This window comes from Flavobacterium soyangense, assembly GCF_015277675.1.
GTDB classification, from domain to species: domain Bacteria; phylum Bacteroidota; class Bacteroidia; order Flavobacteriales; family Flavobacteriaceae; genus Flavobacterium; species Flavobacterium soyangense.
Map to the genome: position 1 here is coordinate 1 of NZ_JADHEC010000028.1, position 45,998 is coordinate 45,998.

A 45,998-nucleotide genomic window follows, 5' to 3' on the forward strand; every position below is an offset into this window, starting at 1 on the left:
ATGGTCACCTTCTGGTGGAACGGCAGCTACAGCTAGTGGTCTAGCTGCAGGAAGTTATACAGTAACAGTGACCGATGCTAACGGATGTACGGCAACTCGTAATTTTACTATTACACAACCATCAGCCATCAGCACGGCAACAGGTTCGCAAACGAATGTATCTTGTAATGGAGGAACAAATGGTTCTGCTTCAGTTTCTCCTTCTGGCGGAACAGCAGGTTATACTTATACATGGTCACCTTCTGGTGGAACGGCTGCTACAGCTAGTGGTCTAGCTGCAGGAAGTTATGCCGTAACAGTGACCGATGCTAATGGATGTACGGCGACACGTAATTTTACTATTACACAGCCATCAGCCATCAGCACGGCAACAGGTTCGCAAACGAATGTGTCTTGTAATGGAGGAACAAATGGTTCTGCTTCAGTTTCTCCTTCTGGCGGAACAGCAGGTTATACTTATACGTGGTCACCTTCTGGTGGAACGGCAGCTACAGCTACCGGTCTAGCTGCAGGAAGTTATACCGTAACAGTGACCGATGCTAACGGATGTACGGCAACTCGTAATTTTACTATTACACAGCCATCGGCATTGAGTTTTACAACTACAACATTGCCTGGGTATGATTATAATTCATCATACAGTCAAAATATTGATGTTACAGGAGGTACAGGAGGAAAATTGTATGCAGTTACTGCTGGTAGTTTGCCTTCAGGTTTTACTATATCATCAAGTGGTGTGATAACAGGGACATCTACTCAGGTGGCTGATAGTAATTTTACAGTGACAGTTACTGATGATAATAGTTGTACTGCTGCATATAATTTCACATTAAAATTAAATCAAATACCAATTACTGTTACAGCAACAGTGTCACAAACTAAAGTGTATGGAGACAATGATCCTGTTTTTACCTATACAGTAACACCTTCTTTGTTGTCTGGAGATTCGTTTACCGGAGCTTTAACAAGGGTTAGTGGGGAAAACATTGGTAATTATGCTATTAATCAAGGTAATCTTTCCGCTGGGAATAAATACTTGATGACTTTTGTTAGTAAGGATTTTTCAATTTCTGCGAAGCCTATTGTAGTAACAGCAGCATCAAAAACCAAAACCTATGGTGAGGTTGATCCTGCATTAACATATACTTTTTCTCCAGTATTAGTAACAGGAGATAGCTTCAGCGGTAGCCTAAGTAGAGCAACTGGTGAAAACGTGGGAGCTTATGCAATTAATCAGGGTACACTTGCTTTAAGTGGTAATTACACTTTAAATTACGCAAGTTCTAGTTTAACTATCGGTAAGAAAACCGTTATGGCAAGTGCAGAAGCAAAGACCAAAACGTATGGTGAGGTTGATCCTGCATTAACATATACTTTTTCTCCAGTATTAGTAACAGGAGATAGCTTCAGCGGTAGCCTAAGTAGAGCAACTGGTGAAAACGTGGGAACTTATGCAATTAATCAGGGTACACTTGCTTTAAGTGGTAATTACACTTTAAATTATACAACTGCCAATTTAACTATTGGTAAGAAAACAGTAACAGTAACCGCCGCATCACAAACAAAAGTTTATGGGGCAACAGATCCAACTTTTACTTATTCAGTGTCACCAAGTTTAGTAAATGGTGATTTGTTTACAGGATCATTAATAAGAGCTGTTGGAAATGGTGTAGGTCTTTATGCGATTAATCAAGGGTCTTTAAGTGCAGGATTAAATTACACAATTACTTATGTAGGTGCTAATTTAAGTATTACTAAAGCCGATCAACGTATTACTTGGGATCAAACTTTGGCATTAGGTTGTGATGGTCAGAATTCAGTGTCGTTAAATGCTACATCTAGTAGTGGCTTAACTGTTAGCTATACATCTTCTAATAGTGGAGTAGTAGCGGTTACAAATGGTTCGTTAATTTCCGAAAATTATGGTTCAGCTACTGTTACTGCTTCACAAGTAGGAAACAATAATTATAATGCCGCTTCAGTAGTGGTATTGCCAGTTGTAAATAGCCAGCCGAATTTAATTAGAAAACAGTTCGAAAATATTATTTTCTTTGATAATAGTTCTTATAGTTTTAAATCATATACTTGGTACAAAAATGGAGTCTTGGTTCCAAGTCAAACTAATCAGTATTTCAAAGAAAGCGGAGCTTTAAATGGAACTTATTATGCTATTGCAACAAAACTAGACGGAACATTGATTACTACTTGTTCGTTAACTTTATCACCAACAGTGGAAGACGAATATATCAAACTTGTTCCTAATCCAGTTAAACCAAATGCGAATTATGAACTAATTACCAATGTATCTACTTCAAGATTGCTGAATGCTCGTGTTGAAGTGTATAGTGCAGGAGGTTCATTAATAGAAAACAAAACTACAAGTCAAAGTGCAGTGACATTAAAAGCACCTACTGTGGAGGGAATTTATATTGTAAAAATGACTTTAGCCAATGGCAAGTATTTTACAAAAAATATTTTAGTTAAAAATTAAATAATCAGGAGTATGAAGTCCTCATTTTATAAGTGAGGACGGATTATTCTAATGAAAAAAAACAAATATGAAATTGAATATTAAAAATACAATCGGAATCTTAGCTTTTTTAATTACCCAAGGGATGGCTGCGCAGATTTATGTAGGTGTACAGTCAGGAATTGGAAATATCAAAAGTGATGTCAATGGAACAACTCAGGGTCATGAACTTGGAGGAGCATTAAAAGTAGGTTATATTTATTCTTTAACCAATCATATCGGAGTTGGTACTGGTGTAGAATTTTCTCAGTATAAACAAGATGTTACTTTGAGAAATTCTTCGGCAACACTTAGTAATTTTGAAGTTGACCCTTCAACTTCTGCTTTTATTTATAGCATTAACACAAGTAATTATAAAGAAAAACAAACCTTGCACGCTATTCAAATCCCACTTTTTCTGCAATATAAAACTAATATTAATAAAGGAATTGATTTTAATTTTAGAGCAGGAGCAAAGTACTTTTTACCTGTTAAATATAAAATAGAAGCAGCGGCAAATAATGTAAATGGGGCAGCTTATTATCCAGACGTTAATTTGACTATTGATAATTTACCAGAATATGGTTTTGGTGGTCAAAGTAATTATTCAGCAACTGGTGAATACCAAACTAAGAGTATCGTAATGAGTATGTTTGAGTTGGGTTTTACATTTGATATGGGAAAGAAAAATGCATTGTATGCAGCAATGTTTCTTGAAAATGGTTACGGTTCTATTCTTGACCAAGATAGAGATGAGTCTTACATAGGATATAACCCAACATCAGTTACAGATAGAGAGGCTAATGGATTGTACAGCACTGATAAAAATGCAAAAATTCGTCCTGTTGCCTTTGGGGTTACATTAGGGTGGGATTTTAAATAGATTTAATTTTTTAAAATAATACAAAAGGTCTTGACTCACAATCAAGACCTTTTTTTTGTTCATAACTTACCTTTATTTTCCTCTAAAAAATAACTAAATTTGAAATTCACATTTTGTGATTCTATAGAATTACAATTCCTTCATTTGCAGTTATGTACTTAATATTCGACACCGAAACCACAGGATTACCAAAGCGTTGGGGCGCACCCATTTCTGACACGGACAACTGGCCAAGATGTATTCAGATCGCTTGGCAACTCCACGATGATATGGGAAAACTCATCGAACATCAGGATTATTTGGTGAAACCTGAGGGATTTAATATTCCGTATGATGCCGAGAGAATTCACGGTATTTCGACTGAATTGGCCGAAGCCGAAGGAATTTCTTTGGCGGAAGTTTTAGAGAAATTCAATATTGCCTTATCGAAAACCAAATTTATTGTGGGTCAAAATCTAGGTTTTGACATCAATATCATGAGTTGCGAATTTTATAGATTGGGAGTCGAAAGTCCAATGGGTTCCATGCCAATTCTTGATACCTGTACCGAAGTTACAGCCTCTTTATTGAAATTGCCTGGAGGTCGTGGAGGTAAATTTAAATTGCCTACGCTAACCGAATTGCACTCTTATCTTTTCAACAAACCCTTCTCGGAGGCGCACAATGCCACTGCCGATGTTGAGGCAACTACGCGTTGCTTTTTCGAATTAATTCGTACTAAAGTTTTTACCAAACAGGAACTAGAAGTTGAGCAAGAATATTTTGAGGATTTTCAATTAAAAAATCCACGAGAAATTCAACTTATTGGATTGCAGCATATCAATTTAAAAGAAGCTTCCGATAAAATTCGCCAACAATTTGGAGCCAATCAAGCCGCACCAATTTCGAAACAGGAACTTTCGGATAACAAACAGATATTAATAGATACAGATTTTGTGCATTTGCATAATCATACGCAGTTCTCGGTTTTGCAATCCACGATTAGCGTTGCGGCTTTGGTGAAGGCGGCTTCGCAGCAAAAAATGCCGGCTGTGGCAATGACCGATCACGCCAACTTGATGGGTGCTTTTCACTTTGTTCGCGATATTTTATACCATAATAAAGCTGCCGAAACCAAAAATAAAGAAGCAATAGAAAAAGGCGAAGAACCAACCGAAGTTTTGATTAAACCCATCGTTGGTTGCGAATTTTTTGTATGTGAAGATCACAAAAACAAGTCTGTAAAAGACAATGGTTACCAAATCGTGCTTTTGGCGAAAACCAAAAAAGGCTATCATAATTTGGCCAAAATGTCTTCCATTGGTTATACCGAAGGATTTTATTATGTGCCAAGAATTGACCGGAAAGTCATTCAAAAATATAAGGAAGATATTATTGTTTTGTCGGGAAATCTCTATGGGGAAATTCCAAGCAAAATCTTGAATTTGGGAGAAAACCAGGCTGAAGAAGCTTTGCTTTGGTGGAAGCAGGAATTTGGACAGGATTTTTATATCGAGGTGATGCGCCACAATCAAGAGGATGAAAACCGGGTAAATGAAGGGTTAATTTCATTGGCCAGAAAGCACGATGTCAAAATTGTGGCGACCAACAATACTTTTTACATCGATAAGGGCAATGCGAATGCGCACGACATTTTGTTGTGCGTAAAAGAGGGAGAAAAGCAATCTACGCCAATAGGGCGCGGGCGTGGCTATCGTTATGGCCTGCCCAATCAGGAATATTATTTCAAGTCGGGTGAGGAAATGAAACAACTTTTCAACAATTTGCCAGAAGCGATTTCGAATATTTCCGAAATTGTTGACAAAATAAAAATTTACAATTTGGCTCGTGAAGTTTTGCTTCCAAAATTTGAAATCCCGGTTGAATTTAATGTTCCAGAAGACGCTGTTGACGGCGGCGTTCGAGGCGAAAATGCCTATTTGAAACATCTTACTTTTGAAGGAGCCAGACGAAGATACAAGGATATTACACCCGAAATTCAGGAACGATTGGATTTCGAATTATTGACAATCGAAAATTCAGGTTATCCCGGGTATTTCTTGATTGTCCAGGATTTCATTGCCGAAGCCCGAAACATGGGGGTTTCTGTTGGCCCTGGTCGGGGTTCTGCGGCAGGTTCGGTGGTGGCGTATTGTTTAAAAATTACCAATATTGACCCGCTTTTGTACAATTTGCTTTTCGAGAGATTCTTAAATCCGGATCGGGTTTCACTTCCCGATATTGATATTGATTTTGATGATGAAGGTCGAAGTAGCGTAATGGATTATGTGATTCGTAAATACGGCAAAAAACAAGTGGCTCAGATTATCACTTACGGTAAAATGGCAACTAAATCGGCGATTCGTGATACGGCTCGTGTGCTTGATTTGCCTTTATTTGAAGCGGATAGAATTGCCAAATTAATTCCGGGGATGATGCCGTCTAAATGGAATTTAGCCCGATTTCTAAACGAAAAAGAAGATTTAATAAAAAAGGCAGTTCGTCCCGAAGAATTCGAAAAAATAAAAGAATTAATTGGTTTGGCCAATGAAGGTGATCTGGGTGGAGAAACCATTCAGCAAGCCAAAGTTTTGGAAGGAAACCTCAGAAATACGGGGATTCACGCTTGTGGTGTGATTATTACGCCAAGCGATATTACTGATTTTGTTCCCGTGGCTACCGCCAAAGATTCGGATTTGTATGTAACCCAATTCGACAACTCTGTCGTGGAAAGTGCCGGTTTGCTGAAGATGGACTTCTTGGGTTTGAAAACCCTAACTTTGATTAAAGATACCGTTAAATTAGTGAAATACAGGAGTAATATAGACCTGAACCCGGACGAATTCCCTATTGATGATGTAAAGACGTACGAACTTTTTCAGCGGGGTGAAACGGTGGGGATTTTCCAGTATGAAAGTGCCGGAATGCAAAAATACATGAAGGAACTGAAGCCTACGGTTTTTCCTGATTTGATTGCAATGAATGCGCTTTATCGTCCAGGTCCAATTGCTTATATTCCGAGTTTCATTAAACGAAAAAATGGAGAAGAGCCTATCGAATACGATTTGGATGATTGCGAAGAATTGTTGAAAGACACCTACGGAATTACCGTTTACCAAGAACAGGTAATGCTTTTGTCACAAAAACTAGCGGATTTTTCCAAGGGTGATGCTGACGTTTTGCGTAAAGCGATGGGAAAAAAGATGATTGATGTTTTGGCAAAAATGGAACCGAAATTTATCTCCCAAGCTATGGCAAAAGGGCACGCCAAAGACAAATTAGAGAAAATTTGGAATGACTGGAAGGCCTTTGCGGAATATGCTTTTAACAAATCGCATTCGACTTGTTATGCTTGGATTGCGTACCAAACGGCTTACTTAAAAGCGAATTATCCAGCCGAATATATGGCGGCAGTTTTGTCCAATAATATGAGCGACATCAAGCAAGTTTCTTTTTTTATGGAGGAATGCAAACGTATGGGATTGCAGGTTTTGGGTCCAGATGTGAATGAGTCGTTTTATAAATTTACAGTAAATGATCAATATGCAGTTCGTTTCGGGATGGGAGCCGTAAAAGGCGTTGGTTCTGGAGCCGTGGCAACAATTGTCGAAAACCGGAAAACCGGTAAATACAGATCGATTTTTGATTTAACCAAACGAATTGATTTGCGTTCTGCCAATAAAAAAGCATTGGAAAATCTAGCTTTGGCGGGTGGTTTTGATTCTTTCATTGGAACAATCCGAGCACAATATTTTCACGTTGATACGGACGGAATTACCTTCTACGAAAAAGCCATTCGATATGGTGCCAAATTTCAGGAAAATGAAAATTCATCGCAGGTGAGTTTATTTGGCGAAAGCAGCGATGTTCAAATTGCCGAACCCATTGTGCCGCCTTGTGAAGATTGGAGCACGATGGAAAAACTCGCCAAAGAAAAGGAAGTTGTTGGGATTTATATTTCAGGACATCCGCTGGATGATTTCAAGTTTGAGATGAAATATTTCTGTAATTCTAAATTAGAATCGCTGAAAGATTTGAATCAGCATTTGAATAAAAACTTGACTTTCGGAGGGATTATTACCAACGTTCAACATCGAATTGCTAAGAACGGTAAGGGCTGGGCGCTGTTTCAACTTGAAGGTTATGATGAAAGTTATGAGTTCAAGATTTTTGGAGAAGAGTATATGAAAAACCGACATTATCTTATTCCGAATAGTTTTACTTACATAAAAATATTAGTTAAAGAAGGTTGGACGGATAGAGAAACCGGTAAAAAAGGAGATCCAAGATTGCAATTTTCAGAATTTAAAATGTTGCAGGATGTATTCGAAAATTTTGCCAAAAAGCTAAGTATTTTATTGGATGTAAAAGATTTGAATGCTGATTTTATCACGAAATTGAACGCTGTCTTCCAAGCAAATAAAGGCGATAACACGGTTACTTTTGATGTTCTTGAATTAGAAACAATCCGAAAACAAATAGATTTAGTTCCAGAAATAATAAAAGTGGAAGAAAAAATAGAGTCCCCATTATTTGATGATGGAATATCTGATGAAGCCGCCATTTTTACTGAAGAAATATCTGAGGATGATGTAGTTCCATTTGTTGAAACCATTTCTGAGATTGAGGAAACAAAAGTAGTTACGCGAATATCAATGCCAAGCCGGAAATTAAAAATCAAAATTTCGAATGAATTGTTGACGGAACTAGAGAAGATGCAGATTAATTTTAAGCTGAATTGATAAGTTATACCAATTTATAAATAGTTAAATGTAATACAAGTTACACTTCGTAACTCAAATGTTTCTTTATCTTTGCATTACAAAAATAAATAAATTTAAAAAATAAGAATATGGCATTAGCAATAACAGATGCTACTTTTGAAGAAGTAGTTTTAAAATCAACAAAGCCAGTAATGGTGGATTTTTGGGCAGCTTGGTGTGGACCGTGTAGAATGGTTGGACCGATTATTGACCAACTTGGAGAAGAATATGAAGGAAAAGTTGTAGTTGGAAAAGTAGATGTTGACGCAAACCAAGAATTTGCTGCAAAATACGGAGTGAGAAATATTCCAACAGTTTTGGTTTTTCACAACGGAGAAGTGGTAGGAAAACAAGTAGGAGTTGCTCCGAAACAAACCTACGCTGATAGTTTAGACGCCTTGTTGTAATCAATTGATTATGATTTATACTGAAAGGTTTGGCGAAAGTCAAACCTTTTTATTTATAATCTATTAATTTTTTAATCATTCAATCTTTTAATACATTTGAAAGATGAAGATTGAATCACAAATAGAGAAAATTTCAAGTTTTCAGCACCTTGAATTGTTAGCCAATCAAATTGTGGAAGGCTTTATCTCCGGAATGCACAAAAGTCCTTTTCACGGTTTTTCGGCTGAATTTGCTGAGCATAAGGTTTATAATGTTGGCGAAAGTACAAAACATATCGATTGGAAATTGTTTGCCAAAACTGATAGATTATACACCAAACGCTTTGAGGAAGATACCAATTTGCGTTGCCACATTATCATTGATAATTCTTCGTCGATGCATTATCCAAAATTGGAAAACAAAGAAAAATTTTTCCAAAATAAAATAGGATTTTCCGTTTTGGCTTCAGCCGTTTTAATGAATATTTTAAAGAAACAGCGTGATGCCGTGGGTTTAAGCGTGTTTTCGGACTCGTATGAATATTATTCTCCTGAAAAAGGAAGTGACCGCCATCATAGAATGATTTTGAATACTCTCGAAAATCTATTGGAAAAACCTAAAGTTCAAAAAGGCACGGATACAATTACCTTTCTCCATCAAATAGCCGAAAAAATTCACCGTCGTTCGATGATTATTTTGTTTACAGATATGTTTCAGTCAGGCAATGAAGAAGCCTTATTTACTGCTTTGCAACATTTAAAACACAACAAGCACAAAGTGGTTTTATTTCACGTTATAGACAACAAAACGGAGCTTAATTTCGACTTTGATAATGCTCCAAGGAAGTTCATTGACTTGGAAACTGGCGATGAGGTAAACATTTTTGCTGATAATGTAAAGAGTGAATATGAAAAGGGAGTGAATAGTTACTTCAAAAAGTTGGCTTTGACCTGTTCCCAAAACAAAATTAAGTACGTGCCAGTCGGTGTTACTGATAGTTTTGAAAAAGTATTGACGACATATTTAGTTGAAAAACAAAACTTTGGGTAAAACATATAAAAATTATGAAATCTTTTTCGCAGAAACACTTGTAGAAACAAAATTCTATAGTATATTTGCAACCGCAATAAAGCAGAGGTTTGGTAGTTCAGTTGGTTAGAATACATGCCTGTCACGCATGGGGTCGCGGGTTCGAGTCCCGTCCAGACCGCTAAATTGGGGAGAAGCGATTCAGAAATGAATCGCTTTTTTGCCCAATAAAAGCATCTAAAATAGTTGTGTTGTTATCGTCACGCCCTTGTAAAGCGTGACACGGTTTAGTAGTTAGACCAATGAAAAGCTTTCCACTTTTGTGGATAGCTTTTTTGATTTAAGGGGGTGTCTAGTCTTCTTGATTCCCTAAATATTTCTTCAAAAAAGGCACGCTTTTAGGTGCCCCATTTTATTTCTCAGGTGCCCCACTTTTTTATATCCAAAACCCACAACCTAAAACTTTAAAGCAATGAACAATTATAAAATTTCAATACTATTTTTGATACAGAAATCAAAAGTAAATAAACAAGGAAAATGCCCTATCAGATGTAGAATTACTTTTAATGAGGGAAGGCAAGAGTTTGCCACAGGGTTGTTAATTAACCCAAATACATGGTTTAGCAAGCTACAACTTACCAAACCACCTAATGAAGAAAATAATTTTGTAAATGCCCAATTGAGCCTGATTAAGAGTAAAATTAATCAGGCTTTTTTGTACCTACAAATGAAGAACGATGTTTTTTCTGTTGATGATATTTACTCACAGTTTAAAGGTGTAAAAACTAAAAAAGAGTTTGGCATCATTGAAGTATATAATATGTATAATGAAAGGATTAAAAAACTCGTTGATATCGAAATCAAATTAGTTACTTACAAGAAATACATTGAGTCGCGCAACCATCTTTTAGGCTTTGTGAAATGGAAGTTTAAATCCAATGATTTTAAGCTAAAAGACCTTAAATTCAACTTTATTACGGATTATGAATACTATCTCAAAACCGAAAAAAACCTTCAACAGAGCACGTTAAATAAGGCAATACAGCGTTTTAGAAAAGTTCTTCAGTATGCAATAAGTCAAGATTATTTAGACAAAGACCCCTTTGGTATTTACAAGCCGTTAAAGGTCAAAAAAGAAGTAATTTACTTGAGTGTATTGGAGCTGTCGAATCTTGAAAAACAGAATTTTTCACAAATTAGATTAAGTAATGTCCAAGATCTTTTTATTTTCTGTTGCTATACTGGATTAGCTTTCAATGAAATGGCTCATCTCGAAAAACAGCACATCCAAATCGGTTTCGATGGTATTAATTGGATCAAGATGAAGCGTGAAAAAACACAACGTCTAATCTCAATTCCGATCCTTCCAAAAGCACAAGAGATTATTGAAAAGTATTCCACGGAAAGTCATCGCATATTTCTACCTATAAGTAATCAGAAATTCAATTCGTATTTAAAAGAGATTGCGGACATTACTGGGATTGAAAAAAAACTAACGCACCACATTGCAAGAAAGACTTTTGCTTCAACTGTTCTCCTATATAATGATGTGCCGATGGAAATCGTCTCAGAACTACTAGGTCATTCTAATATGACAATTACGCAGGAGAGCTATGGGAAAATCGTACAGAAGAAAGTAAGTGAAGCAATAAAAACACTCTCTAAAAAATTAAAGTAATAAACCATTCCTTCTCAAGACAAAGTACAAACCTAAAATGCTCTTCTATTCTTAAGAAGGATTTTTTATATTAATCTACTTCTTTTACGGTTTCCCGTAAACTAATTATAATCAGATGATTTATATTCGCAGGATCAGTTTGTTTCGATATGATGTTTTAAACTAATCGTAGTTATTTTTTTATAAATTAGCTGAGGAATTTTAATAAGGCATCGAGTGGCGAACCTGATGATTAAAACGAATTGAGGCGTCTTTATTAACTAAACATTTTTTTATCCTGAGGTAAAAATAACAACACTAAATTTACCCTATAAAATACCAACAAAGTAATCCTTTCTATAAAGCAGAACATTAATCAATTAGAAAATAAATTCAAGAATAAAATACAATGGCGATTAAAAAATCAGAATTATACAGTTCCCTTTGGGCAAGTTGCGACGAATTAAGAGGGGGAATGGATCCAAGCCAATACAAAGACTACATACTGGTTTTGTTATTTGTAAAATACGTTTCCGATAAATATGCCAACGACCCCGATGCCTTGATTGAAATACCCGAAGGCGGTAGTTTTAAAGATATGCAGGCATTAAAAGGCGCTAAAGACATTGGCGACAAAATCAATATTATCATTGGTGTTTTGGCTGCTGCAAATGACTTGAAAGGCGTGATTGATGTTGCCGATTTTGCTGATGATGATAAATTAGGCAAGGGTAAGGAAATGGTAGATAAACTAACCAACCTTATAACCATCTTTGAAAACCCTTCACTAGACTTTAGTAAAAACCTTGCTGGAGGTGATGATATTTTAGGCGATGCGTTTGAATACTTGATGAAGAATTTTGCGACCGAAAGCGGAAAAAGCAAAGGGCAATTCTACACACCAAGTGAAGTAAGCCGTGTAATGGCTAAAGTCTTAAGCATTCGCGATGCGACAAACAAAACTACTTTCTATGACCCAACCTGTGGTTCAGGTTCTTTGCTTTTAAAAGCCTTGGACGAAGCTGATGGAAAGGGCACAATTTACGGGCAAGAAAAAGATGTGGCTACAGCTGCATTGGCGCGTATGAATATGATTTTGCACGGACAGGAAGCAATTGAAATTCACCGTGGACAAAGCACACTTTCCGACCCGTTTTTTAAAGACAGCAATGGGTATTTAAAAACCTTTGACTTTGTAGTGGCTAATCCACCTTTCTCTTCGAAGAATTGGGCCACTGGATTTAATCCGCAGGATGATCTTTATGGGCGTTTTGAAAAAGACGAAGTTGAAAGTGCCAAAACAGGCAAAGCATCCTACAAAACACCACCCGATAAAAATGGCGATTACGCTTTTCTATTACATATCCTTAAATCTCTAAAAAGCACAGGTAAAGGGGCTTGTATTTTACCTCACGGAGTTTTATTTCGTGGGAATGCCGAAGCCGAAATCCGCAAGAGTTTAATTGAACGTGGTTATATCAAAGGCATCATTGGATTACCTGCTAACTTGTTTTATGGCACGGGAATTCCTGCTTGTATTATTGTAATGGACAAAGAAGGTGCAGCCGACCGCAAACATATTTTTATGGTGGATGCCAGTAAAGGCTTTGCCAAAGACGGAAACAAAAACCGTTTACGGGAACAGGACATACACAAGATTGTGGACATTTTCAACAAGCAAACCGAGTTTCCTAAGTACAGCCGATTAGTAAGCGTAGAAGAAATTAGCGACCCTAAAAACGATTTCAATTTAAACATTCCTCGATACATTGACAGCCAAGAAGTAGAGGACATACAAGACATAGAAGCGCATTTGTTGGGTGATATTCCTAGTGCTGACATAGAAGCATTGAAGGAGTATTGGGAAGTCTATAAAACCTTGAAAGGAGAGTTATTCTCTGCAAGTAAAAGATCCAATTACAGCCAATTAAAAATAAGCAAAGACAACATCAAGCAAACCATTTTTGACCATCCCGAGTTCGTGACTTTTAGTAAAGAAATGGACGCATTGTTTACCGATTGGAAGACAAGAAACACACTCACTTTAAAAGCATTAACTGTTGGTATTAAACCAAAGAAAACCATCTTTAGAATCTCGGAAGATGTTTTAACAGCTTACACAGGCAAAGCTTTGATGGACAAATACGATGTGTACCAGCATTTGATGAATTATTGGAACGATGTAATGCAAGATGATTGCTACTTGATTGCAGCCGAGGGTTGGAAAGCCGAGCTAAGCATAATGAAGCAAACCAAAGCAGCTACCGTTTGGGATTGCGACTTGGCGCCAAAAACATTGGTTATTGACCGTTATTTTCTTGCCGAGAAAAAAGCCATTGAAAAATTGGAAGCAGATAAAGAAGCTATTGCCGCACAACTTACCGAACTGGAAGAAGAGCACAATACCGAGGAAGGCTATTTTGCCGACTTAGACAAAGTAAACAAAGCCAATGTACAAAAGCGATTGAAAGAACTATTGGCAGCCAAACCAAAAGCAAAGAAAAAGGATTTGGCAATGGCAGCCGAACCCGAAGCAACTTATGGCGAACAAGCAGTTTTAGAATTGTATTTAAAACTACTGGACGACCAAACCGAGCTGACCAAAAAAATAAAACTAGCTACAACCGCCTTGGATATTAAAGTAATCAATCGCTACAAAACACTTACCGAAGATGAAATAAAACAACTGGTAGTGGATGATAAATGGATGGCAAGCCTAGAACGAAGCATAAAAACCGAAATGGAACGCATTAGCCAACGCCTTACCCAACGCATAAAAGAACTGGCAGAACGCTACGAAACACCACTACCCAAACAAACTACTGATGTAGCTGATTTAGAAAGCAAAATAACTGCTCACCTTGAAAAAATGGGATTTGTATGGAACTAAGAGCAGGTTATAAAAATACGGAGGTTGGTTTAATTCCAGAGGATTGGGAGGTGCATAGACTTGGAGATATTGCTTTTTTAAAAAGAGGAAAATTTACACCAAGACCTCGAAATAATCCAATTTATTATGGAGGTGAAATTCCATTTGTTCAAACAGGCGATGTAACAAAATCAAATGGTAAAATAATTAATTATACCCAAACTTTAAATGAAGAAGGGTTAGCTGTTAGTGCTTTATTTAAGAAAGGAACTATATTAATGACAATCGCAGCAAATATTGGTTATACAGGAATATTAGAAATTGATATGGCTTGTCCCGATAGTTTAGTTGCAATTGATGGTTTGGGTAAAACTGATAATGTTTTTCTTAATTTTTATTTTTCATTCAGACGTGAGAAATTAGAAGAGCTCGCAACAACTGGTGCTCAAATGAACTTAAATATTGAAAGATTATCACCTTTTAAAATACCCCTTCCACCTACCAAAGCCGAACAAACTGCCATTGCCTCCGCCCTATCCGATGCCGATGCATTGATAAGCAGTTTAGAAAAGCTCATTGCCAAAAAAAGCAACATTAAGGAAGGAGTAATGCAAAAACTATTACAACCAAAAGAAGATTGGGAAGTGAAAAAATTGGGAGATGTTGGAGAATTTAAAAATGGTATAAACAAAGCTGCAGAAGATTTTGGCTATGGTTACCCTTTTGTGAATTTAATGGATGTATTCGGTACTAGTAAAATAAACACCACTCTTCATTTAGGGTTAATAAATGCCAATGATAACGATAGAAAAATGTATGCACTAAAAAAAGGAGATGTACTATTCATTCGTTCTTCTGTTAAACCCGAAGGAGTTGGACTAACTTGTTTGATTGAAACTGATCTCGAAAATACTGTTTATAGTGGTTTTATTATTCGATTTAGAGATAATGGCAACTTAAGTGATGAATTTAAAGAATACTGTTTTAGTACATCTCATTTTAGAAATAGAGTAATTGCTAGTAGTTCTGTTAGTGCCAACACTAATATTAATCAAGACGCTTTGAAAAATTTAGTTTTATCATATCCCAAATCAAAAGTGGAACAAACCCGTATTGCCACTATCCTTTCCGATATGGATAACGAAATAACCGCGTTAGCAACCAAATTGGAGAAATACAGAAAGGTAAAGTTAGGTATGATGCAAAATCTTTTAAAAGGGAAAATACGGTTGGTATGATGTGCAAATATAAATTATCTTATTTGCATAAAATGAATAAAGTGCAATTATAAATATTTATATTTGCAGGAAACAATAAAACACAGCAAATGAATGTAAGCGATTTCAAGGCAGGAAAAACCGTTCAACGCTACCAATACAAGAGCTTTGAACCTAATGTTGTAGATATCCCTTGGCAAATAGACAATGTCGAGCTGGTAATGCTTTTGAGCGAAGCCAATATAAAAATGGGCGAGTTAAATGCCTTTTCGCAACTGATACCTGATGTGGATTTTTTTATTAAAATGCACGTACTCAAAGAGGGTACAAAAAGCAGCCGTATAGAAGGTACACAAACCAATATCGACGAAGCCATACAAAAGGAAGAGTACATACAACCCGAAAAAAAGGACGACTGGCAGGAAGTACAAAACTACGTACAGGCAATGAACCAAGCCATAGAGAGTTTAGAAAAATTGCCTTTGAGCAATAGATTATTAAAGCAAACCCACAAAACCTTATTGCAAGGCGTGAGAGGTACCCATAAATTACCTGGGGAATTCCGCCAAAGTCAAAACTGGATAGGCGGCAGTAGTTTAGCTGATGCTACTTTTATTCCGCCACATCAAGATAGTGTGGCAGATTTAATGACAGACCTTGAAAAGTTTTTGCACAACGATAACATTCCTGTACCGCATTTAATAAAAGTAGGCATAGCGCATTATCAGTTCGAAACCATTCACCCATTTCTGGATGGTAACGGACGTATTGGGCGTTTGCTTATTACCTTGTACTTGGTGAGTAACGAATTACTGCACAAACCAACGCTGTATTTATCGGATTTCTTTGAGAAAAACAAAGCCTTGTATTATGATAATCTTACTAGAGTTAGAACCCACAACGATTTAACCCAATGGCTCAAGTATTTTTTAGAAGGCGTTCGTAGCACTTCCGAAAACTCCATTCAGACGTTTAAAAGCATCATAAAACTCAGAAGCGAAGCTGAGCATAAAATTATGTCTTTGGGTAAAAAACAAGCATTGGCAAAATCCTTTTTACAATTTTTATACAGCAAACCCATTGCCGATGCCGGCGATGTGGCAGAAGCTTTGGAAATTAATGTTTCTACGGCTTTACGGTTGATAGATGACTTTATTAAATTAAATATTTTAACAGAAGTAACAGGATATAAACGCAATCGCATTTTTGCCTTTGACGAATATATAAAACTATTTAGATAATGAGCAAAGTAGGACAAATAGAACGTGCCACCCAAAACCGCATAGTACGATTGTTTCGAGAGCAATTAAAATATAGCTATTTGGGTAATTTAGAAAAGGAAGAAGACAACAGCAATGTAGACGAAGCCTTACTCACGGCTTATTTGACCAAAAAAGGCTACAGTACATCACTCATCAGTAAAACATTGTTTGAGTTGAATAAAACAGTTACGATCAATACAAGTGATGACCTGTATCAAGCCAACAAAAATGTATATGCAGCACTTCGTTATGGCATCAATGTAAAAGAAGAAGCAGGGCAAAATAAAACAACGGTTCATTTAATAGACTGGAAAAATCCACACGAAAATGACTTTGCCATTGCCGAAGAAGTAACAATTAGAGGAGAACATAAAAAACGCCCTGATATCGTTATTTACGTTAACGGTATTGCTTTGGGGGTATTAGAATTAAAACGAAGCACCGTTTCGGTTTCCGAAGGCATTCGCCAAAACAACGACAATCAAAAACATTTGTTCATCAAGCCGTTTTATACTACTATTCAGTTAGTAATGGCAGGACAAGATGTAGAAGGGTTGCGATATGCAGCCATTGACACTTCTGAAAAATATTATTTGAAATGGAAAGAAGTAAGCGAAGAATTCAATCCGAATGATTCCTATCTTTTAGAACTTACCAAGTCTTTAAGAGAACAAGCCGACAAAGCCGATAATCTTTTGGATAAGCATATTATCGAAATGCTTAACAAAGAGCGATTACTTGAAATCCTTCACGACTTTGTGGTTTTCGACCGTGGACAAAAGAAGTTTTGCAGACCCAATCAATACTTTGGTTTAAAAGCAGCACAGGAACACATTCGTCTTAAAGAAGGTGGTATAATCTGGCACACTCAAGGTAGCGGAAAGAGTTTAACAATGGTGTGGTTGACTAAATGGATACGGGAATACAACCCAAATGCAAGGGTGTTAATCATTACCGATCGTGACGAACTAGACAAACAAATAAAAAAAGTTTTCAAAGGAGTTGGAGAGGATATTGAAAGAACAAAAAGCGGTGCTGATTTAATTGAAAAATTGAATGATACTAAGCCTTGGTTATTGTGTTCACTAATTCACAAATTCGGTAATAAAGAAGAAGGTGCTGATAAAAGCAAAGATTATGACAACTATCTTGAAGAACTAAAAAACAGTTTACCAAAAGACTTTAAACCCAAAGGCGATTTTTATGTTTTTGTAGATGAATGTCACCGCACCCAAAGCGGAGATTTAAACAAAGCAATGCGACAGTTATTAGGCGAAAAGGCTTTATTTATTGGTTTTACAGGAACGCCTATTATGCAAGCTGATAAAAAGCAAAGCATTACTATTTTTGGAAAATACATACACACCTATAAATTTGATGAAGCCGTAAAAGACGGTGTAGTATTAGATTTAAGATATGAAGCCAGAGACATTGAACAAAAAATATCTTCACCAGATAAAATTGACACTTGGTTTGACAGCAAAACAAAAGGATTAACTGACTTTGCCAAAACAGAACTCAAACAGAAGTGGGGAACAATGAAAAAAGTGTTCAGCTCAGTGGGGCGATTACAGAAAATTGTTGCCGATATTTTGTTGGATATGGAAACCCGTGAACGACTGCAAAACGGACGAGGTAATGCGATTCTGGTTTCAGGTAGTATTTACAATGCGTGCCGTTATTATCAGTTGTTTCAAGAAGCAGGTTTTACAAGATGCGCTATCATCACTTCCTTTGCTCCAAGTTATGCAGATATAAAAGGTGAAGGAGAAGGACATACTGAAAAGTTGATGCAATATGAGATTTACCAAAAGATGCTCAACGGTAAAACAAGTGAGGATTTTGAAGATGAAGCCAAAAAGAGATTTATAGATGAACCTGCACAAATGAAGCTCTTGATAGTAGTAGATAAACTGCTTACTGGTTTTGATGCTCCAAGTGCAACTTATCTATACATTGATAAAAGTATGAAAGACCACGGCTTGTTTCAAGCTATTTGCCGAGTTAACCGATTGGACGGAGACGATAAAGATTACGGTTACATCATTGATTACAAAGACTTGTTTGGTAGTTTAGAAAATGCCTATAATGATTTTACTTCCAAAGCCTTTGAAGACTACGACAAAGCAGATGTAGAAGGATTGTTAAGCAACAGGCTAAATAAAGGCAAAGAACGATTAGATGATGCCTTGGAAACAATTAAAGCATTGTGTGAGCTAGTAGCTCCACCCAAAGGTACTCAACAATACATTGTTTATTTCTGTGGAAATCCGCAAATAAAAGATGACTTAAAAGACAGCGAACCGAAACGGGTAGCATTATACAAAGCCGTTATTTCTCTTATTCGTGCCTATGCCAACATAGCAGATGAAATGGAAGAAGCAGGCTACAAGCCAAGCGAAATTGAAGCCATTAAAAATGACTTGAAGCACTTCGAAAGTGTTCGTAAAGAAATTCAATTAGCTAGTGGAGATTGGGTTGATTTAAAGCAATACGAACCAGCAATGCGTCATTTGATTGACAGCTACATTGGAGCGGAAGAAAGTAAAAAAGTTTCTGCTTTTGATGATTTCAGTTTAGTAGAATTACTTGTAAAAGACGGCACAAGTGCTTTAGATAAATTACCTGAAAGCATCACGAAAAATAAGGCAGCAATGGCAGAAACCATTGAAAACAACTTGCGAAAAGTAATCATTGAAGAAAGTCCAACCAATCCGATTTACTACGAGAAAATGAGTGTCTTGCTTGATGAGTTAATCAAACTAAGAAATGAAGAAGCAGCGGAATACGAAAAGTACTTAGAAGAGATAATAAAACTAGCTGTAAAAGTAAAGAAACCCGAAACAAGCAACGAATATCCATCGAGTATCAATACACAAGCCAAACGAGCTTTGTATGACAACTTAGATAGGGATGAAACACTTTCTATGGTGATGGATGCGGCTATAATCTATGGCAAGCACGATAATTGGGAAGGGAACTTGGCAAAAGAAAAACACTTGAAAAATAAAGTGGTTAAGCCTGTTTTAGAAGAGTATTATAAGCCTGAAAAACTAGAACCAATTTTCAAAGTTATAAAAGAGCAAAAGGATTATAAGTAGTAATGGAAGAAATAAAAGTTTTAGAAATTAGCTCTCAACTTTCTATTGATGTAGTTCGTAAAGACATCAAGAATATGCACTTGGCGGTATATCCTCCAACGGGCAGGGTTCGTATTGCAGCACCTTTAAGAATTGATGATGAAGCGGTACGGCTTTTTGCTATTTCAAAAATTGCTTGGATAAGAAAAAATCAAAGGAACTTTAATTCTCAGGAGCGACAAGCTCCACGACAATTCAAAGAAAGGGAAAGTCATTACTTCCTAGGCAAGCGCTATCTTTTGAGAATCATTGAAGAAGATGCACCTCCAAAAATCGTGTTTAAGACCAAAACATATATCGACTTATATGCAAGACCAAACAGCACTTTAGAACAGCTTCAAACGATTATAAATGAATGGTATCGGGCAGAGTTAAAGAAACTCATTCCGGCTATCATTGACAAGTGGGAAAATCAAATTGGAGTGACTGTGGAGGACTGGCAAGTTAAACAAATGAAAACCAAGTGGGGAACTTGCAACATAGAGAAAAAGAGAATTTGGATAAACTTAGAGTTAGCCAAAAAACCTTTGCAATGCCTAGAGTATATTGTGGTTCACGAAATGATACATTTACTAGAACGACACCACAACGACCGTTTCCTGAGCTTAATGGAGAAATTTATGCCCCAATGGAAGTTTTATAGAGAAGAATTAAATCGTTTGCCTGTAAGCCATGGAGAGTGGAAGTATTGAGAAATAGAAATTTTTCTGTAGAAGTAAAAGCTACACTTGGAGAGGTTTCTAGTTAGCAAGGTGTTTTTAGAGTTTCAGAAGCATTTGTATGAGGAGAAGGTGGCGTAGGGGTAATAAAAAAACTATTGATTTGTAATACAAAGCCACTTGAATAAAGGATAGATTGAAGTTATTTTATACCTAGTGAACAGAAGTTAACCGTAATCATTAGAACAGACACAAAAGCCGAAAGTATAATATGGACCATTGGAAAAAGCAAAGCATAGATAGTTTTTTAATCGAAATTGAAAACTATTTTTTAGATTGTTCAGCTGATTCTTTTCAGAATCAAAGCATTATTAATAAGGTCAACAAAGAAGAATTGCAGTATTTACTTGATAGATTAGATTTAGCAAAAATTGTTGGAGTAAGTCACAAATTGATTTTAAACGAAACACTAAAGAATAAAGAAAAAAATAAATTTTCTTATTTCATTTTAAGATCTAAAAACATACCATTAGAAGTTAATCATTTAGACGAAACAAAAAAGTCTGTTTTTATAAGGCTTGCGGAAAATTATTTTGAAGAGAAAAACAATTTTTTGATTTATTCGATTAGTGAACTTTTTGATAGAGGATATGTTGTTAAAGAAGAAGACGAACTTTTTACAAAACAGCTTTTCAAGAAAATTCAAAGCGAAAGTGATTTTGAAAAATGGTCAATGTTAAGGTTTGCAGTAAAACTAAATGATTCAGAAAAATTCACTTTAGCTTATCAAAAACAAAGAGAGCTGTTCGTGATTTTGTCATTGAAATTAAATAAGCCAATCTCTTTCAATTTTCCAAATCTATTAGGTGTATTAAATAACGCTATTCAGCATTATAGAGAAAGTGGAGATATTATTTTAAAAGCTACTCAGGTTTACAAACAATTTAATGAGATAATAAAGCTTGATGCAAGAAAAGGAAACTTTGCGAAAAAGTTAAATGAATATCATTTAAATAAACCAATTCAAAATAAAAAGTTTGAAGAAATAGTAAAATTACTTTTTGCAGAGTTATCCTGATTTAAGACTAATAGGAGTTTAATACAACAGCCTCTTAATCTTTTTCTGTTATTTTTAAAGTTGAAAAATACATCAATTATTCAACTTTAAATCTATGGAATTATGCATCAGGAAAAAATCACGGTTCTGTTTGTATTAAACTCAAGCAGAACTAATCAAAAAGGATTTTGCTCTCTTTATTGCAGAATCACGTTAAACAGGGAACGAAAAACAATTCTCTACAGGACTATTCGTTAATCCGAGCTATTGGGAAGGCAAAAATCAAAAAGTAAATATTCAAGAGCCTAACTACAAGTATATCAATGCTCAGATAGAGCGAATTCAGGTTAAGATTTATAACATTGCTTTAGTTTTTCAACTACAAGCAATAGAGTATTCTCTTGAGGATATATGTAATGAATACAAAGGAGTCGAAACCAAAAGGAAAGAGTGTATTTTATCCTATTACAATCAATATTTATCAAGAATTAAAAAGCTTATTGGGTCAGAGATAAAACAAAATACCTATGATAAATTCGCGTATGTCGGTAAGGACTTAGAAGCCTTTATAAAATCGAAATACAACAAGTCCGATTTGTCTTTAGAAGAATTGAACTTACAGTTTCTAGACGATTTTGACTACTTCCTAAAGACCGAGAAGAACCAAAAGCAAATAACTGTCAACAAGGAGATTCAACGACTAAGAACGCCCATAAAACGAGCCATTTCCGAAGGTTATTTAGATAGAGACCCATTCATACTTTACAAATCAAAAACAATCCGGAAAGAGGTTGTTTTCCTATCTACAAAAGAACTCGAAACTCTAGAAAAAGCAGTATTGCAGCCAAAAAGACTTGGTGTGATTCAGAATTTATTCATCTTCTGTTGTTACACAGGATTAGCCTATAATGAAATGACGAACCTTAAAAAGAATAATATTCAGATTGGTTTTGATATGAGGAATTGGATTCAGATGAAAAGAGAAAAAACTCAAAGACAAATTTCAATTCCAATACTTCCTAAAGCTCAAGAAATCATTGATAAATACTCTAAGGATAGTGATTATATATTTCCTTCAATTAGTAATCAGAAATTCAATTCCTACTTAAAAGAGATTGCAGCTATAACAGGAATTGAAAAACGTTTAACACATCACACAGCAAGAAAAACATTTGCATCTACAGTTTTATTATACAACGACGTTCCAATGGAAATTGTTTCTGAGCTTCTGGGTCATTCTAATATGACTATAACACAAGAAAGCTATGGGAAAATTGTTCAGAAGAAAGTCAGTAAAGAAATAAAAAAATTAAAGTTAAGGATAAAAAAATGATACTGTCCTGACAATCAAATTATTAATATTTAACAAATAAAAAAATACATCACAATGAGGAAAACCGTAACCTTATGAAGTTTTAATGATTTACCATTGTCTAATATTAATCTAAAAAAATATCATAAAAAAAATTATTTTAAAATCTACATTGGTAACTATGCTCGCATTACTATTAACTAGTTGTAGTGCCGTACATTCAGGAAGCATGGAAAATTCAGCATCATTAAGCTCTGCTAATTTTTCATATGTAAAACAAAATATCGAAGGAAAAGCTCAAGCAACCTATGTATTGGGTATTGGAGGTCTTGCAAAAGAAACTTTAGTTAACAATGCAAAACAAAAAATGTTAGCCGAAAATCCATTAAGGGATAATCAAACGTTAGCAAATTTAACTGTGAATTTTAAAAAATCCTATTATTTAGGTTTAATATACAGTACTGTAAAATGCACGGTAACTGCTGATGTTGTAGAGTTTAAATAAAAAATTTAACCATTAATTGAAAACAGAAGCCTAACTATCGTTAGGTTTTTTTTTCTAAATAAACTTAAAATGAAATATTTTATCCTGACTATCACAATGTTTTCAAGTAGTCAGGATGTTTTTTTTAAAATAAATTAATCCTTTACGGAAAACCGTAAAATACCATCAAAAAAGCAGTTTAGGTTTGTATGAAATCAATCAGTTATTGTCTTGTTATTAGATTTAAACAATTCCGAAACATCAATTTTAAGTGCCTTTGAAATAGCGAACAAAGTAGTTACAGAAGTATTAATAACACCTCTTTCTATTCTGCTAATTTGTGAGATTTCTACACCTAGCTCATTAGCAAGCTGTTCTTGAGTAAAACCTTTCGCCAAACGAAGCTCTCTGAGAGCGTTTCCGAAATCAATTAAAATGATTTTTTTATCTAGTTTATCCACAGAATAAAATTCTACTAATAAACTAATTTTTATATAGGCAAATTTACCTATATTTGAGCGAATAACGCTGCAGGATTTAAGGCACATAATTCACAATGAATTGTTCACTTTAAATCTGAAAAGTGAATCAAAATCAAAAACTGATTGAATCAAAAACAAAAAACGGATTCCTGATGCCGTCAATAAGTAGGGGCAATTAAATTACAAAAAATGAAATATTACTTAAAGGCATTACAGAATTATGCAACATTTAGTGGTCGAGCAAGAAGGAGCGAATTTTGGTATTTTACATTATACAATACAATTTTTGTTTTTATAGCAATTATGATTGATGTTGCTATTGGAAAAGCTACTCAAGAAAAAGAGTTTATTCCAATAATTTATATGCTCTACATATTGTTTGTACTAGTGCCTTGCTTTTCAGTCTTCGTAAGACGTATTCACGATGTTGGAAAAAGTGGTTGGTTTATATTAATAGCCGCAATACCTATCGCTGGTCCAATTTGGCTTTGGGTTCTTATGGCTACAAACGGTGATGTAGGTAAAAATAAATATGGAGTAGACCCAAAAGAAATCTCTTAATTTAAGAATACAAAAAACCAATTTGTATTTGAGGCAAATAAGATTAATCTTTTTTTAAATTAATTCAAAAAACGGATACCCGATGCCGTTATAAGTAGGGAACATTTAGATAAATAAAATATGAAAGAATCAGAAAAAAATAACTCTTCAGTATGGATATTTGTATTCGTTGTAATAATCGTAATTTTCAGTCTTTTTATTGACAAAAAAGAAGAACGCTATCTGGGTTTTGTAAAAACAACCTATTCGATTAACAATTTCGTACTCTGGAGCCACTTTTAGACTGTCATAATTAACCAGTCAGAAACTTGTTTTTACACTAGCGAGTCATTACGAGTAAACATAAAATCTATAATAATATAAATTTAATAAAATATAAATTATGCTTGAATCAATTGGAATACTAGCTTTAATAGTTGTCGCTTACTTAATTTACGAAAATTATTCAAGAAGCCAGCACATAAGTCCCGCCGAAGAAGATTTGCTTCGTAGATATAGCGACGCATATAGTGATTTAAGCGTTGATTTTCGCGCAGGAAGAATAGATCGCGGCACATTTGAAAAGAGAAAGATTCAGATTTTAAATAGTCCTGAAGAAAGTAGAAAGATTGCGAAAAGTGTTGAAAAGCATAATGCATATGAATTAGAACGGATCGAAGAAAAGAACAAGATGAGAATAGTTGGTTACAAGTATGATGAATTTATTTTTAAGATATTTAATGACAAACATGAGCTATCGTGGACGGAATTAGAGAATAGTGTTACGAAAACCTTTAATCTCGAAATATTAGATGCTGAGGCTAGATCCGAATATCAGATGGAAGATATGCCTACTCCTGCTCAAGAGATATTGAATATTTGGTTAGATAATAAATTAATAGAGATATGTAAGTGGAGTGAGTGGAGTGAGAAAAATCATTTTAATTTAGAACATTGTAAAGTAGGGAGTGTTTTAAGAGATAAATATTATAAAATTAACGATTATGATATCACCTACGATGAATGGTTGGAGGAAAGAGAAATAACCTTAAAACATAATCAGTATTACGATTATTATTTACTACAAAATAAAAGTATTTCGTAATTCCTGAAAATTTTTGTTACAACAATCTTATAAAGCCTAGCTAATCAATTAGGCTTTTTTTATGCAATTAACTTGTCAAACTTGTCTTTTGAAAAATTAAAAAAAAATTTTTTCAGAGAGCAAGATGATCCATCATCCAACCGCCCTGCTTTTGTAGAATGGGATAGTCCCCTATGAGTCTAAATTAATAAAGAAAAACTATGGTACGAGTTATTGATTACAAAACGATTAAAACAGAAACAGGTAAAGAGTTTTCAATGCTTGTTGTTCAAGGTGGAATAGAGCCTCTAGTAAGCAACAAGACAGGGAAAATTTACTTAACAATGCGTAAGGCAAACATTTCTACAACATTCGATGCTGCTTCTTGCAAATCCCTTGTTGGTACAGAATTGCCCGGCAAAGTGGAGAAGATGGAATGCGAACCTTATGAATACACGGTCAAGGAAACCGGAGAGATTATCACCTTAAAACACAACTGGCAATATGTAGACGAAGACTTTATGAATGTCAATTCTCAAGTCATTCACAAAGAGTTAGTCAACTAAAAAACAAAAGCAAGAGAGCATCGAAAGGTGTTCTCTTTTTTATTAAACTAAAAACAAAAGTTATGAAATTAACTAAGGCAGAACGCCATCAAGTAAAATTAAGAATTGGACTTTCAGGTCCGAGTGGATTTGGAAAAACCTACAGTGCCTTGTTATTGGCATATGGAATTACAAACGATTGGAATAAAATTGCATTGATAGATACCGAGAATAAATCCGCAAGTCTATACTCGCATCTTGGAGACTTCAATGTATTGTCATTGGAAGAACCGTTCGCTCCAGAACGCTATTTAAAAGCGATTAAGCTATGCGAGGATGCAGACATAGAATTAATCATTATCGATTCCATTTCTCACGAGTGGCAAGGTAAAGGCGGATGTTTGGAAGCTCACGAACAGTTAGGAGGTCGATTTCAAGACTGGGCAAAAATAACCCCTCGACACAATTCTTTCATTGATGCAATCATTCAATCGAAATGCCACGTTATTTCTACTACTAGAAGCAAGGTAGATTACAGCCTTGATAAAGACAGTAACGGAAAGACTAAGGTGATGAAGCTTGGTACTAAATCTATTACAAGGGAGGGGTTCGAATACGAGCTTACAGTCAATTTCGAATTTCTGAATGATAAACATCTCGTCTCTGCTTCTAAAGACAGAACAGAATTGTTTTCAAACAAACCTGAGTTTATTATCAACTCCTCAACGGGAAAGAAACTAATCGAATGGTGTAATCAAGGAGTGTCTATAGATAGAATAAAAGAAGAAATTAATTCTTGTGTAACATCAGAAGGACTAAAACTCATTTATGCCAAATACCCGAATTTGAGTACAGAACTCTATCCTGTTGTAATGGCACGAAAAGAAACGCTGGACAATGTCTCAGCACAAGTAATCTACGAAGAAGAGATAATTAACAACTTAAACCCACAAAACAATGAATTTAGTATTAAATAATCCTGAGCATCAAATCATAGAAGAAGCACAAGTAATTGAATCTGATAGAAAGAATTTCATTGAAGCCAATACTCTTCAAGTAGATTTAGAGCATCTAAAGAATGAATGTATAGTGCCTGTGTTTTCTAAAGATAATGAATGCACGATAAGTCATTACGAATTTATTAAGTATACTGAAGATGTGATTGCCGATGTACTGTCGAATAGTATACAGCTAGAAGAACAGATCAGGGTGTCTCATATCGTGAAGGGAAGAATTCCTTCTGCTATTGGAAAACCCGCTAAAGATCTTTCGGAACAGGAGAAAACACTTTACTACGAACGAATGGCTTTCGTTATAGAGATCCCGCAGATTAGTCAGGTCATTAATGGCAACAGATTGAATTTATCAATTGGCGGAGTAAGAGCTTACAACCAAGAAAATCTTTATGGCAAGAAATCCATAGAGAAGTTCAAAGTTTTTATAGGATTCCAAAATACAGTCTGCTTGAATTTATGCATCTCTACCGATGGATTGGCTGAAAGTATTAGAATCAGTTCAATAGGTGAATTGAAATCTAAAATCCTAGAATTGATTAACGGTTACGACAGAAAGAAACATCTGGAGAACTTACAGGAACTAAGCATATACAGTATTAACCAAGACCAGTTTGCTTTTCTGATAGGAAAATTAAAGATGTATCAATATTTGTCTAAAGAAGAGAGGAAGGATTTGTTTCCTCTTTCCATAACAGACTCACAAATCACTTCAATAGTCAAGGATTACTATTCTGATGAATTCTTTTGTAGTATAGATGGTACTATTAATTTGTGGAAACTCTACAATTTATTCACTGAAGCTAACAAGACTAGTTATATAGACAATCATTTAGAACGTAATGTCTCAGCGTATGAGTTCATAAAAGATCTAGCTAAATGCCTAAAAAGCGGAGAGCCTAATTGGTTTGTCTATAATTTAACTATGGCTAATTCAGCGTTCTAATGGATGTGAATGCTTATGGTTTTCTGCTTAAGTACTCTAGTCCTTTTAGTATTCTAGTCGTTACAAAAGAAGACAAGCTTATTGAGTTGAAGTGTCCTTTTAAAGTAGAGGTGATTAAGAACGTCAAGAATATGATGATCTCTCAAACCAAAGAAGTTTCTCAGGTAAAACTAGCGACGAACAATAAGCTGGTCTATATCATAGAAGAAAAGCCGTATTACTATTACTATTTCACGATTTTATTATAATTTAATACCCGGAGTTTTATGCTGAATTTTGGACAATCATTCCTTTGAGACGGTTTTACTTCGTTACCAAACAAAAACCCCTGAAAATTTGCTAGCAATTGATTTAACGAAGGAGAGTTATTTATTTAGCTCTTCTTTTTTATAATAAGTCAGTTTATTGGATTCGTTTAGATACATTCGCTGGATTTACAATTAAAACTTATATTATGAGCCAAAAGCCGTCCCTTATAATTCCGGAAATTGATGTAGTTAAGATAATTGAACGAAGTTATTTTGAAAGCATTAAGAGAAAATTTCTTTCCCTAGATCATATTTACTTTGATTACGGAACGTATGAAGACGGTAAAGAAATGATATCTAATCCAGACTTAGAACTTTATCAGATTGAAATAATGTCTGAAAGATATGATGAGCAAGGAGACCCTTGCGGAGACTATATTTTTCACAGCTACAACTTCTATTTAGATTACTTCAACCCTGGCATTGAAAAAGGAAAATCCACCTATCTTTTAAACTTAAAAAAAGAAATAAAAGAAAGGATAAATCACAAGGATGTAATGTTAGTAGACCTGTTTTCTTATAAGAAGGTTGAAATCAATTCAGTCCTCGTGAAAAATATAAATAAAGATTTAAAAAGCGATCTTCAAATCTATTTAGAAAAAATTTGGAATAGTATTCTTGATGAAATAAATCTACTTGAAGAAAAGTATTTTCCATCCCTGAAGCTAAACCTATCACTAAGTAAATCTGAATCTCTGCTTTTATTTCATTCTCTATATTTAAAAGGAGTCTTCTCTAAAGACACAACTAGATTGGATCTAGGTAGGTTTATCGATAGAAATATTACTTATAAAAAGGGTGATAATTATATTAATATCAAGAATGCAAATGATGATCTTACTGAATTGCTTCCTGCTATTAAAACGAGTGTTGTAAGACAACCGATAAGTAATGTTTCAAGACAAAGGCTAGATGATATTGAAGAAGGTTTGTTTAGTTTTTTAGATAATTAACACGGGGTAATTTTGTACCCCGTAATAGCCCGCCCCGTCATTTTATCTATTTCTATTTTCGCGTTTATAAATACTCAGGCATACTGACTATCCTTACTAGGCTGACCCGCAAAGTAGTTTAGAAAGTCACCTGAGAAACATAAATTTAAATTAAGAAATATGATTAAAAACAATGTAGAAACAAGTTCAGGAGAAGAATTTGTTAAAAAGAAAATTACTGTCACTAAAGCTAGTGATTTAATTCTGAGAGTAGAAAGTGAACCTGAACCAACAATTCTCTGGAATGGAATTGTTGAGGGTTCTAAAGGATTGTTTGTTGGTTTAAGTAAAACCGGAAAAACAACAATGGCTGAGAACTTGGCGATTTCCATTGCCATTGGCAGAGTAGAGTATTTAGATTTTCCTTTATCAGGAATCCCTAAAAAGATTTTGTTTGTTAATCTTGAAGAGAGTTACGGCTTACGCACTCGCCGTAACATAAAACAAATTTCAAAACTTACAACATCTGAAAGAACTCTCTTCGATGAAAACTATTTATCGATTCCCCCAGACGATTTTCCTGAGTTTATAAATTCTGAAGAGGATTGGATAAAATTAAGGGAATGTATAATTGACTCAGAGGCAGATGTGATTTTCATTGACTCTCTTTCTCATTTAGTAAAAGGACAAATAGAAGTGAGCGAGGTTTTCCTAAAATTTGTGAGGACATTTAGAGAACACATCATAACATTAAAAAAGACAATCATTATTATACATCATAACGTAAAAGGCAATGATAAGCCAATTACCCAAGATAGTATTGCAGGTAGTAGAATTGTTTGTCAAGAATTCGAATATGCACTAGGAATGAGTAATATCCCCACAGAGAATGGGGGTAAGTATTTATGTATGCTTTATAATAAATACATTGAAACAGATGATACCAAAGCAATCCTATATAAAATTAATGAAGAAAATTGGCTTGAAAAACAAGGAGAAGCTAACAAGTATCATTTGTATTCCACAACAAAGCCTGACAAAAGACAAGACTCAACAAACAAAGATTTGATTTATAACTATTGTCAGAGTAGTCAGGGTAGTCAGACCGTTTCAAGTGCGGACTTAATGAAGATGTTTGTAAGTAACGATTCTAAAACAATGGCTAAAGACACACTTTATGCATTACTAAAGAAATTAACTGCAGAAGGTAAAATAGAAAGATTGGAAAAAGGAGTATATCAACTTAAAAGAGAAAATCAAGATGAAAAAGGAGAAGGAGAATTACTTGGTTTATAAGGTGGTCAACAACCAAACACAAGAAGTTTATATAGGAGCTACAACAAAATCAATTGAAGAAAGGAAAATAGACCACCAACGAAAATCCAAAAATGGACTTGGCAGTTATTTTCAAGAAGCAATAGGAACTTATGGTTTCGATGCCTTCAATTGGGAGCAAGTTGATACTGCCTCAAATATCAATGAACTCGCAGAAAAAGAAGCAGAATATATATTGAAGTATAATAGTTTTGAAGCCGGTTATAATTCAAATAAAGGCTCAGGTGGATTTAAAAAGAAAGTTTATCAATACAGTGTAGAGACAGGAGAATTACTCAACAGCTACGATGATTTAACTTGTGCTGGTAATGCGGTAGATGCAACCAAAAAGAGCATAAGCAATGTTTGTTTGAACATTGACAAAACGTGTAAAGGTTTTTACTGGAGCTATTCCAGTACAAATGAATTCATTACCAGTTCTGATGCGAGAAAAAAAGAGGTTATACAATACAGTCTAAAAGGCGACTTATTGGCTCATTATATTTCTGTAGCAGAGGCCAGTAGAATTTCACGTATCTCCAAGACCTGTATCGCTAGATGTTGTCGAGGAGAACGGGAACAAAGCGGTGGATTTCTTTGGAAATATTCTTAGAACTAAAGGCGGTGTAAAAACCGTCTTTTTTATTTTAAAAACATTACTTTTAACTCTTATTAAGAGGGATTAATGAGAGAATGTTGTTATTGCTTAAAAGAAGTAACAACTACTGTTTATACATAAACAAACGCTATAAATTAATGAAAAAGACAAACAATTCGGTGACATATAAAAAACATAGCAATGTAAATCATTGATAACATACCAAGTGACTCAACACGGATTAGTCCCGTCCAGACCGCTAAATTGGGGAGAAGCGATTCAGAAATGAATCGCTTTTTTGCCCAATAAAAGCATCTAAAATAGTTGTGTTGTTATCGTCACGCCCTTGTAAAGCGTGACACGGTTTAGTAGTTAGACCAATGAAAAGCTTTCCACTTTTGTGGATAGCTTTTTTGATTTAAGGGGGTGTCTTGTCCTTATATTCCTCCATATTTTCGGATCAATCCTAAAACCTGTGGGGAAGAAAAGAATAATTATAGTAATCAGCAAAGTAATTCCTAGAATCCAATAATTTACGGACTAAATTTGTAAAATAAAGCAACACTAATCCAAGCCAACTTAAACTTGGACCAGCTAAAACAGGCATAAAACTTCCAAAACTTCCAACAATCATAAATACAAAACCAATAATCAGAAGCTAAGAATCCATAAAGTATTTTTTAGTATTTTTGAAAATTAAAGCAGTACTTTTAAACAAAATTAAAACAGCTTTTGTTTCTTTAACGAATATGAGGAAAATTATTCTAATATTACTTTTTTTGTCACTACTTTTTAATTCCTGTCAGTACTTCGACAAGCAAGTGCCATCAGAAAAGGAATTGCTGCAAAAGGAATTGAAAGCCATCAATTGGAAAGAAGTCGACGAATTTCCATCGGTAGCTGATTGCGAAAAAATTGAGAATAAAACCCAACGCCAGCAATGCTTTTTCGAATATATGACTCAGCTAATTCAGCAAAAATTAAGTGTTGACACCCTCTCGATTCTCTATCCTGAACTCGACACGATTGAGGTAAAAGTCACCATTTTTCCAAATGCCACAATGCAATTCGAACCCCAATTTCCAAAAGATTCCGTTGCCTACGATACCATTAAAATTGATAGTATTCTTAAGGCTCGCTTAGTCGATTTTCCAAAAGTGAATCCAGCTATCAAACGCGGAATTCCTGTAAAAACACAATTTATTTTGCCAGTTATTCTTAAAGTAGAATAGTTTCTTTAGTAGCTTTTTCCAGCTATTCGTTACAATCTTTTTATTTTTAAAGAAAAAATAAAAAGGATTTTCACTTCTATCTGGGCTAGGCATTTTGTAATCTAAAATCGCCTTCCTTTCCATTCGTATTTTCCAAACAAGGAATACAAAGCCACACTCACGCTAAAAAAAGGATAGAATAAACTTCCCAAAATCAAATAATGCATTCTATTTTTAGTCAAGAAATGATTTGCTTTAAAAATCAAAACCGCGTCTATAATAAACTTCAAAAGGGAAAGAAAAAAGATATTTTGAAACATAAGAACACCCAACACCCAACACCCAACACCCAACACCCAGACCAGATTTCCTCCAAAAACCACTAATCCCAAACCAATCCCAAATTTGCTTTGGTACGAACCCGTTTTCGAAGCCCAACGAACTCTTTGATAGAACAAAGATTTCCAATCATCCATAGGTTTTGTGATAACAATAGTATCTTGTGATTTTAAATAATGTACTTTCTCGGGAAATCTTGCAATCGCTTTTTGCAACAAAAAAACATCATCTCCGCTGGCAATTCCATCATTTCCTTCGAAACCATTCAGTTCTTGAAAAAATGATTTGGTATAAGCAAAATTGGCACCGTTACACATAAAACCTTTTTTTAGCCCAAAACTTCCAATAGTTGCTCCTTGCAAACTCGCCAAATCCAATTGCTGAAAATGATGTAAAAACGAATTCTCACAATCATATTTTACGGCACCAGCAATCATAGAAACTTCGGGATTCAATTGAATGTAATTATCCAATGCTAATAGCCAGTTTTTTTTAGCCACACAATCTGCATCAGTTGTAATAATCCAATCGTTATTTACAACTTGAATTGCTGTAGAAATCGCATCTTTCTTAGGCGAATTAGAAACTCGAATATTCTTTATAACCGAAACTTGAAACTTGAAACTTGAAACTTGAAATTCTTCATTAGAACAATCATCAGCCAGAATAACTTCAAACAAATCATTCGGATAATTCAATTTTGATAAACTGTTTAAAAGATTTGGCAAATTTTCGGATTCATTCCGAAAAGGGACAGCAATCGAAAATTTGGTTTTTGGCTTTAGCCCAAGATAATCAAAGGAATTGACCTTCGTGAATCCATAAATTAAAGAGGCTATAGTTGCCACATAAACCAAAACCACCAAAAATAAAACAATTGTAATCATAATTATTTTTTAAGTTTTATCTCCCTCTCCAAAGGAGAGGGTTGGGGTAAGGATTTTATAATTCATTACATAATAACTGCCAATAATAACAGGCAAAACTACGTTCAAAAACCACATCAAGGTTGAAATAAAAACTACTATCCATTCATTAACACCCAGAATTCCAAAGAAATAAACGGCAACACTTCCTTTTACGGCAAAGTCCAAAAACTGGAATGTAGGCAATGAAGAAGCCAAAAAGTAAACACTGGCAATGGTTGCCATCATTGTTAAATAAGGTAAATCAACATCAAAAGCCAAGAATAGAAAATAATATTGATGCGAAAAAATCAAATACCGACAAACGGCCAAGAAAATATTTTTTTGATGAATCGATTTTGGAATTTCATTGGTTTTATGAATCAGTTTTTCGATGGAATATCCTTTGATTGTAATTTTTTTCAAGAGGAAAGTAACTACAAAGACAAGAAAAAATAATCCAAAAAGTATCGCCACGGTTTTTGAAGTGATGATATTGTAATTTGAATTGAAATATAACAAACCAAATATTCCAAAAACTACTGACAAAATCATCTGGATTCCGTTGCAAATTAAGTTCAGAAATACAATTTTTTTGGTTTTCGATTTTTCAAAAAACAATGCTTTACCCGCATATTCGCCAACGCCGTTTGGAGTGAATAATCCAGCAGTTAGTGCGCCAAGAACTTGTTTAGTTGCTTCCGGTAAAGAGATTTTATGGAGATAGGAAACCAAGTTTTGCCATTTCAAAATTTCGAAAAGCCGATTCAAAACACTCAACAACAAGATAAAACTGATTCCAGTAATAGATTGGTTTTTTTTGAACAAAACGATGAATTTCTCCCAATCTAGTTTGTCGTTATTAGCCAGTTGACTGTAAATAAAATAAAATGCACCGCCAACAATCAAAAGTTTGATAAGAAGTACGAGGAATTGTTTAGCTTTGTGAGATATTGAAATCATTAGTGCAAAGTAACAAAACTTTAAACCTTAACTTTAAACTTTAAACAAATCTTTTGGCAAACGTACGCATCATATTGGGAATTGACCCAGGAACCACAATTATGGGTTTTGGCTTGATAAAAGTGGTTGGAAAAAATATGCATTTTATTCAACTCAACGAATTGCAACTGTCCAAATACGACAACCATTATCAAAAATTAAAAATTATTTTCGAACGCACCATCGAATTAATTGATACCCATAATCCAGACGAAATTGCGATTGAAGCACCGTTTTTTGGCAAAAACGTGCAATCGATGCTGAAGTTAGGTCGGGCACAAGGGGTGGCAATGGCAGCGGGACTTTCGAGAGACATTCCCATCACCGAATACGAGCCCAAAAAAATAAAAATGGCCATTACCGGCAACGGAAACGCCAGCAAAGAACAAGTGGCCAAAATGCTCCAACAACTTTTGGGTTTAAAAGAATTACCCAAAAATCTCGATTCAACCGATGGTTTGGCTGCAGCAGTTTGTCATTTTTTCAATTCCGGAAAAGTGGTTGGTGCGAAAAGTTACACTGGCTGGGACGCTTTTGTGAAGCAGAACGAAGAACGAGTAAAAAAATGAGCGGAATCTACATCCATATTCCTTTTTGCAAGCAGGCGTGTCATTATTGCGATTTTCATTTTTCGACTTCGATGAAGAAGAAGGACGAAATGGTTTTGGCTTTGGCCAAAGAAATCCAAATACGCAAAAGTGAGTTCAAAAATGAAACGATAGAGACGATTTATTTCGGTGGAGGAACACCAAGCGTTTTGACAACTACCGAAATCCAATTTTTAATTGATGCCGTTTATGAAAATTACGCTGTTTCCGAAAATCCCGAAATCACGCTTGAAGCCAATCCGGATGATTTATCAAAAGAAAGAATAATCGAATTGTCAGAAACGCCAATCAACCGTTTAAGCATCGGAATTCAATCTTTTTTTGAAGACGATTTAACGATGATGAATCGCGCTCACAATTCGGCGGAAGCTAAAAAATGTTTGGAAGAAGCTACAAAATATTTTGACAATATTTCCCTCGATTTAATTTATGGAATTCCGGACTCGAGCCAGAATGGCGAACAGGCGAAGCAAATGAGCAACGAAAAGTGGAAACAAAACATCGAAACCGCTTTGTCTTTTGGCATTCCGCATATTTCGAGTTACGCCTTGACAGTCGAACCCAAAACGGCTTTACACAAACTCATCCAAACCGGAAAAATTGCAAAACCAAATGATGATTTAGCTCAAGAACATTTTTCTATTCTTGTAGAAATCCTTGAAGCGAATGGTTTTATTCATTATGAATTATCGAATTTCGGAAAGGAAAATTATTTTTCGAAGAACAATTCGGCCTATTGGTTGGGGAAAAAATATATCGGAATTGGCCCTTCGGCGCACAGTTATGACGGAATTTCCAGAAGTTGGAATGTGTCGAATAATGCTATTTATTTAAAATCATTGGAGGATAATAAATTACCAAATGAAATCGAAATTTTATCCATTGCCGACCGTTATAACGAATATATTATGACGGGTTTGCGGACGATTTGGGGAGTTTCTTTGGAAAGAATTTTGGATGAATTCGGGAATGAATATTTGGATTATCTCAACAAACAAGCTAATAAATTTCTAATTGACAATTTGCTTTCAATTGAAGGCAATATTTTAAAACCAACCCAAAAAGGAAAGTTTTTGACGGATGGAATTGCCAGTGATTTGTTTTTTATAAATTTGGAAAAGTAAGTTGAATAGGTCTTTTATTCTTAAACTTAAAAAAATATGGAAACAACTTTAAAAATCGAAGAATTTGGTTTGTTCCTCTTTGGAATTTATCTTTTTAACCAATTAGATTATGCTTGGTGGTGGTTTTTGGTTCTCATTCTTACACCTGATTTATCTATGATTGGATACGCTTTTGGCAACAAATCAGGAGCTTTTCTGTATAATTTATTTCATCATAGAGCGATAGCTTTAGTGCTATATTTGGCTGGAATTTATAGTTCCAATAATTTGATTCAGCTTACGGGAATTATTTTGTTTGCCCATTCCTCGATGGATAGAATGATGGGATATGGATTGAAATATGAAACAGGTTTTAAGTTTACTCATCTTGGTGAAATAGGAAAAAAGGGATAATATGAATTTAGAAACCTTCTACGAATATTGTTTGTCTAAGAAAGGAGTAACCGAACATTTTCCGTTTGATAAAGACACATTGGTGTTCAAGGTTGGCGGAAAAATGTTTGCTTTATCTTCATTAATCCAATGGGAAAAAGGGACGCCATCGGTGAATTTAAAATGCAATCCAGAATATGCCCAGGAATTGCGCAGTCAATATGACGACATCAAACCGGCTTTTCATATGAGTAAAGTGCATTGGAATACAATTGCCATAAATAGTGAAGTTCCAGACAAATTTGTCGTGGAATTGATTGATGATTCCTATGAATTGGTTTTCAAAAGTTTAACAAAAAAAATGCAAATTGAAATTCTTGACTCGAGGTAAAAAATTTACCGAGCAGGCGAAGCAATTAGAGAATTAGGCATTACTTTTGCACAACAAAATCTTGAAGTTAAAAAACACATCTAATAGAAATAATGAAAGATCAAATAAAAAAATTCCTGAACGAAGAACAAGACCCGAAAGCCATTGAAAAAATCACTTCAAAACTGAATGATTTATTAATGAAAAACGAAGAAATAGGGTATATCGCCGTTCAGAAAAAGCCAGCGATTACCGTCTTTCCTGATAGTGTTGTGGTTACGAATAAACGAATCATTATTTGTCAGCCAAAAAAACTAGGTCTTACAATGAATTTTACCGATTTTACTTGGGACGAAATCGAAGGAACATTTGTTAAAGAAAATATTTTAGGTTCAGAGTTTTCGTTTTCGACCAAAACTCAAATACAAGTTTCCATTGATTATATTCCAAAAATTCAGGCCAGAAAGATTTTTACATTTGCCAAAGAGCAATTGGACATCTTGAAAAATCCTGCAACAAATAATGTAGTTTCCGAGGAAATAAAAGATAAATTTCCAGAATATTTGGTAGAAGAAGTTGCAACAGAAGAGGTAATAAATTATGCCGAAATAATGCCGGCAGTTTCTAATTATGTTGAACCCATTGAGGAAAACAGAGGTGCTTCAGTTGAAAAAACATCAAGTGAATTGACACAAGACGAGCTTTTCGAGAAATTACAGAATTATAAAAAACTCCTTGATAACGGATTGATTTTGCAAGGCGAGTATGACGCTTATAAGAAAGAGATTTTGAGTTTGATGTAGACTAAACCAGACTTATTTTAAAATTATAAACTCGACAAGTTTCGATTTGTCGGGTTTGTTGTTTTATAAAGTTTTCTTTTGTTTCTCTACAAAATTATGCGCTTGGAGTTCTAATAATTCAGTGGCTTTTTGGCGTTGCAAATCATATAATTTCTTGTCTTGGGCAATATCTTCATACACTTTATCGTGCATTGATGCGCTGGTTTTTACCAATAAATTGCGTTGGTATTTGTCTTGTGCCAAAGTGGCTTTCAGCGCTGTTTCTAAATCTTCCAGCTTATAATCGTATTCGCCTTTTGGCGAAAGCAGTTTGGCAATAATTGGCGAAGTTTCAATTGCTAAAAACAACAGCATTATAAACAATGATGGAATCAAAGGCAGTTTGTCCAAGGCATTAATTCTCGCCATTAAACCATCAAAACCATCGATTATGGGTTGTGTTTGAGTTACTTTTTTATCCAGATCGGTTTCAAGGGTTTTTGCTTTTTTGTCGTTGATTGCAATTTTTGCTATGTTGGTTTTTCTAAGAGAATCCAGTTCGGCTGAAGCCAAATTATGTTTGGCGATTTTTTCCTTAAAAACTGGGCCTTTCCCCAACTTCATCGTGCCTTTTGTTCCTTCAGCTTCGGTAATATAAGTTTCATACAAGGTATTTACTTCTTTTTCTTTGTTTGCGATTTCGGCCTTTAACTTATCGGTTTCAGTTTTGTTTTTGTCTAAATCTGATTTGAAATAATTGGCAACTTCCTTTTTGTTGTTCAAAGCCTTCGCATTTTTTTCTTTCAATAAAACGGTGTTGATTTCTTTTTCGAAAATTTTAATTTCCAATGGTTTCGAAATCACTATGGCAATAATTATGGCTAAAAGAATTCGCGGGCTTGCCTGCAAAAATTCGCTTCCGAATTCATCTCTTTTCCGAATGGTCGAAACAATAAATCTATCCAAATTAAAAATAAGCAAACCCCAAACCAATCCAAATCCCATTGCAACATAAGGATCGTCAAAAACGGTAAAAAGAGCATAAGAACTGGCAATGAACGCCATAACAGCAGTGAAGAAAACGGTGGCACCAATACCGACATATTTTGTTTGTTCACCTTCTGAGCAACCTTCGAGTAGGTTTTTGTCGGTCCCGGAACAAAGGAGGAAGAATTGTTTTAACATAACGATTGAATATGATTGATACTGGTTAGTATGCATTTAACGTCAAAAGTTACCAATTGTTGTGAATTTTTATTTCGCTTTTAATTAAAAAAAGCCGTTCAGGAAGAACAGCTTTTTTGTCTTTGAATTATAATTAATTAAACCATCGGAGCACCCTCCATAATTTCGGCATTGGCAAATGCTGAAAATTTGGCAAAATTAGCCTTGAATTTTTCGGCTAATTCTACCGCTTTTATATCATATAATTCAGGATCTTCCCAAGTATTTCGTGGATTCAATATTTCGCTTGGAACATTAGGACAAGATTGTGGTTTAGCAATTCCAAAAACGGGATGACTGTCGTAATCAACATTTTCCAATTCTCCATTTATTGCGGCAGTAATCATGGCGCGAGTGTATTTCAATTTCATGCGGCTGCCTGTTCCATAAGGTCCACCAGTCCAACCGGTGTTGATGAGCCAAACTTTTACATTGGTATCTTTGATTTTTTTGCTCAGCATTTCTGCATATTTTGTTGGGTGCAATGGCATAAATGGAGCTCCAAAACAAGCTGAAAAATTGGGCTGAGGTTCTGTAACTCCAGCTTCAGTTCCCGCTACTTTTGCAGTGTAACCGGAAATAAAATGATAGGCAGCTTGTCCTGGTGTCAGTTTTGAAATTGGAGGCAAAATTCCGAAAGAATCTGCTGTAAGGAAAAATATATTTTTAGGATTTTTTCCAATCGAACCCTTTTGGATGTTGTCAATATGATAAATTGGATAACTCACTCGTGTATTTGGTGTAATGGAAACGTCTTCATAATCCACTTCGTTTTTTCCCTCTTTGAACACCACATTTTCTAAAATCGCGCCTTTTTTTATGGCTCTAAAAATATCGGGTTCGTTTTCATCTGTTAGATTAATCACTTTGGCATAGCATCCGCCTTCGAAATTGAAAACGGTATTTTCATTCGTCCATCCGTGTTCGTCATCGCCAATTAGTTTTCGAGCAGGATCAGCAGATAAAGTTGTTTTCCCTGTTCCGGATAATCCAAAGAAAATTGCGGTGTCGCCTTCATCTCCCACATTGGCACTGCAATGCATTGGCAAAGTATTTTTGAAAACCGGCAGGATAAAATTCAAAGCTGAAAAAATTCCTTTTTTCATTTCTCCAGTATATCCCGTTCCTCCGATAAGTGCAATTTTTTTGGTAAAATCAAGAATGGCAAAATTGCTTTGACGCGTTCCGTCAATTGCTGGATCAGCAAGGAAACTTGGAACGCAAAGTAAAGTCCATTCGGGGGTAAAATCTTCTAATTCTTCTGTTTCAGGTCTCAAGAACATATTGAAACAAAACAAATTTGCCCATGCGGTTTCTGTAACAACACGAACATTTAGTCTATAATTCGCATCGGCACATACATAAGAGTCTCTGACAAAAACTTCTTTATTGGACAAATAGGCAGTTACTTTATTATATAATGTGTCGAATGCATCAGCTTCGAAGGGGATGTTAATTTTTCCCCACCAAACTTTGTCTTCCGTAATATTATCTTTTACAATAAATCGATCTTGTGGTGAGCGTCCAGTAAATATTCCGGTGTTAATTGCTAACGCTCCAGTTGAATTTTCGATTCCTTCTCCAGATTGCAAAGTTTTTTCTTGTAATTCTTCGGAAGATAATTGATAATGGATGGTTGCGTTTTCGATTCCAATACTTTTTAACGAAATCGATTTCGTAAACAAGGCGTAATTGTCCATAAATTTGTGTGTTGTGTGTTTAATTTATTGGACGCAAAAGTAAAAATTAAATTTTGCACCGAATTGTTTTATAACAATTTTATGATTTTTTGTTAATATAATTCAGTAATAATACTCCCCAAGCTGAAATTAATAGCAATCCGCCGATAGGAGTTACGAATCCAATAATTTTAAAATCAAAAGTTGTGAGGCTATTTGTTGCCAATAAATAGATGGAACCTGAAAAGAATATAACTCCAATAAGTGTCAAAACATAAATTATTTTTTTTGCTTTTTGGGTTATGGTGCTATTCATTCCAATGAATAATAAAAATATGGCGTGATACATTTGATATTTTACTCCAGTTTCGAATGTAGAAAGCTCTTCGAGAGATAAAACTTTTTTTAAAGCGTGTGCGCCAAATGCTCCTAAAATGATTGCTAACATTCCAAAAATTGCTCCTGTAGAAATTATTTTTTTGTCCATCTTTTTTCGTTTTTACTATGCAAAAGTATCTCTTTCTAATCAAATTTAACAAATTAAGGGTAATACTTTTTGTTTGTAGTTTGTTATAAATACAACAATTATATATATTTGTGTTATATTTTATGTAATTATGAGGAAAATTCTAATCATTGGAGCGGGTAGATCGGCTTCGTCGCTAATTCAATATCTTTTAAATAAGTCAGAGGATGAGAATTTGCATCTTGTTATTGGGGATTTGTCGTTGGTATCAGCTCAAAGCAAAACGAATAATCATGCCAATGCAACAGCAATTGCCTTAGATGTTTTTGACAAAAATCAAAGAAAAGAGGCTATTCAAAAAGCGGATATTGTTATTTCGATGTTGCCGGCGCATCTTCATATCGAGGTTGCCAAGGATTGTATCGTTTATAAAAAACACATGGTGACGGCTTCTTACGTGAGCGAAGCAATGCAGGAATTGGATGCTTTGGCAAAGGAAAACAACTTGATTTTTATGAATGAAGTTGGTCTTGATCCCGGAATTGACCATATGAGTGCGATGAAAGTGATCAATGAGATCAGAAATAAAGGAGGGAAAATGCTTTTGTTTGAATCTTTCTGTGGCGGACTGGTAGCACCTGAGTCCGACAATAATCTTTGGAATTATAAATTTACCTGGGCTCCTCGAAATGTGGTTCTTGCCGGGCAAGGTGGTGCCGCAAAATTTCTTCAAGAAGGAACGTATAAATATATACCGTATTGGAATTTGTTTCGCAGAACCGAATTTCTAGAAGTAGAAGGTTACGGTCGTTTTGAAGCTTATTCAAATAGAGATTCACTCAAATATCTTAACATTTATGGTTTAGAAAATATCCTTACTTTATATAGAGGAACTATTCGAAGAGTGGGTTTTTCGAAAGCCTGGAATATGTTTGTACAACTCGGAATGACCGATGACAGCTATGTGATGGAAGATTCCGAGAATATGAATTATAGACAATTCGTAAATTCTTTTCTACCCTATCATCCAACGGATTCTGTCGAAAGTAAGATGCGTTTGATTTTAAAAATTGACCAGGACGATATTATGTGGGATAAACTTTTGGAGTTAGATTTGTTCAATAGCAACAAAAAAGTAGGATTAAAAAACGCCACTCCAGCTCAAATTCTCGAAAAAATCCTTGGCGATAGTTGGACACTTCAGCCCAAAGACAAAGATATGATTGTGATGTACCATAAATTCGGCTACGAAATAAACGGAGAAAAAAAGCAAATTGATTCCAAAATGGTTTGCATTGGCGAAAATCAAACCTATACCGCGATGGCAAAAACAGTTGGTTTACCAGTCGCTATGGCGGCATTATTAATACTCAATGGCAAGATTAAGACCCCGGGCGTGCAGCTTCCTATCCGTAAAGAAGTGTATTTACCTATTTTAAAAGAATTAGAAGAATATGGTGTTGTTTTCAATGAGGAAGTGGTCCCTTATTTGGGTTATAACCCAGATAAATAAATTTTATGAGCCACAGTTTTAAACGGATTAAACGGATTTTCACTGAAGAAAATCCGTTTATATCTATACTATCGGTTTTATCCGTGTGCCAATTTACCTATTTCGATAATTCTACAAAATATTTGTAAAATAAAGGAATGGTTTCTATTCCTTTCAAGTAATTAAATACTCCAAAATGTTCGTTTGGCGAGTGAATGGCATCGCTGTCCAGACCAAATCCCATCAAGATAGTTTTGCTTTTGAGTTCTTTTTCGAACAAAGCAACTATTGGAATACTTCCTCCTGAACGCACTGGAATTGCAGGAACTCCAAAGGTTTCTGTGTAGGCTTTATTGGCGGCTTTGTAGCCAATGCTATCCGTAGGTGTCACATAACCTTGTCCGCCGTGATGCGGTTTTACTTTCACTTTCACTCCGGCTGGAGCAATGCTGATGAAATGATTGGTAAACAATTCGGTGATTTCTTCCCAATCTTGGTTTGGAACCAGGCGCATCGAGATTTTGGCGAAAGCCTTGCTAGGGATAACAGTTTTGGCACCTTCGCCGGTGTAGCCACCCCAGATTCCGTTGACGTCGAGAGTTGGTCGGATTGAATTCCTTTCATTGGTTGCATAGCCTTTTTCGCCATAAATATCATTTAAGTCCAATGCTTTTTTGTATTCTTCTAAGATGAAAGGTGCTTTGGCCATTTCGGCTCTTTCTTCGGGAGATAATTCCTGAACCTTATCGTAAAAACCTGGAATGGTAATGCGATTGTTTTCATCGTGAAGTGATGCTATCATTTTCGCTAAAACATTGATAGGATTGGCAACTGCACCACCATAAAGTCCTGAATGCAAGTCGCGATTTGGCCCAGTAACTTCAACTTCTACATAACTCAAACCACGTAAACCGGTTGTAATGGAAGGTTGCTGATTAGAAATCATTCCAGTATCGGAAATCAAAATTACATCACATTTTAGTTTTTCTTGGTTGCGTTCCACAAACCAACTCAAACTTTTGGATCCGATTTCTTCTTCGCCTTCAATCATAAATTTCACATTACAAGGCAAGGTATTGGATTGAATCATATATTCCAATGCTTTTACGTGCATATACATTTGGCCTTTGTCATCACAAGAACCACGGGCAAAAATCGCTCCTTCGGGATGGATTTCGGTCTTTTTGATAACGGGTTCAAACGCAGGTGAAGTCCATAATTCGATTGGATCAGCGGGTTGCACATCATAATGTCCGTAAACCAAAACGGTTGGCAAGTTCTTATTTATTGTTTTTTCACCATATACTATTGGGTTTCCTGGCGTGTCACAAATTTCGACAAAATCGCATCCTGCTTTTTCTAAACTTTCTTTAACGGTATTTGCAGTTTTGATAATGTCTTGATGGTAAGTGGCATCGGCACTAACGGAAGGGATTTTCAACAATTCAATTAATTCGTTGATGAAGCGGTCTTTATGTAGCTGAACGTATGATTTTATGGATTCCATAATTTGTTGTTTATTAGGGATTCAAAAGTACAAAAAAGAGACTGAATATTTTTATGTAAATTACTTTGAAAGTTGGAAGTTATGCTTATATTTGCACTCACAATTTTGCGGGTATGGTGAAATTGGTAGACATGCCAGACTTAGGATCTGGTGCCGCAAGGCGTGTAGGTTCGAGTCCTATTACCCGCACTTTTAAAATGCAATTATCTTATTTTTAGATAGTTGCATTTTTTAGTTTAAATAGTTAGTCAGTATTTAGTCAGTAATTTTAAAAAGAGTATAAAAATCATTCTTTTATATTACTTTTTTAACCAAATTATTTTTCTTTTAAAGACTTCTTTTTCGTCTTGAAGTTTCTTTTGCTTTAGTATCTCTTTTAAAAAATCAACTATTAATTTTTCAGGAACGTGTTCATATCCGTCGCCAAATCTTGAAATCATTTCTTCAATTAACATTTTTGCTTCTAATTGGTATGTATTATTTAACTCTTCATACGCAAATGCAAATTCAACTAAAGAAGGTTCTATTGATATTAATTGATTTTTAAAAATAATTTTCAAATCTTCTTTTGTTGAAATTGATTCCTGTGAAGACTTTAATTCTATTGCTTCACAAATATCATATAAATGAAGCTTCATTTGGTCATTGTTAAATGCGGGGGGGGTCGGCTTTATTTTTGGTTATATGGGTATTCATATCTTGGTTTCTTTTACTTCATTTTACTATGATTTCTGTTACATCAATTCATTTTTATGTTTACTTTTCTTTATCGATGTCATATAGGGCGACAAAGTTATCGAAGACAATTAATATTTGTTCTCTATTGTTTTGCGAAATTAGTTTAGACAAAATAATTTCAGTTTTGCCCTCAGGTGTTTCGTCGCAAATTAATCTAGTTAATTTATCTCCTTCCTTGTCTGTTTCTTCTTCAAAACGTCTTGATATTACATATCTTTGATTTCCCTTTTTGCTTGATATATTTATTTCCTCATTCGTTATTATAATTTTTGTTTCAATTTCTTGAAGATCTCCGTACCCTTTTTTGTCTCCAATATAATATCCCTTTGAAGTGTAATTTTGGCTATAACTAATAAATGATAGTAGTAGCAATATTAGTAGTATTGATTTATTAAGTTTCATTTTATTTAGTTTTAATGATTTAGTTTCAATTGATAATTTCCTCTTATATTCCTGCTGTAAAAACTCCCTTTTGAATCTGCATTTTTGAAATTCTCCCATACTTCATAAGGCATATTTTGATGAATATAAGTTCTATTGCCTGTTTCTACTATAAAAAATCCCGACAAACCATCACAACTAAAATACTTTGCCGAAGTAATCCAGGAACTACCTGAAACATCTGCTTTGTCTGTGAGTTTGAAATTTGAACTTAAAACAACTTCCTTTGCTTGGTCGTAGCTGTTGAAACTGTTTGGTATTTCGTCGCATTTATTCCCGCACGAAATAATAGTAAAGAAAGCCAAAAGAGAGATAATTTTTTTCATTGGATTTATTTAAACATAATTATTGAGCAATAAATGTTAGTATTTAAGTTTTATTTTCAAAGCTAAACAGAGAAATCATTTTATAGAAAAAAGCAACCGTTATAGCTGCTCTTTCTGTTTATAAAAAATAAAATCATTCCTAAATTTCACGAAAAGGGTTTTTACTTCACATTACCGTATTGGTCGTAATAAGTAGTTTTAACGTTTCCATAATAGTCAGTAGTTGTTTTGGCTGTCCCAGTGGTATTGCCATACTGATCTGTTTGAGTTGTGTTTTTATTGCCATAGTAGTCTGTAGTTGTTTTGGCTGTTCCAGTTGTATTACCATACTGATCTGTTTGAGTTGTGTTTTTATTGCCATAGTAGTCTGTAGTTGTTTTGGCTGTTCCAGTTGTATTACCATACTGATCTGTTTGAGTTGTGTTTTTATTGCCATAGTAGTC

General features: G+C 34.9%; 40 protein-coding genes, 2 tRNA genes and 1 pseudogene. 32 read left to right on the forward strand and 11 right to left on the reverse strand.

Annotated elements, in window-relative coordinates:
• From IR213_RS11970 to IR213_RS12040, 16 genes and pseudogenes are all read left to right on the forward strand, one after another.
• A partial coding sequence (locus tag IR213_RS11970) for an MBG domain-containing protein (protein ID WP_194312547.1) occupies positions 1–2,491 on the forward strand: 2,491 nt, incomplete at its 5' end.
• Between the two features lie 124 nt (positions 2,492–2,615).
• Positions 2,616–3,392, forward strand: a complete 777-nt coding sequence (locus IR213_RS11975; protein ID WP_194312548.1) for an outer membrane beta-barrel protein — start codon at positions 2,616–2,618, stop codon at positions 3,390–3,392.
• A 152-nt stretch (positions 3,393–3,544) separates the two neighbouring features.
• On the forward strand, positions 3,545–8,113 hold the full coding sequence (gene dnaE / locus IR213_RS11980; RefSeq protein WP_194312549.1) for a DNA polymerase III subunit alpha: 4,569 nt from the start codon (positions 3,545–3,547) through the stop codon (positions 8,111–8,113).
• 110 nt (positions 8,114–8,223) lie between these two features.
• Positions 8,224–8,541 (forward strand): thioredoxin, encoded by a 318-nt coding sequence (gene trxA / locus IR213_RS11985; RefSeq protein ID WP_143392107.1) that lies wholly within the window; start codon positions 8,224–8,226, stop codon positions 8,539–8,541.
• A gap of 103 nt (positions 8,542–8,644) precedes the next feature.
• On the forward strand, positions 8,645–9,571 hold the full coding sequence (locus tag IR213_RS11990) for a DUF58 domain-containing protein (protein WP_194312550.1): 927 nt from the start codon (positions 8,645–8,647) through the stop codon (positions 9,569–9,571).
• Positions 9,572–9,657: 86 nt separating this feature from the next.
• Positions 9,658–9,731 (forward strand) — tRNA-Asp (locus tag IR213_RS11995).
• A gap of 291 nt (positions 9,732–10,022) precedes the next feature.
• Complete coding sequence (locus IR213_RS12000; protein ID WP_194312551.1) at positions 10,023–11,228, forward strand: site-specific integrase; 1,206 nt, start codon at positions 10,023–10,025, stop codon at positions 11,226–11,228.
• A 388-nt stretch (positions 11,229–11,616) separates the two neighbouring features.
• On the forward strand, positions 11,617–14,097 hold the full coding sequence (locus tag IR213_RS12005; RefSeq protein WP_194312552.1) for a type I restriction-modification system subunit M: 2,481 nt from the start codon (positions 11,617–11,619) through the stop codon (positions 14,095–14,097).
• Positions 14,088–15,314, forward strand: a complete 1,227-nt coding sequence (locus IR213_RS12010) for a restriction endonuclease subunit S (RefSeq protein ID WP_194312553.1) — start codon at positions 14,088–14,090, stop codon at positions 15,312–15,314. Before IR213_RS12005 ends, IR213_RS12010 begins: the two co-directional genes overlap by 10 nt.
• An 89-nt stretch (positions 15,315–15,403) precedes the next feature.
• Positions 15,404–16,534 (forward strand): Fic family protein, encoded by a 1,131-nt coding sequence (locus IR213_RS12015; protein ID WP_194312554.1) that lies wholly within the window; start codon positions 15,404–15,406, stop codon positions 16,532–16,534.
• Positions 16,534–19,656 (forward strand): type I restriction endonuclease subunit R, encoded by a 3,123-nt coding sequence (locus tag IR213_RS12020; RefSeq protein WP_194312555.1) that lies wholly within the window; start codon positions 16,534–16,536, stop codon positions 19,654–19,656. The genes IR213_RS12015 and IR213_RS12020 overlap by 1 nt, the downstream gene beginning before the upstream one ends.
• Before the next feature lie 2 nt (positions 19,657–19,658).
• The gene (locus IR213_RS12025; protein WP_194312556.1) at positions 19,659–20,387 is read left to right on the forward strand and encodes a M48 family metallopeptidase; all 729 of its coding nucleotides are present in this window, start codon (positions 19,659–19,661) and stop codon (positions 20,385–20,387) included.
• Between the two features lie 238 nt (positions 20,388–20,625).
• Entirely contained in the window at positions 20,626–21,432 is an 807-nt protein-coding gene (locus IR213_RS12030; RefSeq protein ID WP_194312557.1) for a DUF7829 domain-containing protein, read from the forward strand.
• 259 nt (positions 21,433–21,691) lie between these two features.
• Positions 21,692–21,763 (forward strand): annotated as a pseudogene (locus IR213_RS16635) (hypothetical protein); the annotation flags it as partial.
• A gap of 159 nt (positions 21,764–21,922) precedes the next feature.
• Entirely contained in the window at positions 21,923–22,744 is an 822-nt protein-coding gene (locus IR213_RS16640) for a tyrosine-type recombinase/integrase (protein ID WP_394354922.1), read from the forward strand.
• A 151-nt stretch (positions 22,745–22,895) separates the two neighbouring features.
• Positions 22,896–23,228: a DUF6567 family protein gene (locus IR213_RS12040; RefSeq protein ID WP_317173150.1), complete on the forward strand. Its 333-nt coding sequence runs from the start codon at positions 22,896–22,898 to the stop codon at positions 23,226–23,228.
• Positions 23,229–23,422: 194 nt separating this feature from the next.
• Here IR213_RS12040 and IR213_RS12045 read toward each other — a convergent pair whose 3' ends face one another.
• On the reverse strand, positions 23,423–23,668 hold the full coding sequence (locus IR213_RS12045; protein ID WP_194312559.1) for a helix-turn-helix domain-containing protein: 246 nt from the start codon (positions 23,666–23,668) through the stop codon (positions 23,423–23,425).
• Positions 23,669–23,878: 210 nt separating this feature from the next.
• Between IR213_RS12045 and IR213_RS12050 the strand changes: the two genes are divergently transcribed.
• The 9 genes from IR213_RS12050 (at position 23,879) to IR213_RS12090 (ending at position 32,201) form a co-directional block, all read left to right on the forward strand.
• Positions 23,879–24,250 (forward strand): DUF805 domain-containing protein, encoded by a 372-nt coding sequence (locus tag IR213_RS12050; protein ID WP_194312560.1) that lies wholly within the window; start codon positions 23,879–23,881, stop codon positions 24,248–24,250.
• A 382-nt stretch (positions 24,251–24,632) separates the two neighbouring features.
• Positions 24,633–25,334 (forward strand): hypothetical protein, encoded by a 702-nt coding sequence (locus tag IR213_RS12055; RefSeq protein ID WP_194312561.1) that lies wholly within the window; start codon positions 24,633–24,635, stop codon positions 25,332–25,334.
• A 200-nt stretch (positions 25,335–25,534) separates the two neighbouring features.
• A complete protein-coding gene (locus tag IR213_RS12060; RefSeq protein ID WP_228479179.1) occupies positions 25,535–25,879 on the forward strand; it encodes a hypothetical protein in 345 nt (114 codons plus the stop codon).
• Between the two features lie 62 nt (positions 25,880–25,941).
• Positions 25,942–26,835, forward strand: a complete 894-nt coding sequence (locus tag IR213_RS12065; protein ID WP_194312562.1) for an AAA family ATPase — start codon at positions 25,942–25,944, stop codon at positions 26,833–26,835.
• Complete coding sequence (locus IR213_RS12070; RefSeq protein WP_194312563.1) at positions 26,816–27,817, forward strand: DUF3871 family protein; 1,002 nt, start codon at positions 26,816–26,818, stop codon at positions 27,815–27,817. The genes IR213_RS12065 and IR213_RS12070 overlap by 20 nt, the downstream gene beginning before the upstream one ends.
• Before the next feature lie 454 nt (positions 27,818–28,271).
• Entirely contained in the window at positions 28,272–29,078 is an 807-nt protein-coding gene (locus IR213_RS12075) for a hypothetical protein (protein WP_194312564.1), read from the forward strand.
• Positions 29,079–29,237: 159 nt separating this feature from the next.
• Positions 29,238–30,353 carry an AAA family ATPase gene (locus IR213_RS12080; RefSeq protein ID WP_194312565.1) on the forward strand — a complete coding sequence of 372 codons (1,116 nt, stop codon included), beginning with the start codon at positions 29,238–29,240 and terminating at the stop codon, positions 30,351–30,353.
• Complete coding sequence (locus tag IR213_RS12085) at positions 30,319–30,984, forward strand: GIY-YIG nuclease family protein (protein ID WP_194312566.1); 666 nt, start codon at positions 30,319–30,321, stop codon at positions 30,982–30,984. Before IR213_RS12080 ends, IR213_RS12085 begins: the two co-directional genes overlap by 35 nt.
• Before the next feature lie 734 nt (positions 30,985–31,718).
• Positions 31,719–32,201, forward strand: a complete 483-nt coding sequence (locus tag IR213_RS12090; protein WP_194312567.1) for a hypothetical protein — start codon at positions 31,719–31,721, stop codon at positions 32,199–32,201.
• Positions 32,202–32,302: 101 nt separating this feature from the next.
• Here IR213_RS12090 and IR213_RS12095 read toward each other — a convergent pair whose 3' ends face one another.
• Both IR213_RS12095 and IR213_RS12100 read right to left on the reverse strand, forming a co-directional pair.
• Positions 32,303–33,406 (reverse strand): glycosyltransferase family 2 protein, encoded by a 1,104-nt coding sequence (locus IR213_RS12095; RefSeq protein WP_194312568.1) that lies wholly within the window; start codon positions 33,404–33,406, stop codon positions 32,303–32,305.
• 9 nt (positions 33,407–33,415) lie between these two features.
• Positions 33,416–34,387, reverse strand: a complete 972-nt coding sequence (locus tag IR213_RS12100) for a lysylphosphatidylglycerol synthase domain-containing protein (RefSeq protein ID WP_194312569.1) — start codon at positions 34,385–34,387, stop codon at positions 33,416–33,418.
• Between the two features lie 53 nt (positions 34,388–34,440).
• On the opposite strand from IR213_RS12100, the gene ruvC reads away from it, so the two are divergent.
• From ruvC to IR213_RS12125, 5 genes are all read left to right on the forward strand, one after another.
• Complete coding sequence (gene ruvC / locus IR213_RS12105) at positions 34,441–34,995, forward strand: crossover junction endodeoxyribonuclease RuvC (protein WP_194312570.1); 555 nt, start codon at positions 34,441–34,443, stop codon at positions 34,993–34,995.
• Positions 34,992–36,158 carry a radical SAM family heme chaperone HemW gene (gene hemW / locus IR213_RS12110; RefSeq protein WP_194312571.1) on the forward strand — a complete coding sequence of 389 codons (1,167 nt, stop codon included), beginning with the start codon at positions 34,992–34,994 and terminating at the stop codon, positions 36,156–36,158. Before ruvC ends, hemW begins: the two co-directional genes overlap by 4 nt.
• A gap of 36 nt (positions 36,159–36,194) precedes the next feature.
• Entirely contained in the window at positions 36,195–36,551 is a 357-nt protein-coding gene (locus IR213_RS12115) for a DUF4260 domain-containing protein (protein WP_194312572.1), read from the forward strand.
• 1 nt (position 36,552) lies between these two features.
• Complete coding sequence (locus tag IR213_RS12120; protein ID WP_194312573.1) at positions 36,553–36,921, forward strand: MmcQ/YjbR family DNA-binding protein; 369 nt, start codon at positions 36,553–36,555, stop codon at positions 36,919–36,921.
• Positions 36,922–37,013: 92 nt separating this feature from the next.
• Positions 37,014–37,703: a PH domain-containing protein gene (locus tag IR213_RS12125; protein ID WP_194312574.1), complete on the forward strand. Its 690-nt coding sequence runs from the start codon at positions 37,014–37,016 to the stop codon at positions 37,701–37,703.
• A gap of 63 nt (positions 37,704–37,766) precedes the next feature.
• Here the strand turns inward: IR213_RS12125 and IR213_RS12130 are convergent, their stop codons facing one another.
• The 3 genes from IR213_RS12130 to IR213_RS12140 form a co-directional block, all read right to left on the reverse strand.
• The gene (locus IR213_RS12130) at positions 37,767–38,867 is read right to left on the reverse strand and encodes a DUF4407 domain-containing protein (RefSeq protein WP_194312575.1); all 1,101 of its coding nucleotides are present in this window, start codon (positions 38,865–38,867) and stop codon (positions 37,767–37,769) included.
• A gap of 137 nt (positions 38,868–39,004) precedes the next feature.
• On the reverse strand, positions 39,005–40,606 hold the full coding sequence (gene pckA / locus IR213_RS12135) for a phosphoenolpyruvate carboxykinase (ATP) (protein WP_194312576.1): 1,602 nt from the start codon (positions 40,604–40,606) through the stop codon (positions 39,005–39,007).
• Between the two features lie 79 nt (positions 40,607–40,685).
• Positions 40,686–41,072: a DUF423 domain-containing protein gene (locus tag IR213_RS12140; protein ID WP_194312577.1), complete on the reverse strand. Its 387-nt coding sequence runs from the start codon at positions 41,070–41,072 to the stop codon at positions 40,686–40,688.
• Between the two features lie 130 nt (positions 41,073–41,202).
• On the opposite strand from IR213_RS12140, the gene IR213_RS12145 reads away from it, so the two are divergent.
• Positions 41,203–42,564, forward strand: coding sequence for a saccharopine dehydrogenase family protein (locus IR213_RS12145; RefSeq protein ID WP_194312578.1), 1,362 nt, complete (start codon positions 41,203–41,205; stop codon positions 42,562–42,564).
• 97 nt (positions 42,565–42,661) lie between these two features.
• Here the strand turns inward: IR213_RS12145 and IR213_RS12150 are convergent, their stop codons facing one another.
• Positions 42,662–44,050, reverse strand: a complete 1,389-nt coding sequence (locus tag IR213_RS12150; RefSeq protein WP_194312579.1) for a dipeptidase — start codon at positions 44,048–44,050, stop codon at positions 42,662–42,664.
• 107 nt (positions 44,051–44,157) lie between these two features.
• Between IR213_RS12150 and IR213_RS12155 the strand changes: the two genes are divergently transcribed.
• Positions 44,158–44,239 (forward strand) — tRNA-Leu (locus IR213_RS12155).
• 110 nt (positions 44,240–44,349) lie between these two features.
• Here the strand turns inward: IR213_RS12155 and IR213_RS12160 are convergent.
• The 4 genes from IR213_RS12160 to IR213_RS12175 all read right to left on the reverse strand — a co-directional run.
• The gene (locus IR213_RS12160) at positions 44,350–44,688 is read right to left on the reverse strand and encodes a hypothetical protein (RefSeq protein WP_194312580.1); all 339 of its coding nucleotides are present in this window, start codon (positions 44,686–44,688) and stop codon (positions 44,350–44,352) included.
• Between the two features lie 118 nt (positions 44,689–44,806).
• On the reverse strand, positions 44,807–45,190 hold the full coding sequence (locus IR213_RS12165) for a hypothetical protein (RefSeq protein ID WP_194312581.1): 384 nt from the start codon (positions 45,188–45,190) through the stop codon (positions 44,807–44,809).
• Between the two features lie 11 nt (positions 45,191–45,201).
• Positions 45,202–45,555, reverse strand: a complete 354-nt coding sequence (locus IR213_RS12170; protein ID WP_194312582.1) for a KTSC domain-containing protein — start codon at positions 45,553–45,555, stop codon at positions 45,202–45,204.
• A 161-nt stretch (positions 45,556–45,716) separates the two neighbouring features.
• A partial coding sequence (locus tag IR213_RS12175) for a hypothetical protein (RefSeq protein WP_394354921.1) occupies positions 45,717–45,998 on the reverse strand: 282 nt, incomplete at its 5' end.

What these genes read in the sequence shown, in the direction of transcription:
- IR213_RS11975 (WP_194312548.1), top strand. Translation starts at nt 2,616, where the DNA reads ATGGCTGCGCAGATTTATGTAGGTGTACAGTCAGGAATTGGAAATATC.
- pckA (WP_194312576.1), bottom strand. Translation starts at nt 40,606, where the DNA reads ATGGACAATTACGCCTTGTTTACGAAATCGATTTCGTTAAAAAGTATT.
- trxA (WP_143392107.1), top strand. Translation starts at nt 8,224, where the DNA reads ATGGCATTAGCAATAACAGATGCTACTTTTGAAGAAGTAGTTTTAAAA.
- IR213_RS12030 (WP_194312557.1), top strand. Translation starts at nt 20,626, where the DNA reads ATGGACCATTGGAAAAAGCAAAGCATAGATAGTTTTTTAATCGAAATT.
- dnaE (WP_194312549.1), top strand. Translation starts at nt 3,545, where the DNA reads ATGTACTTAATATTCGACACCGAAACCACAGGATTACCAAAGCGTTGG.
- IR213_RS12010 (WP_194312553.1), top strand. Translation starts at nt 14,088, where the DNA reads ATGGAACTAAGAGCAGGTTATAAAAATACGGAGGTTGGTTTAATTCCA.
- IR213_RS12000 (WP_194312551.1), top strand. Translation starts at nt 10,023, where the DNA reads ATGAACAATTATAAAATTTCAATACTATTTTTGATACAGAAATCAAAA.
- IR213_RS12015 (WP_194312554.1), top strand. Translation starts at nt 15,404, where the DNA reads ATGAATGTAAGCGATTTCAAGGCAGGAAAAACCGTTCAACGCTACCAA.
- IR213_RS12090 (WP_194312567.1), top strand. Translation starts at nt 31,719, where the DNA reads ATGAGGAAAATTATTCTAATATTACTTTTTTTGTCACTACTTTTTAAT.
- IR213_RS12150 (WP_194312579.1), bottom strand. Translation starts at nt 44,050, where the DNA reads ATGGAATCCATAAAATCATACGTTCAGCTACATAAAGACCGCTTCATC.
- IR213_RS12165 (WP_194312581.1), bottom strand. Translation starts at nt 45,190, where the DNA reads ATGAAACTTAATAAATCAATACTACTAATATTGCTACTACTATCATTT.
- IR213_RS12005 (WP_194312552.1), top strand. Translation starts at nt 11,617, where the DNA reads ATGGCGATTAAAAAATCAGAATTATACAGTTCCCTTTGGGCAAGTTGC.
- IR213_RS12085 (WP_194312566.1), top strand. Translation starts at nt 30,319, where the DNA reads ATGAAAAAGGAGAAGGAGAATTACTTGGTTTATAAGGTGGTCAACAAC.
- IR213_RS12140 (WP_194312577.1), bottom strand. Translation starts at nt 41,072, where the DNA reads ATGGACAAAAAAATAATTTCTACAGGAGCAATTTTTGGAATGTTAGCA.
- IR213_RS12170 (WP_194312582.1), bottom strand. Translation starts at nt 45,555, where the DNA reads ATGAAAAAAATTATCTCTCTTTTGGCTTTCTTTACTATTATTTCGTGC.
- IR213_RS12025 (WP_194312556.1), top strand. Translation starts at nt 19,659, where the DNA reads ATGGAAGAAATAAAAGTTTTAGAAATTAGCTCTCAACTTTCTATTGAT.
- IR213_RS12065 (WP_194312562.1), top strand. Translation starts at nt 25,942, where the DNA reads ATGAAATTAACTAAGGCAGAACGCCATCAAGTAAAATTAAGAATTGGA.
- IR213_RS12060 (WP_228479179.1), top strand. Translation starts at nt 25,535, where the DNA reads ATGGTACGAGTTATTGATTACAAAACGATTAAAACAGAAACAGGTAAA.
- IR213_RS12020 (WP_194312555.1), top strand. Translation starts at nt 16,534, where the DNA reads ATGAGCAAAGTAGGACAAATAGAACGTGCCACCCAAAACCGCATAGTA.
- IR213_RS12050 (WP_194312560.1), top strand. Translation starts at nt 23,879, where the DNA reads ATGAAATATTACTTAAAGGCATTACAGAATTATGCAACATTTAGTGGT.
- IR213_RS12115 (WP_194312572.1), top strand. Translation starts at nt 36,195, where the DNA reads ATGGAAACAACTTTAAAAATCGAAGAATTTGGTTTGTTCCTCTTTGGA.
- IR213_RS12125 (WP_194312574.1), top strand. Translation starts at nt 37,014, where the DNA reads ATGAAAGATCAAATAAAAAAATTCCTGAACGAAGAACAAGACCCGAAA.
- IR213_RS12145 (WP_194312578.1), top strand. Translation starts at nt 41,203, where the DNA reads ATGAGGAAAATTCTAATCATTGGAGCGGGTAGATCGGCTTCGTCGCTA.
- IR213_RS12080 (WP_194312565.1), top strand. Translation starts at nt 29,238, where the DNA reads ATGATTAAAAACAATGTAGAAACAAGTTCAGGAGAAGAATTTGTTAAA.
- IR213_RS12070 (WP_194312563.1), top strand. Translation starts at nt 26,816, where the DNA reads ATGAATTTAGTATTAAATAATCCTGAGCATCAAATCATAGAAGAAGCA.
- IR213_RS12130 (WP_194312575.1), bottom strand. Translation starts at nt 38,867, where the DNA reads ATGTTAAAACAATTCTTCCTCCTTTGTTCCGGGACCGACAAAAACCTA.
- hemW (WP_194312571.1), top strand. Translation starts at nt 34,992, where the DNA reads ATGAGCGGAATCTACATCCATATTCCTTTTTGCAAGCAGGCGTGTCAT.
- IR213_RS12100 (WP_194312569.1), bottom strand. Translation starts at nt 34,387, where the DNA reads ATGATTTCAATATCTCACAAAGCTAAACAATTCCTCGTACTTCTTATC.
- IR213_RS12120 (WP_194312573.1), top strand. Translation starts at nt 36,553, where the DNA reads ATGAATTTAGAAACCTTCTACGAATATTGTTTGTCTAAGAAAGGAGTA.
- IR213_RS12075 (WP_194312564.1), top strand. Translation starts at nt 28,272, where the DNA reads ATGAGCCAAAAGCCGTCCCTTATAATTCCGGAAATTGATGTAGTTAAG.
- IR213_RS11990 (WP_194312550.1), top strand. Translation starts at nt 8,645, where the DNA reads ATGAAGATTGAATCACAAATAGAGAAAATTTCAAGTTTTCAGCACCTT.
- IR213_RS12055 (WP_194312561.1), top strand. Translation starts at nt 24,633, where the DNA reads ATGCTTGAATCAATTGGAATACTAGCTTTAATAGTTGTCGCTTACTTA.
- IR213_RS12160 (WP_194312580.1), bottom strand. Translation starts at nt 44,688, where the DNA reads ATGAAGCTTCATTTATATGATATTTGTGAAGCAATAGAATTAAAGTCT.
- IR213_RS12095 (WP_194312568.1), bottom strand. Translation starts at nt 33,406, where the DNA reads ATGATTACAATTGTTTTATTTTTGGTGGTTTTGGTTTATGTGGCAACT.